This is a genomic window from Burkholderia sp. IO2 (assembly GCF_029522185.1).
Taxonomy (GTDB): Bacteria; Pseudomonadota; Gammaproteobacteria; order Burkholderiales; family Burkholderiaceae; genus Burkholderia; species Burkholderia cenocepacia.
The window spans coordinates 115,344-173,014 of sequence record NZ_JAKWFH010000005.1 but is presented as its reverse complement, the minus strand read 5'-3'; the positions used below and the strand labels follow the sequence as shown (position 1 = coordinate 173,014).

Below are 57,671 nucleotides of genomic sequence, written 5' to 3'. Positions count from 1 at the left end.
GGATGACGCGCAATGGTTCGGCGGCCGGACCGCCGTCCGGCGTTCGCGGGCGTGAGCGGTGCGAAGCCCGCTCGGCCCGGCGCACGAGGGCGGCGTGCAGCAGCCTTCGTTCATCGAAGCGTCAGTGCTTGCCGTCCGGCGAGCGGTGCTTGTACAGCACGTCCTGGTCCACGCGGATCAGGTTCTGGCCCGCATCGACGACGAAATCCACGCCGTTGTACGCATTGCCCGTCAGCAGCAGGATCGCGCTGGCGACGTCGTCGGGGCCGGCGATGCGCGCGAGCGGCGTCGAGGCGCGGCTCGCGTGTTCGAAGTCGGCCTGCGTCTGGTCGTCGCTCGGCAGCATCAGCCCCGGGAACACCGCATTCACGCGCAGCACCGGCGCGGATGACAGCGCGAGCATCTGCGTCAGGTTGCCGAGCGCGGCCTTCGCGACCGTGTAGCTGAAATGGTCGCGGTGGAAGTTTTCCTTGATCTTCTGGTCGACCACGTTCACGACCACGCCCTGCGTGCCGGCCGCGCGAGCCCGTTCGTAGAACGCGCGCGTGAGCAGGATCGGCGCGCGGCAGTTGACGGCCCACGCCTGGTCGAACGCCGCGAGATCGAAGCTCGGGAAATGGTCCTGCCAGAACACCGACGCGTTGTTGACCAGCACGTCGAGGCGCCCGAAGCGCGCGTACACCTGGTCGATCAGCGTGGTGATCTGCGCGGCATCGGACAGGTCGGCCTGCAGCGCCACCGAATCGTGCCCGCGTTCGGCGATCGCGCGGGCGGCGGCCTGCGCGGCATCGGCCGAACGGTCGTAGTGCACCGCGGTGCGATAGCCGTGCGCCGCGAAATACTCGGCGAACGCGCGCCCGGCCCGGCGCGCGGCGCCGGTCACGAGCACGACGGGCGCGTGCGCCGTTTGCTTCGTCTGCTCCATCAGGTATTCGTCAGGTTGACCGAGGAAGGATTCGCGACGATCGACAGGAATTCGCGACGCGTCGACGGATCGGTGCGGAACGTGCCGAGCATGCGCGACGTGACCATCTCGACGCCCGGCTTGTGCACGCCGCGCGTGGAGATGCACTGGTGCGCGGCTTCGAGGATCACGCCGACGCCCTTCGGCTGCAGCACGTCGAACAGCGTGTCGGCGATCTGCACGGTCATCTTTTCCTGGATCTGCAGGCGCTTCGCGAACGCATCGACGAGGCGCGCGAGCTTCGAGATGCCGACGACACGATGGTTCGGCAGATACGCGACGTGCGCGCGGCCGATGATCGGCACCATGTGGTGCTCGCAGTAGCTCTCGAAGCGGATGTCCTTCAGCACGATCATCTCGTCGTAGCCGTCGACTTCGCTGAACGTGCGCGCGAGGATGTCGCGCGGGTCGAGCGCATAGCCGGCGAAGAACTGCTCGTACGCGCGCACGACGCGTGCGGGTGTGTCCAGCAGGCCTTCGCGCGCGGGATCGTCGCCGGCCCAGCGCAACAGTACGCGGACGGCGTCTTCGGCTTCTTCACGGCTCGGCCGGGAGGCGACCGCCTCGGGCCGCGCGGATTTCTTTCCCTTACCCATGTAGTGGCTCCATCGAAGGCCGCCTGCGGCGGCCGATATCCGGCCATTGTTTCATGCTTTCGCCGGTCGTGCGTGCGGGCCGCCGCGCCCCTTCGTCACTTCGGCCATTCGTCCTGCTCGTCGTTGAACAGCGACGCGACGACGCCGCGCAGCCACGCGGTGCGCGGGTCGTTGTGGTACTTGCGATGCCAGTGCTGCTTCAGGTCGAAGCGCGGCAACGCGAGCGGCGGCTCGACGGGCACGATGAACGCGTGCTCGGCCGCATAGGCGTAGCCGATCGCGTGCGGCACCGTCGCGATCAGGTCGGTGCGGCTCAGGATGAACGGCAGGCTCATGAAGTGCGGCGTTTCGAGCACCGCGCGGCGCTGCATGCGCTGCTTCGCCAGATATTTCTCGAGCACCTCCTGGCTGCGGCCTTCGGCGCGCACCACCGCGTGCCCGCACGCGAGGAACTGCTCGACCGTGAACGGCGGCGTCTGCTCGAACGGATGACCGCGCCGCATCAGGCAGACGAACCGGTGCGTGAACAGCCGCTGCTGGAAGAAGTTGTTGCCGTCGAGGTCGGGGAAGTAGCCGACCGCGAGATCGATCGACCCGGCTTCGAGGCCGCGTCCGACTTCGTCGTGCGCGAGCGAGACCGAACGCAGGTTCGCGTGCGGCGCGTGCGTCGCGAACGCCTGCAGCAGCTTCGGCAGGAACACGATCTCGCCGACGTCCGACAGCGCGATCGAGAACGTATGCGTGCTCGCGGCCGGGTCGAAGTCGTGCGGCGCGACGAGGCCGCGCTCGATCTGCGCGAGCGCGTCGCGGGCGGCCGGCAGCAGCGCGAGCGCGCGCGGCGTCGGCTCCATCCCGCGCGACGTGCGCACGAACAGCGGATCGCCGAAATACTCGCGCAGCCGGCCGAGGGCGGTGCTCACGCGCGGCTGACTCACGCCGAGCAGGTCGCCCGCGCGGCTCACGTTGCGCGCGTCGTCGAGCGCGACGAGGTAGGGAATCAGGTTCAGATCGAGCGCATCCATGGCCGGGCCGGTATCTTCGAAACGTATACAACATATCTCCTGAATCGCGTTGCCGCATAGTCGGGAAAGCGCTCAAATGTGTTCCACGATTCGAATTAATGTTCTGGAGACGAACAATGCGCACCCAAGTCGCGATCATCGGCGCCGGTCCGTCCGGCCTTCTGCTTTCCCACCTGCTGCGCCTGCAAGGCGTCGATTCCATCCTCGTCGAAGCGCGTTCGCGCGAATACTGCGAGAACCGCATCCGCGCCGGCGTGCTCGAGCAGGGCACGGTCGACACGCTGAACGAAGCCGGCCTCGGCGACCGGATGCGTCGCGAAGGGCTCGAACATCACGGCATCGAGCTGCTGTTCGACGGCCAGCGTCACCGCATCGACCTGTCCGAGCTGACCGGCGGGCGCGCGATCACCGTCTACAGCCAGCACGAAGTCGTACGCGACCTGATCGCGGCCGGCGTCGAGCACGGTCATCAGATGCACTTCGAAGTCAGCGACGTCGCGCTGCACGATGTCGAAAGCGAGCGGCCGTTCGTCACGTTCAAGCATGCGGACGGCCGCGCCGACCGCATCGACTGCGACTACATCGCCGGCTGCGACGGCTTCCACGGCATCGCGCGGCAGACGATTCCGGCCGACCGGCTGAACACGTTCGAGCGCGTCTACCCGTTCGCGTGGCTCGGCATCCTCGCCGACGCGGCGCCGTCGCTCGACGAGCTCGTGTACGCACACCACGACAACGGCTTCGCGCTGTTCTCGATGCGCTCGCCGACGGTCACGCGGCTGTACCTGCAATGCAAGCCGGATGAAGACCTCGCCGCATGGTCCGACGCGCGGATCTGGGACGAACTGCACACGCGCTTCTCGAACGACACCGGCTGGACGCCGACCGAGGGCCGGATCACGCAGAAGAGCGTGACGCCGATGCGCAGCTTCGTGTCGGAGACGATGCAGCACGGCCGCCTGTTCCTCGCCGGCGACGCCGCGCACATCGTGCCGCCGACCGGCGCGAAGGGCATGAACCTCGCGGTGGCCGACGTCCGCGCGCTGTCCCGCGCGCTCGGCGCACGCTACCGGACGGGCGACGCGACGCCGCTCGAGCGCTATTCGGCGACTTGCCTCGAACGCGTGTGGCGCGCCGAGCACTTCTCGTACTTCATGACGAACATGCTGCATGCGTCGCCGGACGATTCGCCGTTCGTCAATCGCCTGAAGTTTGCCGAGTTGAAGTACGTGACGCGCTCGCGGGCCGCCGCGCAGTCGCTCGCTGAAAACTACGTCGGCTTGCCGTTCGACGATGCGACGGCCTCCGAGGCAACCCGCCTTGACAACGCGCTGTGCGCGACTCTATGATCGGCCCATCGTTCGCTAATCGAATCTGAGTTCGAATAGCGAACAAAAGCCGAGGGTCGACGAAGGCCTCCGGCGCGGCACGCGGCACGCGCGTGTCCCCTCGACAGGCCGCGCACGAGCCGCGGGTTCGCATCAGGAAGAGACATGGTCAACAAGATTTTCGAATCGCTTCAGTCGGCGGTTGCCGACGTCCACGATGGCGCGACAATCATGATCGGCGGCTTCGGCACGGCCGGCATGCCGTCCGAGCTGATCGACGCGCTGATCGAACAGGGCGCGCGCGACCTGACGATCGTCAACAACAACGCGGGCAACGGCGAGACGGGCCTCGCGGCGCTGCTGAAGGCGAAGAAGGTGCGCAAGATCATCTGTTCGTTCCCGCGCCAGAGCGACTCGCAGGTGTTCGACGCGCTGTACCGCGCGGGCGAGATCGAACTGGAGCTCGTGCCGCAGGGCAACCTCGCGGAGCGCATCCGCGCGGCGGGCGCCGGCATCGGCGGGTTCTTCACGCCGACGGGCTACGGCACCAAGCTCGCGGAAGGCAAGGAAACGCGCGTGATCGACGGCAAGCCGTACGTGTTCGAGACGCCGATCCACGCCGATTTCGCGCTGGTGAAGGCATACAAGGGCGACCGCTGGGGCAACCTCGTGTACCGCAAGACCGCGCGCAATTTCGGGCCGATCATGGCCAGCGCCGCGAAGGTCGCGATCGTCCAGGTGTCGGAAGTCGTGCCGCTCGGCGCGCTGAACCCGGAACACATCGTGACGCCGGGCATTTTCGTCCAGCGGATCGTCGAGGTGCCGCAGGCCGCGCACGCGGCCGAGCTGGCCGCCGAACACGCTGCATCGCAAGCCGCCTGACCCGCCTGGAGAAACCGACATGAAACGACTGACCCGCGATGAAATGGCCAAGCGCGTCGCCCAGGACATCCCCGAAGGCGCGTACGTGAACCTCGGCATCGGCGTGCCGACGCTGGTGGCGAACCACCTTGACCCGAGCAAGGAGATCTTCCTGCACAGCGAGAACGGCCTGCTCGGCATGGGCCCGGCGCCCGCGCCCGGCGAGGAAGACGACGAGCTGATCAACGCCGGCAAGCAGCACGTGACGCTGCTCACCGGCGGCGCGTATTTCCACCACTCGGATTCGTTCGCGATGATGCGCGGCGGCCACCTCGACTACTGCGTGCTCGGCGCGTTCCAGGTGTCGGCGAACGGCGATCTCGCGAACTGGCATACCGGCGCGCCCGATGCAATTCCGGCCGTCGGCGGCGCGATGGACCTCGCGATCGGCGCGAAGCAGGTGTTCGTGATGATGGAGCACCTGACGAAGCAGGGCGAGAGCAAGATCGTCGCGCAGTGCTCGTATCCGGTCACCGGCGTGCAATGCGTGAGCCGCATCTATACGGATCTCGCCGTGCTCGACGTGACGGCCGACGGCCTCGCGGTGAGCGAGATCTTCACCGACCTGTCGTTCGACGAGCTGCAGAAGCTGACCGGCGTGCCGCTGATCGACGCGACGCAAAAGGCCGCCGCCTGAACGGCAAGCGTGCCGGGGCGCGCATTCGAGCGCACGCCGGCACGCTTGGGTAGACAATAGGCGCACGCCGTTTCCCCATTCTGATGCCATGCTCGAAGACAGCGCCCGCCTGACCTCCCTGATCTGCGGCACCGAGCCGCTCAACCGGATCTGGTCGCCCCGCGCGACGATCCAGCGCATGCTCGACGTCGAGGCCGCGCTCTCGCGCGCGCTGGCCGCGCAGCAGGTGATTCCCGCCGCCGCGGTCGCGCCGATCGAACGTGCGTGCGACGCCGGCCGACTCGACGCCGACGCGCTCGCGCACGGTGCGGCGCTCGGCGGCAATCTTGCGATTCCGCTCGTCAAGCAGCTCACCGCGCAAGTGAAGGCCGACGACCCCGAGGCCGCGAAGTTCGTGCACTGGGGCGCGACGAGCCAGGACATCATCGATACCGCGACCGTGCTGCAGTTGCGCGACACGCTCGACGTGCTCGATCCGCTGCTCGACGAAGCCTGCGCGTCGCTCGCGGCGCTCGCGCGCACCCATCGCGCGACGCCGATGATCGGCCGTACGTGGCTGCAGCAGGCGCTGCCGATCACGCTCGGCCTCAAATTCGCCCAATGGCTCGATGCGCTGCTGCGCCATCGCGCGCGTTTCGCCGAGTTGCGCGAACGTGCGCTCGTGCTGCAGTTCGGCGGGGCGGCCGGCACACTCGCGAGCCTGCGCGAACACGCAGCCGGCGTGAGCGCCGCGCTCGCGGCCGATCTCAAGCTCGCGGTGCCGGCCGTGCCGTGGCATACGCAGCGCGATCGCATCGCGGAAGCCGCGTCGTGCTTCGGGATGCTGATCGGCACGCTCGGCAAGATCGCGCGCGACGTGTCGCTGCAGATGCAGACCGAAGTCGGCGAGCTCGGCGAACCGGCGGCTGCCGGCAAGGGCGGCTCGTCGACGATGCCGCACAAGCGCAACCCGGTCGGCTGCGCAGCCGTGCTGACGGCTGCCGTGCGCGCGCCGAACCTCGTCGCGACCGTGTTCGCGGGGATGGTGCAGGAGCACGAGCGCGCCCTCGGCGGCTGGCAGGCCGAATGGGATGCGCTGCCCGACCTCGCCCGCCTGACGGGCGGCGCGCTCGCACAGATCGCGCAGATCGTCGCGGGCCTCGACGTCAACACCGAGCGCCTCGCCGCGAACCTCGACCTCACGCACGGGCTGATCCTCGGCGAAGCCGTGATGCTCGCGCTCGGCGACCGCATCGGCCGGCTCGATGCGCATCACGTCGTCGAGCACGCGTCGAAGGAAGCCGTGCGCACGGGCGCTACGCTGTTCGACGTGCTCGCCGCCGATGCGACCGTGTCGGCCCACCTGTCGCGCGACGCGCTCGCGCGGCTGCTCGATCCCGCACATTACGTCGGCGAGGCGCATGCCTATGTCGACGCCGTGCTCGCGCTGCATGCGGGCGCGCACTAACCAGGAGAACCTTGAGATGCCTTTCGCCACTGTCAACGGCGTGAAACTGCATTACCGGATCGACCGTGCCGCGCGCGACGACGCGCCGTGGCTCGTCTTCTCGAATTCGCTCGGCGCCGACCTGCAGATGTGGGCCCCGCAGATCCGCCCGCTCACGCAGCACTTCAACATCCTGCGCTACGACACGCGCGGCCACGGCCATTCCGACGCGCCGTCCGGTTCGTACACGATCGAGCAACTGGCGGGCGACGTGATCGGCCTGCTCGACCACGTCGGCATCGACTGCGCGCATTTCTGCGGCATCTCGATGGGCGGGCTGACGGGCGCCGCGCTCGCCGCGCGCTACCCGTCGCGCATCGTGCGCGCGGTGCTGTCGAATACCGCCGCGAAGATCGGCTCGCCGGAAGTGTGGGCGCCGCGTGCGCAGAAGGCGCGCGCCGAAGGCATGGCCGCGCTCGCTGACGCCGTGCTGCCGCGCTGGTTCACCGACGCATTCGTCGAACGCGAGCCGCGTCTGTTCGATGCGATCCGCGACACCTTCGTGCATACCGACAAGGACGGCTATGCGGCGAACTGCGACGCGCTGAACGCGGCCGACCTGCGCGAGGAAGTGAAGGGCATCGCGTTGCCGGTGCTCGTCGTGACCGGCGCGAAGGACATGTCGACGCCGCCCGACCAGGGCCGCGCGCTGGCCGCCGCGATTCCCGGTGCGCTGCACGTCGAATTCGACGCCGCGCACATTTCGAACATCGAGTGCACCGGCGGGTTCAACCGCGCGCTGCTCGATTTCCTGACTGCGTGAGGCACCGGCGATGGATGACCAGGAACGTTATGAAGCAGGGATGAAGGTGCGTCGCGCGGTGCTCGGCGACGCGCACGTCGACCGTTCGATCGAGAACCGCACCGAGGTGACCGACGAATTCCAGAACCTGATCACGCGCTATGCATGGGGCGAGATCTGGACCCGCGACGGGCTGCCGCGCCATACGCGCAGCCTGCTGACCATCGCGATGATGGTCGCGCTGAACCGCGGCGAGGAACTGGCGCTGCACCTGCGCGCCGCGCGCAACAACGGCGTGACGCGCGACGAGATCAAGGAAGTGCTGCTGCAGACCGCGATCTATTGCGGCGTGCCGGCCGCGAATTCCGCGTTCCATCTCGCGGACAAGATCTTCAAGGAACAGGATGCGGCCGGTTAAGCGCCGGCGATGATCCGATCGGGCGGCCCGCCGAGGTTGGCGGGCAGTCGTCGATGAAGAGCGCACCGGCAGCGAATCGGTGCGTGAACGAAGGAAAGGCGCGGCCACGAGGCCGCGCTTCTTGCATATATCAATGTTGCATGGGACCGGCGCAAGCGCAGACGCGCCCACGCCGGCCGACAAGGAGACTAGCGATGAATCGCGCACCCGTGGTCGATGTCCAGACCTTCATCAACGAGCAGCCGTTCGGCGGCTTTCAATGGCTCGTGTTCCTCATGTGTTTCGTGATCGTGCTGCTCGACGGCTTCGATACGGCCGCGATCGGCTTCATCGCGCCGTCGCTGCTCGGCGAATGGAACCTCACCAAGCCCGATCTCGCGCCCGTGTTGAGCGCCGCGCTGTTCGGCCTCGCGTGCGGCGCGCTCGTGTCGGGCCCGCTGTCCGACCGGCTCGGCCGCCGCTCGCTGCTGCTCGGCTCGGTGTTCCTGTTCGGCGTCGCGTGCCTGATGTCCGCGTTCTCGAACACGATCGGACACCTGACCATCCTGCGCTTCATCACCGGCGTCGGGCTCGGCGCCGCGATGCCGAACGCGGTCACGATGATGGGCGAATTCTGCCCGGACAAGCGCCGCGCGACCGTGATCAACCTGATGTTCTGCGGCTTTCCGCTCGGCGCCGCGTTCGGCGGCTTCCTGGCCGCGTGGATGATTCCACATTTCGGCTGGCGCAGCGTGCTGGTGCTCGGCGGCGTGACGCCGCTGCTGCTCGGCGTGCTGTTGCTGCTGAAGATGCCGGAATCGGTGCGTTTCATGGTCGCGACCGGTCAGTCCGTCGACAAGATCCGCGCCACGCTCGCACGCATCTCGCGCGACGCGTTGAACGCCGGCTCGTTCGCATTGACCGAAGCCGCACCGCAGACGGGCGGCAAGGGCCTCGGCGTCGTGCTGTCGCGCTCGTACATCGTCGGCTCGGTGATGCTGTGGCTCGCGTACTTCATGGGCCTCGTGATCTTCTACGCGTCGATCAACTGGATGCCGATCCTGCTGAAGGATGCGGGCCTGACGCCGAAGAGCGCGACGCTGATCTCGGCGCTGTTCCCGCTCGGCGGCGTGGGCGCCGTGCTGTGCGGCGTGCTGATGGACCGCTTCAACGCGAACCGCGTGATCGCCGTGTGCTACGCGCTGACGGCGGTGAGCGTGTATGCGATCGGGCAGGCGGCCGGCAACGTCGGGCTGCTGGTGCTGGTCGTGTTCGTGGCCGGCGTGCTGATGAACACTGCGCAGTCGTCGATGCCGGCGCTGGCCGCCGCGTTCTATCCGACCGAAGGGCGCGGCACGGGTGTCGCGTGGATGCTCGGCGTCGGCCGTTTCGGCGGGATCGCGGGGTCGTTCCTCGTCGCCGAGCTGACGCGCCGGCACTTCTCGTTCGCGGGGGTGTTCGCGACGATCGCCGTCGCGGGCGTGCTCGCGTGTGTCGCGCTGCTGATCAAGCAGATGGCGCGCCCGCATGGCGTGGCGCAGCCGGCGGGCAAGATCGAGTCGCTCGGACATTGAGCGGCGCGCGGGCCGGTGCGTTGCATCGGCCCGGCGCGTGATGGATTCGGGCCGGTCGAGAGCAGATCGACCGGCGCACGACGACAGACCGGGCCGCCTTCGCGGCCCGTCGACATTGCGGCCGTCGCACCGTTACTCCTCCGCGTCGTGCTCCTTGACGAAGTTGCGCAGATACGCGCGCAGCGCGGCTTCCCGGCCGCGATGATCGTCATGGTTCGCGGCGCCCATTCCCGCCTCGTCGCCGAACAGCGTCGGCGGCGCGCAGTAGGTGCCGACTTCGATGTTCTCGCGCAGCACGCGGATATCGTGCGTGAGCGGGTGATACTCGGCGATCCAGTGCATACCCTCGATGTGCTCGCCCGCTCTGAGCATTGGCTTCATCGGCAATCTCCATGCAGAGCAGCGGTGCAACCGCCGAAGCGGTTGCACGCGCCCGTACCGAAAGGGTACGCCTGCATCACCTGAAGCTCAACGGGCGCTCGTGAGCGCTTACTGCGGCAGCAGATGGGCGACGAGCGGGTACAGCGACAGGATCAGCAGCACGGCCATCGTCACGTTGAAGATGCGCAGCGCGCGGGGATTCGACAGGAAGCGGCGCAGGCCGAGGCCGAACGCGGCCCACAGGCTGATGCACGGGAAGCCGATCAGGATGAACAGGATGGCCATCCATGCGGCATTCATTCCATAGTCGGCGGACAGGCGGATCGTCGTCGCGGCGGTCAGCACCATCATCCACGCCTTCGGGTTGACCCACTGGAACGCGGCGGCTTCGATGAACGTCATCGGCCGCGATTTGGCGCCGTGCGCCTTCACTTCGCCCGACGTGCCGATGCGCCACGCGAGGTACAGCAGATAGGCGACGCTCGCCACTTCGAGGAGCGTGTACAGCAGCGGCAGGCGCTTGAACGCTTCGCCGAGGCCGAAGCCGACGCAGAGCATCAGGATCGCGACGCCGATGCTGATGCCGAACAGGTGCGGCATCGTGCGGCGAAAACCGAAGTTGACGCCGGACGCGAGCAGCATCGTGTTGTTCGGGCCGGGCGTGATCGTCGTGACGAGCGCGAACAGCATGCCGGCGGGCAGCGCGCTGAGGGTGAGGAATTCCATCGCGGATTCTCCATTCGGTTCGAGGCTGGGATGGAGTCAGTGTAGCGACGGTTTTCTGTACAGTACCGGTACAGTTAAATTGACGATTGCCGGTACGGGGCGTGGGAGTGCGTGACCGCGGTCGTCAGCGCTTGTGGGCTCTCAGAAAAGATGTCCGCAGTCTCAATATGTTGTCTTTGAATAATTGGCTACCTTCCATGCGTTGAGCATGTAACCCGTATGGATAGGCAGAAAACGATCGGAGAATATTTGGCAGTGACGGCCTACGACGCAATGTTTAGCCGATGGTGTCAGATCGATGTCGCCGCATTAACGACGCTCAATCGCCGTTTCACGTCCGGGGGGTGTCTCCACAAGCCAATGGGGAGGTCGATGCTTAGTTCAGGGCGCAAGCCATCTGCCGAAGCTACTCGGCTCGTTCGGCTAACCCTCCCCGTGCAGGTCGATGTGGCACTTGAGCGCATCGCAAAGATTGGCTTCTACGGCCGCTCCGAGTCGGAGGTTGTCGTGATCTTGCTTTAGCGAGAACTTGATCGAATCGCCGGGGATGGCTTTGTCGATCGTCTTGATGACCTGACGAAGTAGACCTAGAGGCTCTGTGCAGCCTTTCTGCGGCACACACTTCCAATTGGCATACCAATCGCGGCGATGTGAGCCATGGCTATTTGTGTCGCTTTGCAACCCGGCCCACACTTGTCCTGGGAGTGTAACTTTCGCGCAACGGATGCTTATCGACCGGCCGGCACCGTTCATCCGTCACCGCAAATCTGCGCGCCGTTTGAACACCTATAGATTAATTTTCGTCGATTTCCTTGCGCATGCCGTTCAGAAGTTTGACGAACGAATCGACCCTATTCGAGAAACATACGAGCCGACACTTGTACAAAAAGGGAAATTATTTTCTTCTCCTTTTTAGCGTTTCCATAATGCATGACTCTATTTTTTGATTCGAACGAGGGTTCTTCCGCCTTTGTTGTCGCGGAGAAGAAGAAAAAATTTACTTGTCCCCCGGCTGGGTCACCACATACATTGGGAGATAGACACGTGCAGGTGGAAGGCGATGACTCCATTCTCAAACGCATTGGTGCACTACCGAAAGCGAGCTGGCCTCAGTCAGACGAATGTGGCCAGGCAGCTTGGGGTCGCGATTCAATATGTCTGGAAGTTGGAACGCGCGGTTAAGCCGCCACCATCGACCGAACAAATCGAGCGGATTGCTGCGGTACTCGGCATGAGCAACGCCGATGTCGCTTCATTGCTTGAAGCCGCTCTGGACTCGCAAAGGAAATTGCGGTTACCTGACGACCTGCACTCAGATACGTTGCGCCTGATCAATCGCCTGGTGCGAGCGTCGACGCGTCTAAGCGGTGACGAAGTCACCTTGCTTGATGAGCTGGTGGCGAAGCTGGATCGGTAACGTCATCCTGAAAATGCCTTTCCCCATCAACCTATTGAATTAGGAGTACTGCCTATTCGACAGAAAAGAAAAAACCAACCCTTTACGACGGATTGGTTCTTTCGACCCGACTGAGCGGGAGCACAACTGAAACCTAAGCGACTTCAGTATAGCTCCCCCCTCATCGGCGTCAAGGCCCAACTCGTCTCCTCGTTGCGTGGAAATGACATCCGCGCGGCCGGCGCTCGTCCATTCGGACTGGCGCCCCCCACATCCACGCGCCCGAAAGGGCGCAGGAGACATCATCATGCCTTCGTACGATACCCGCAGTGGCGGAAATTTTCGAGGTTTCACGCCCTCTGTCAAAAACGCTTGCTCGATGCCTTGGTATTCCCTGGCGGAAGAGGCGACGACCCTCTTGCTCGAGTTCAGCCCTGAGGTACTGCGCTTTCGTAGCGCTCAAGATAGAACATTTGTTCTTCGTGAGGCCGGCCAGCTTTTTCGGTACACGCCGGATTACGAGATTGTGCGGCGCGACAGTTCGACCGTCTTCGTCGAAGCCAAGCCAGCAAAGGATCTGCAGAAGCCTTCAGTGCAGGCCCGCATGGCGCGTGCGAGAGCCGTCCTTGCGGAGCATGGACACGCCCTTTTCATTTGGGATGAACGTACCTACATCTCCGGCATCCGTCACGAGACTCTGCGGCTCTTGCGGCCGTGGCTGGGGCGAATTTCGTCCGAACGGATCCGGGAAGCACAGTGGCTCGTTGAAAAGAAGTATCCGAAAACTTTCCGAAACCTCGTGCATTTGGCCCGTTCGCGCGACATTGCGTTGACCTGGATCGCCAATGGCGCCGCGGGTATCGATCTCGATGTGCCGCTGACCTCCGACGCAGCCATTTACGTCGCTCCTTCGGAGGTGCGTCATGCAAAAATTTTTGCTTAAGCGTGGCGTCGAGTTCCGTGAGGGCGAGTATGTCTGGCGCGTTCAGACTGCGCTGCCCGATGGTCGAATCGAGCTCAGCTCCGACTACAGCTCGTCAATACGCCTGCACGAAACTGAAATATGGGCACGCCACGGTAATGGGACATGGTCCGTCAGTATCGAATCGCTACGTGAGACGGCTGCGTCACCGATTGTTGTTGCTCGACGTGATGTCACCACCTTCAAAGAAGAAGATCTTGTCGTGATGCGTGCGCGACTCGTCTACCTAAGAGCCGTCGAGGAGGCGCAGTGCTCGCGCGTCCACGAAGTCGAGACCGTCATCAAACGGGTGGCGTGTGAGGTTGGCGCATCGATACCGCCAACCTATCGATCCTTCTGTCGGTGGAGAAAACGCTACCAGCCGTCACGTGATGTCATGGACGTGGTGCCGCGCCATGAAAACAAGGGACGACGCGAAATCCTCGATGGTTCACTGCTCACGCTGGTCGAAGATGTCATCGAAACGCACTATCTCAACGGCCAGAAACTAAACGTCGCGAGATTGTACGATCAAGTAGAGGAGGCCATTGACGCTCATAACGAACGTGACCTGGAAAATCCGCTACCCACGATTAGTAGAGCGACGCTTTATCGCCATGTCGGGAAACTGAACAGCTACCTCGTCACCGCGGCCCGGGAGGGTCGCACCGAAGCACTGAAGCAGTATCGACCGGTGTTCCGTCGGCTCAAAACAAAACGACTCAACGAGCGGTGGGAGATTGACCACACGCCGGTGAACTTGCTGTGCGTCTGTGAGCGCACCCGTATGGTCATCGTTCGTCCCGTACTGACGCTCATCATTGACGCGCACACTCGCATGGTGATGGGGTTTCATATCGGGGCGCGCTCACCTGGCCAGGAGGAGGTCGGATGGGCAATGCAAATGGCCATGCTCAGCAAGCGCGATCTACTGAACCGATTAAGCCTCGGGCATCTTGAATGGTTGGCGCGAGGTGTAGCCGAGATGATCTTCGGTGACAACGCGTGGGAGTTCCACGGCGGCGCCACACGAGCTGGCTGCGACGAGTTGGGGATTTCACTCGTGTACTGCCCGAGCCGTGCACCATGGTTCAAAGGCCGTGTGGAGCGGTTCATGCGCACGATAGCGGAACAACTCTTCCATTTGATTCCGGGGACGACTTGGTCGAATACCAAGGATCGTGGAGAGTACCCGTCCGAGAAGCTTGCGTGTGTGACCCTCGAACAGCTAACGGTGTTTGTCGTGCGCTGGATTGTGGAGTGTTACCAGCACGCGCCACATCGTGGCTTGAAGGGCAAGACACCGTTTCAGGCATGGCAGGAAAGTGCACGGCTGACCCCTATCTACATGCCGGCCGATCCCGATCAGCTTTCCGTCGCGTTCTCGGACACCATCATACGTCCGATCACGAACAGTGGCGTGACGTTTGATCACCTGTCGTACAACTCCAGTGCGTTGCAACTGCTTCGTCACAGCATATCGGACGACGAAAAAGTCAAGGTTCGATATTTCAACGAGCAGACCAGCTTTGTCTACGTCTACGACCCAAGGCAGAAAGAATACCTTCGCGTTGATTGCACCGATCCAGATTACACGAAGGATTTGACCAGATGGATGCACAACGAAGTCACGGGCGCCATGCGAGACAGCAGCGTCGATATCAACCCTGTCTCGCTTCGAAAAGCGCGTATCCGTCTCGCAGACGACATTGCCAAGGCGGAGCTTGATCAGAAACTCAAGAAGCGCAAATGGGTTGCGCAGATCAAGGGGAAGTCGAGCAAGGATCTTTTGTTGGGAGCCGCTGGTGGGAACGCCGTGGACGATTTCGCCCAGTCCGATCAAGTGGACTCCATGGTCGTTAGATTCGATAGTGTTCCTGAATTTTCTGTTACGAAGCGCAATGAACGGTAAGGAGCTGATCATGAAGCGATTTAATGTCCGTAAAAGCATTGTCGAACATCCCGATTTCGTTACTGCGCTCAAGAGTATCGAGGAGATCCATCAATGGCTGCGGGAATCCGGTGAAGCAGGATGTCTGGCGACGATTGGGGCGTCGGGAGCCGGAAAATCGACCGTGCTCGAATGCTATCGTGCCCAATTCCCGGTGCGAGAGGAGGTGTTGCGCCGGCACGTGCCGGTTCTCTATGTCATCGTGCCTGCAGTACCGACTGTCAGATCGCTGGCTGAAGCTATGTTGATTGCCTTGGGTGAAATCGCGCAAGCTGGTCAATCGAGTGCGCGCCTGACAGAGCAGATTGTCAAACTGGTACACGGCTGTGGCGTGGAGATCATCATGCTCGACGAGTTTCAGCACTTCGTCGAGGGCGATCGCCGTTCGCTGAGACAGGTTGCGAACTGGCTGAAGGTGCTGCTGGACCGGCTCCCAGCTGCTGTTGTGCTCGCGGGGCTGCCGTCGCTGCTGGGTGTGCTGCGAGTCAATGGGCAATTGCGGCGCCGGTTTTCTCGCGTGACGGAGATGCGCCCGTTCAATGTGAACACCAACGAAGGCGCCCAAACGTTCATTGGCGTGATGCAGGCGCTCGCCAAAGATATGCCATTGCCGATGACGGATATTGTCGACAAGCGTGTCGTGATGAAGTTGTACTACGCAACTGCCGGACTGGTGGACTACATGTGCAAGCTGTTGAATGGTGCTTACCAGGTTGCCGAGAGACGCGGTGGGAAAAGTGTCACGCTGAACGATTTTGCCGCGGCGTTTCGCGTTCATATCTGGAGGGATGCACCACCTTCTCGCGATCCCTTCGATTCGAAGTTTAATGGCGTTCCGCTTGACCAACCGGGTGAACCGTTTGCGGAGGACGTGCAATGACGGCCCCTCTTCTTCTTGGCGTTGCTCCGCATCGCGGAGAGTCGCTTTCGTCGTTGCTGCATCGCGTTGCCGAGGTCAACGGGTTGAGTGGACCAGGGATGGTCCTGCGCCGCGCCGGCGTGGCTGCTGCTCGGCCGCGCTTTGCCTCGGAGGTCGATGCGGTTGCCCGTGTTTGCCGGCTTTCCCCGAAACTGCTCCGTGCGATGACACCGATGAACATAGGCGCGATGGACTGTAACGGGGTGAAGCACCCGAAGGTCAGCTTGTACGGTCACTGGGTTGAGCCCGATGCAATCCTGGTCGGCGCCAATGAGCGCGTATGCCCGATGTGTATCGCCGAGCACCGACATGTGCTGGGTGTTAATGCTTACGTATTCGCGACGTGCTGCGCTGTCCACGGCGTCCAACTCCTCGATCGCTGTCCGGGCTGTCGACGTGATGTGTCGTCCATGCGACCGGGTCTGGCGCGTTGTCAGTGTGGGACGGATCTCGGGTCAGCCGCGTGTCAACTCGCGACGCCGGACGAATTGATGATCACTAGGCTCATCGATCGGCGCTGGCGCATGAGCTTTGAACATGACGTGCCGGACTGTCCGCCAGGCGTCCCTTCCGATTTCGCGGCGCTTGACCTTGGGGAGTTGCTGCGCGTGCTTTCGTTTCTCTATCGCGTCAGTGGTGCAACGATCGGGTCGACAGACAAGGGGCTGCGCTCGAAGGCTATTCATGAACTTGTGCCGCGCATGCAGAAAATCGGACAGATCATGTCGGACTGGCCCCGGGGATTCGCGGAACTGGTAAACGCAAAACGGCAATACCGACCTCGGTCGGGTTCGATCCTGAGTTCGGTCCGAAGCGTTGAGCACATTTCCTTGCGTTTGTTCACGGAGTTGCCGGAGCCGCCATTCGCGTTCCTTCATCGCGCATTGGTCGACGCAATCGGCGGTCCAGTGGTGCAGGCCGTGTGACGCGGTGTTGTCGATGACCCGTGGCGATCCGATTCAAATCGGATCGCCACGGGTTCCGACGTGGGACTTCGAATCTGGGCGAGGTGGACATCATGAAAACGTGTCGTTGCGGCACATGGCGATCCGAATGTATGGTCGAGCGCGTGCCTGAAGCGATCTGGAACGGGCTCGTCAATCTTGTGCAGAAAATGGTCGACGAGTCAGGCGAGTCGGAGGGATTTGATGCGGAAAAGTGGTTGTGTACGTGGCTACGCGAAGAGGTGCCGTCACTCGGGTGGAAGAAGCCAGTTACGTATCTCGATACCACCGACGGAGAGGAACTGGTGGCCCGGACGCTGCTGAGCATGCAGACAGGCGCCTATCGCTAGGAACGAGCACCACATCGATCTGGAGTTCGATATGGAAAATCGAAGTTGGATGTCGTGCTCCGCAAGGCCAGCGAATGCGATGTTACCGCTGCCGCTTGCGCTTCGCGTCGAACCCTATCCCGACGAGTCGTTGTCGTCGGTGCTCATGCGTCTGGTGGACGCCAACGGTCTGAGAAGTGTTGGGGCGTTGCTGCGCGACGCCGGTTGCGTTGCGTTCGGTCCGTTGGTTTCCGCCGAGATTGCAGAGCTGTCGCGTGTTTGCCGGATCGGGCAATCGACCATGAGATCGATGTGCCCGGTCGAAGTCGGTGGGCGAGCACGAGGGGCCGCCTTCAGTTACGCGGTGGGGCGTCACGTGATTGAGGCCCGGCACTTGCTTGTTCGAGCGCGCGAGCGAATCTGTCCGATGTGCCTGCTCGACGGCGGAATAATGCTTGCCGCCCATCGTCTTACCTGGATGACGGCATGTCCCGTGCATGCTGTTCAACTGCTTGACGTTTGTCCACAGTGCGAGAAGCCGATCATGGTGACGCGGCCGAGCATGGTGCGGTGTCGATGTGGTTCGGCTTTCTCGCACATTTCTCCTGTGGCGAGCGTCCCCGAGGAGATTGAGAGTGCACGCTGTCTGTACCAGTGCTGGCGTATGTCGGCGGCTACAGAATCCGGATTATCCGAAGGTCTAGCCGCGGTAGAGGAGCGAATAGACTGCCAACACGCCGTTGAAATGAGGCCGGGCAGTGGCAGGGTCGACCGGCGACGCGTTCCATTGCGTCAGATACGGTATGCGTTGGGTTTTATCTGACTCCGCAAGGAGCGTCACGGCATTGGGTGCGCATGTCGATAATTTCCAGTCGATGCAGCCACTGTTTCGTGCCAAGCAAGTGAAGCTGCACTCGTGATCTGATGGCAGGAACAACGGCTTCACTTCGTTCCGGTTGCGCAGGGCCAGGACGTTGCAAGGAGGACGAGCATTCGGGAGATCCACCCCATAATAGGTTTCGAAATAGCCGACCAAGCAGTTCCTGATGCCGTTGGCTATTGATGACGCCACGTTGCTGTATCGAAACTAAGGCTGATCCTATTGTGATATATGGCCGACCATATCGGTCGGCCGCAAGGTTCGGCAAGTAGTCAGTCGCGGCTATCTGGTTGTTGACGTAAGATTGGCGATGACTAGTCGTACTACGACGTCATCGAACGAGACAAATGAAGCTGATGTACTGAGGAGCCAGTGTTCAAGACAGGTTGATATCGGGGAGAAATCGCATGCGCCTGTGTCGCTTCGAGGTCAGAAATTTTAAGTGCGTCGAGTATGCCAGCTTGGAGTGGGAGGACTTGCTGGTGCTAATCGGTGAAAACAACGCCGGCAAGTCAACCATCCTGTCGGCCATTGCTGCTTTCCTGAGCGGCAGCGCTATTAAAGACCCATCGTTGTTCCGGCGACACCTGACCGATGTGGCGAACGCGATCGAGCTCATTGGACATTTCGACGGTCTCAGCGACGAAGAGGCAACTCAGGTAGCAGTTCGTGGTCGCATGAACGGCGACCGCTGGGTCTTGAAGAAGCGCTACTGGTTCGAGCCCGGCGAGGACGGCGAATCGGGTGGGTGGAAAGAGGCGCTGTATTCCTTCTCCGGCGCGGAGCGATTTGAAGGCTGGCCAGAGGCTGACGCGACTTGGAATGCATTTCCAGAGGAATATCAGCCGCTCATTGCGGCGCTGCCAAATCGCGGAGTTCGCCCTACGAACGCTGCGAGAGAGACCCTGCGCGAGGCGGTGCGACGGCAACGGCCTGACCTCGTGGCTTTCGGGGCACCCAATTGGGTGCCTAACCCAGGTGGCGGCGGAAATTGGAAAAGCAACGCCAACTCCATCCTGCCACGCCCCATATTGGTACGGGCGGTGCAAGAAGCTAGCGACGAGACCAACGCGAAGGATGCGTCGACCTACGGCAAGTTGGTGAATCTCATCGTCGAGCGAAGCTTAGCACAGCGCCCGGAAATGGTTCGGTTGCAAGAGGCGTTGGACGAGGTGTTGGCCTTGTTCCGCCCTGACGAGGCCAATCCTCAACGCCAAGCCCAGGAGGTTCGGGACCTTCAGGACCGGATCAACCGGAGCCTTAACGAAGTAGTAGGAGGCCAGGCGCTGATTCGTACGGAAGCGCCGGAGATTCGATCGATGGTGCTGCCATCAACGTCTCTGGTCATCCGTGACGTGGAAGCAGGCATCGATACTGACGTTGGACACCAAGGACACGGCCTTCAGAGGACATTGGTCATTACCTTGCTGCAATCACTGGCCGATGCGCAGGCGCAGGTTGTACCTGGTGCGGCCCTCGCACCGGTAAGAGCCAACATCCTGCTGATCGAAGAGCCGGAGCTATATCTTCATCCGCAAATGGAGCGGTTGATGCGTGACGTTCTGTATCGTTTGGCTGAACAAGCTTCTACCCAAGTGGCATGCTGCACTCATTCACCAGTGTTCCTTGATATCGCCACCAAATATCGAGCTATCGTTAGGATGTTCAAGACGCCACAAGGTGACGCGGCTGCGCATCAGGTGACCCAAGATCTCTTTCCTGGGCAACCTCTCCAAGCCGACAGGCAGCGACTGAATACTGTGGCGCGCTTCGATCCTACCGTGAACGAGCTTTTCTTCGCCAAACGGGTCGTGCTTATGGAGGAATTTAGCGCTATTGCAGCTTTCGAGCGAGGCGCAGAGCTAATGGGACTGTTCGAACGACATCTACGACTTCGGCGCGAGGTGTCGCTTGTGGACTGCAACGGCAAATCGAACGTCCCAGCGTTTCAGCGCGTGCTGAACGCATTCAACATCCCCTATCGCGTACTGCACGACGAGGATCCTGGCAATCCGGCCGAGCAGGCAAACAACCAGAATATTCTCGCCCTGTTAGTCGCTGGTGCCAATCAACGGCATTTGGTTGCGCCAGATCTGGAGGGCCTCTTGGGATATCAAGCGCCTCGCAAAAACAAGCCTTTTCTAGCCGTCAGGACCGTGGAAGATCTCCATGCCCAAGGCCAGCTACCAGCTGCGTTTCGGGAGGCCGTTTGCATGGCCTACTTTGGTCAAACTGCCGAACCGCTGCCGCCTCCCTGATCGCTGAACTCCCCAAATTAAGTTTGCAGGCAAGCTAACGAGTGATGTGTTGGGCTGGTGAAGTTGAAGGGGAAAAATGTGTATGGAAGACTTTAAATCGACTCCTCAGGCACCGAATGTATTTCTCGCGTTAAACACGCTAGGCTGGAAAGCCTTTCAAGATCTTTGCGCCCAAGTATGTGAGGTAGCGTTCAACCGTACCGTTTCAGTTTATCGCGAAGCGCAGGATGGTGGGCAGGATGCTGTCTTCATGCTTCCCGCAAGGGACGGGCGTGACCAATCCACTGAAGCAACTGTCCAATGCAAATTCAGTAGTCGGGCAGACGGCAGGCTGAGACCATCCGATATATCCGACGAATTGGATACTGTCAGGAACCTTGTTTCCGCCGGCAAAGCATCTGTCTACTACTTCATTACCAACCTTGGCATAGATGCTCCCGTAGCGTCGGAGATTCGAGACGCGCTGACTGAAGCCGGGGTTCTTGAGCCTCACGTTCTTGGGCGCGAGTGGCTCACGCTTCAAATTAAAAGCAGCTCGCGACTACGGGCGTTAGTGCCACGCGTCTACGGCTTGGGTGATCTATCAACTATTGTCGACGAAAGATGTGCAGCGCAAACGGAAGCCCTTCTCGGACACTTATTGCCAAGCTTGAAAGTTTATGTGCCCACCGGGGCGCACAGGACTGCCGTCCGAGCGCTCGGCGAACACAAGTTCGTTTTGCTATTGGGTTCTCCCGCCGCGGGCAAGTCAATGCTGGCGGCAATTCTGGCAACCACCGCTATAGACAGCGAACATCATCAAACTTTCAAGTGTGAAGGCCCTCTTGAGCTACGATCCCGTTGGAATCCGCATGAGCGAAATCGCTTGTTCTGGATAGACGATGCCTTCGGTCCGAATCAGCTGAGAGATGACTATGTCGACGCTTGGATCGAATTTATGCCGAAAATGAAGGCAGCGATTGAATTGGGCAATCACTTTATCCTCACGTCCCGTACACACATTTGGAATGCGGCAAAGCACAAGCTCGGCACCAGAAATCACCCCCTTCTTGCGGATGGTCGGGCGGTCGTGGACGTAGGTTGGCTCAGTCCCGAGGAGCGGCAGCAGATCTTGTACAACCACATAAAGGCCGGAATCCAGACGAAGACTTGGAAGCAGGCGGTGAAGCCTCACCTGCAAAGCTTGGCCGAACAGCCTTACTTGCTTCCAGAAATCGCGCGAAGATTAGGGGATTCGAGCTACACAACCGGCGTAAAGTCGCTGCCCGACGATCTATTTCGTTTTGTGCATGAGCCTCAGGAATTCCTAAAGGAAACGATTCTCGAACTCACAGCCGCGCAGCAAGCGGCGATGACGTCCGTTTTTCTTGCTCGCTCCGTGCTCCCTGATCACTCGGCCGGCGATTCGGAGTGTAAGGTGGCCGCAGACAAATTTGGAGTGCCGGTTGCGTCCGTCATTGAAGCACTGGGTCAGCTTCAAGGCGTTTTCTTGCTAAAACGCTTGGAAAGCGGGCAAATGTGTTGGGGATTCGTTCATCCTACGTTCGCAGACGCGATAAGCAGCATCCTGAGTGTTAGGTCAGATTTGGTCGGCCTATACGTTCGCGGCACACGCCTTGAAAACCTACTCAGCGAAGCCGTCTGCGAAGGAGCACCAGGCGTGCGCGACGCTGTAGTAGTGCCTGCTACGAGCTTCGACAATCTAATCGGACGCTTAGCCGATGCGCCGGATGCGGCAGGACTTAATGAGAAATTGTTTTTATTTTTGGTGGGGCGATGTCCGGAGTCTGTGGCCAACAAGGTCCTCGAACTCGACCCCTCCATTCTAAGAAGGCGCGGCGACGAACGTTCCTGGCATAAGGTCGAGTGGAACAATCGTATTCGACTCCACGGGCTTGCTCATCGACTTGGAGTGCTGGAGGACAGTGTGCGTTTGGCAACGAGCGACGAGCTCCAAGAAGCAGCACTTCGCAATCTCGACCTGTCTTTCCTCCAGGACGACGACTTGCTCCGGCTTATTCCTCCTCTAGAACTGATGCGCCTTACCGGGAAACTACTCGGATTGCTGGACGAGAATATTGGTGACCGTATATCGAACCTCGCTGATAGCGCAGATCCAGACAGCGATCTCGACGATCATTTTGACCCAGTCTCTAGTTTCCTTCGCGACATCGAAGATCTGATTCCTGACGACTTGCAGAGCAGAATCCAAGAGTTACAAGATGAGTTGGCAGACGCTAAGAGATCGGTCAAGTCAACGGAGTCAGAGGACAGTTCAGCTAGCTTTTGGGAGAAAGTTGCACCTGCGAAAGTAAGAGACGTTACGGCAGGGCGGTCTATCTTTTCCGACGTCGACGATTAACATGAACGAATCGGGATCTGAACTATCACTCAGAGCTAGATCAAGTCGCAGGTACGAGTACTGGACTCGATCGCTTTGGTCGTATAGATAGTCTTCCGGATGGCTTACTGGCAGCAACAGCGATTCTGGCCCAACGGGAATATCGCTGATACCTCAAGTGGGAGGTGGCTGTCATCTTTGACAGCTGCAGAATTTAGAGACTGTTTGCGACAATCGGACGTGAATCTCGCCTGGATGGCAGCACGGCCTCGGCGCCACTCGTTCCAATTGTCGGCCAATGTGGTGTGCTGATGGCCATCCCTACTAAATCAGCCATGCAGCAGTGACATAAAGGCTCCCATCTTATCCACTATCATCGATATCCGACCCGCCTGCTAGGGCCTCACCTCCCTTCTCCACACACAAGCTTGATTAAATTAGCTAAAGCAGTAGATGATATGGGGAAGTTGGAGCTCTCCAAGCGGATGATGAGTGTTGGTGCAGTGTGTGAGAGACGATAAGAGTAGCGCCGAGGGGCCGTCGTAGACCAGACGGTTTGAAGAAAACGACCAAGACGTGTGTTCTTGGCAAAAAATCGAATTGTATGCTGCCTTCTTCCACGAAGCAGAACTATAAGTCCGCCGAGGCGGGTGTTGCGTACCTGGGGCTTTGTGTCGCTGACGAAGCCGATTGCATCGATTGGTTGAAGGGCCCAGTTCGCAACCGCGCGTATGACGCGGAGGAAGTTGCCGCCCTGAACGATTTCATGCGAGTCGAGGGGTTCGACGATACAGGGCTACACGCGGCGCTCATGGCTCCAGATGAGCAACTCTCGGAGAATGACATCGGCGAAGCAATGGCGGAACTCGCCTTGCAGTCACAGTTGCAAGCCATCTGGCCGACAAACCGTAGGCGAGACATGCGGTCAGTTCGCGCGAGCCTTCCGGGCGCTGACATAGTGGGTTTTATACCGTCGGATGACGGTGGCTACCGGTTCCTGTTTGCCGAGGTGAAGACCTCATCGGACTTGAAAGTTCCCCCGGCGGTCATGTACGGGAACAAAGGGTTAGAATACCAACTTTATACGCTTGCCACCGACTGGCGAGTGCTCAGGCGCCTTTTGTCGTACACATACAGCCGGGTTCGCGAGACCTCGCTTATGCCCGTCTGGCGGGAAGCTTTCAAGCGTCTTGCGAACGAATTTCCGACGGGGGCAGAGCTCGTCGGTGTCCTCGTTCGAGACACTACTCCGCAGGCGAAAGATGTTGCTCATCACGCCGGGGCGTTGTCGGGCAAGTTGCCGAACGTAGATTGCGTTTCGCTTCTCGCTCTGTATATCTGCGTTCCAGCCAAAAATTGGTCGCTACATTGCACACCGCTTTGATAGGTACAGCATCGTGGCTACTTCTGAAACCCTGCGAAGCGTCGAACGTGCACATGCCGAGGCGCAAAAGCGGCGTATCTATGAGACGTTTGGCCTATCGCTTCGCGATGAGGTTAGGGACGAACTTGCCTCAGTCATTGCCGAGCTTGCAGTTCTTGATGCCATGGGGCCGAATCAGCTTGCCCCCGAGCTTCGCAACCGGGCAGCAAAATCGTATCTCCTGCTTAAAGATGAGCGTCCCGACGATGAGCCGCCAGAAGACCATCTGACTTGGCTGTTGCGGACAGCTACGCTCGCCATCATTGCTGATCGCCCGGCTGAAGCCCGCAGATTTCTGCGGGCCGAGATGGCATCCATTTCTGCACCCCGAGAGCATTGGCTGCCACATGTGCGTCAGTCTGTTGCGTTTGCCTGGGTCGGCTTGTTGCGCAAGGACGGCCGTGACGACATTGATGCCACGGTCTCAATAATTGCGAGTCTGAGGGCGCAGCAAAAGGCATACGAGAGTCGATGGCTCCAAGGACGGGGCACGCGGGAACAGAAATCTGCCGCCCTTGAGCTTGTGGGGCTCTACAATCTCGCCAGTGCGGCTGACCGGATGGCGTCCTACACGATAACTGGACGCAGTGAGGGTGCATCAGATATTGGCGCGCAAACCGACATGCAGTTCGAGCGTGCAATCGAGGCGTTTGAGCGCGCTCGCTCGTTAGATTTGCTCGACGTTGGGATTCTGTTGCATGCTGCCGCGAAGCAGTTGATAGCTAACTCGGTTCGCACCGCGGTTCGAGGTGCAAATTCTCTAACGCAGCGATTTGCTAATTACCTTGTAAATCGACCACACAATCCAATCTTCGAACTGCTTCCGCCTCAGCGGGCTGCCTTGGCTGAGGAAGGGCTCATTTCAACAGCCCGCCGCTCGATAGTCGTAAATTTACCGACATCTAGTGGAAAGACGCTTATTGCAGAATTCTCAATACTGCAAGCGATAAATGACCTGGGCAGCTCTAAAGGTTTTGTTGCTTACATTGCGCCAACGCGTGCTCTAGTCAATCAAATCTCGGCGAAGCTACGTCATGATTTCGGAGAGTTAGGTTTACGCGTTGAACGCCTATCTCCGGCATTGGAATTCGATTCTATCGAAGCGGCTATTTTGGACGCTGAGTCTGCTGAGAATTCCGAACCACCGGTCAATGTGCTTGTTTGCACACCCGAGAAATTTGATTTACTGATGCGTCGCGATGACATACGCGACAAGCTCGGCGTGCTTGCATTGGTCGTTGTTGATGAAGCGCACAACGTAGGTGGCTCAGACGACCGTGCCATCAAACTTGAATTGCTGTTGGCGATGCTGAATCGAGAGCATCGAGACGCGCGCTTTCTACTTTTGACGCCGTTTATTAAGAACGCAAAGGAAGTCGCGACGTGGCTCGATCAGGTAAATTACCAGGATTACTCCATTGCGGCGGATTGGGTGCCGAATGATAGAGTCGTCGGTCTCGCCCTGCCTCCTCGCGATAAGGCGAAGCGCGGGAAACTGCTAGAGGATATTCAATTTCGCACGTTGCATACGCCGAGGCGGACACTTTTCGTCGATGAAGTGGTGACGCTTCCCGGCGTGAGCCCATTGCTTGGACTTACGGAATCCGTATCCAAGACTGCGGTAAATAAGCTTGCTGTTGCTACTACTCAGGTTTTGAGTACGCGTGGCCCTACAGTTTTGTTGTGCGGTCGCGTTGACGCGACATGGGATGCTGCGAAAACGCTGGCGATGTATTTTGACAATCTTGGCGAACAGTCAAATACAAGGCGGGCTCTTGCTGCACGCTTTGTTGAATATGAGTTGGGAAAGGACTTTCCATTGGCCGACTATATTAACGTCGGTGTTGCGGTCCACCATTCAGGATTGCCTGAGGAGGTTGCCCAATTCATTGAGTTGCTTTTTTCCGAACGACAGCTTCACACTCTTTGCTCAACCACCACACTTGCGCAAGGGGTGAATTTCCCGATTTCGAACTTGGTGTTGGCGACGATTTCCCAACCGTATAAGTCGAAGATGGATTACTCCGAATTCTGGAATATTGCTGGACGCGTGGGGCGTGTTGACCAGGAAGCAGTCGGTGTTGTTGCACTCGCTAGCAGCACGCAAGAACAGCAAACCAAGCATGAGAAATTTGTAAGTGAAGCTCTCGAGAATCTCGCATCGAGGCTACTTGCAATGGCACAAAAGCTGTATGACGAGCGCGCCCTAAAAGGGCTAAGGGATTTCGTGTGGCAACCGGAATGGTCAGCCTTCGCTCAGTTCATTACTCACACGTTCCGGCGTGTCGGCCCCGTGAAATTTGCAGATGAGTTGGAGCTTATCTTGCGCGGAACATTGGGCTACAAAGCTCTCCGTGAGAACAATACGGTGCTGGCGCGACACCTGCTGATTCAAACGCAGCAATACGCACAAGGCTTTGCCTCGGACATGGGGGCGGTCAAGTTAGTCGATTCGACAGGGTTTTCTATAGAAAGTGTTCGTCGTGCGTTGAGTGACTTGGCACAAGTTCATGCGCCTGAATCACTCTTGAGCGGAAGTCTACTGTTTAATGGAAAAAATAGGACTTTGAAGGAAGTCATGGGAATTTTGCTCAAGATTCCGGAAATTCGCGAGAATCTGGAATTTGGCAAGGGCTCGGATGGCAGCAAGTTAGCGTTCATGGTTGCAGATTGGGTGAACGGCCGCCCCATTCCTGACATTGCGAAGGAGTACTTCGAGGGTGAAACAGACGTAGAGAAAATTACGGAATGTATGAGAAACGTAAAGAAGATATCTACGTCCGCATCATGGGGGCTTGCTTCATTGATATCGATGAAGTTTGGTACGAGCCTTGAGTCAATGAGTGACGAACAGCGCCGCGAGGCGGCTAATGTTCCATCTATGGCCTTGTATGGTGTCAATCGCGACTCTGCAATCGCTTTGCGTAGTGCCGGGGTGCCACGCAATGCTGCGTTGGGCCTTGCTGCTGGGTCGTCACTTGGGCAGGGCGGAAGCGTTTATCGATTGCGCGAAGAATTAAAAGGCAGTCGTGAAACGTGGGCGAGTGCCCTTGGGAAGCAGCGTGGCGCAGACTATCACCAAGTATGGTCTATGTTAGAAGGTGTTTGACGAGCGTAGGTTAATTATTTGTGCGCGGCCTTTTGTTGTATGCGCTTTAAATGTATTTATCATGTATCTGGCTGTTATGTCCTATTCCCTGTCGGGGTGGGGAAATAGAATATTGCTTATTTGAATTTAATGGCAAAAAACTCCGCCTGACCATTTGGCTCAGTGGCCTGTCGGGAATCGGTCAGTTCCTCTTCGGGCGTCCGCGATATTCGCAGGCGGGGACTTTGCCTCCTTTGCGGCCGATGTATTGTCGGTCGACTTGAACAGAGGGGCATCGATCTCAAAGGTGCTGACCGGTTTAAGGCATAGTGATCCACATTGGACGAAGCGGCTGGGAATTAATTTGCTTGAAGATTTTTTGGCCAACGTCGTAAACCCTAATAGGTGAGCATTATGCCTTTGCCGGATGTGGCAGGAGCACTCAAGTCATTTCAACTAGCCCTTGCTGCAAATGCGATAACAGTGCAGCGCGGCGACCTTGACCGAAACTTGCTGATCCACATGGATCGGCCCAACGGCGAAACTAGGCTGAGCTATGCCCAGATGGCTGGGCGTTCCGTCGTGGCTCTCGTGCAGTTTATTCCATGTGACCCGGTCGAGGGCGAGCCTTGTTTCAACGTGGGTTGGGCGGTTGCTGAGGCTTACCGGGGGCAGGGAAAGGCCCGTGGGGTTGTTGTTGCCGCCATCAAGGAGATGTGGAACGGCTTCAGCCGAGCAGGAATGACGGCCTTCTGGATTGAGGCCATCGTTAGTGAGGACAATGTTGCCTCGCAACGGCTGGCTGAGAAGGTGTTGTTTGAGCCGATTAAGAAAGGGGCGGACAGCTACAGCGGAGACCCCATCATTCAGTACCTGCGTCGGATCGATGCTCAATCTGAGTTGTGAAATGAGCGAATTGAAATTGCAACCCAGGGCGTTCGTTGTCGGCCTCATCCAGCCCGGCGATGTTGTTCTGACGACCACGCTCGAGCCAATGAGCCAAACGATCCGCAGGGTTACCGGTGCGGACATCTCTCATGCCATGATTTGTGTGGGTACGTCGAGTGTGATCGACTCCACTGGCGACGGTGTTCACGCACGCAATCTTGAGCGACTTATTCTTGATCCAGGCTGCGCTGGTCATGTACTTCGACCGGCGAAGCCGCTGACTACTGACCAATTGCACTCCGTCATTTCTTTCGCCAGAGCAGCGGTTGGTACCCGATACTCCATGACCGGCGCCGCCAAGAGCGTGTTGGCAGGTTTCGTTGCTGGCCGGAGACAGTACTGTTCGCGTTTGGTCGCGCAGGCCTATCGCAATGCCGGCGTGGACCTCGTGTCGGATGCTGATTTTTGTCATCCCGGGGAGTTCCTAAAGAGTTCGGCGCTTGTTGAAGTGTCTAATGTGCTCAGAAATCTCAGCGCAGAAGAAGAGGCTGACTGGCGTGACGACATTGACAACGTGCAGACCATGCGCGATTCAACCAACGCCTTGCTTCGGGAGGCCCGCAAGTTATCCTCTGAGATTGAGTCACTCAACGACATCGATGCCTACCTGATAGAGCATCCGGAGTGCGACGCTTACCTGGTGCAAGCCCTGCGATCTTCTAGGTACCTGGAACTGTGGCGAGATGAGTTTGAAAGGAATTCCTGGCAGTACCACGTTGCCTTGATGGAGGGGCACACTGGCTCAGCGGAACGCAAGCAGAGGTACTGCGAAGAGCTGCTGGCAGACGAGGAGTTGTGTCAAAACCGCTTTGTCCTGAACCACGCGGGCTACGTGACTGTGAACACGTTGCACCCTCGCCAATACTTTGCGCTGAAGGTAGAGCTGTACGATATCCTGACGCAGTTTCATGCTCGGCGCATTAGAGCGGCAACTCGGTGGCTCGAGCGTAGGGGACTGCGCGAGCCCGCACCTCCCAGGTTGCACCGTCCGCACACACCTGAGTGGTTTGCTTCGTTGCGCGAATGGAATCCCAAGCAGGCCGCAATGACGGAAGCGGCCATTAGAGCAACGGGAAGTATGGATGTATGCAGTGTCTGTGCGGATGATCCAGCCTGCGACTATGTCTTCGTGAGTATTCCGGCGGCTGGGCCGGGAACGCTTCGACTCTGCGACGACTGTTTTCGCATCCGTTCGATCGACGAACCAATGAAACCTTTCTAACCGCGTAGCCTTTTGTTATCAACGGCAGTCCGGCTGATTCATGCTGTATTCCGCTTCACCGTCGAGTGATTGTGGTGAGTAGCACATCATTGGGGGGCGTCCCATTGATTGTCGAGATAAATGCTGGTGATGATGTTTTGGTGTGCTGCATGAGATGGCGGGTGCTTATGGATTCGTCTACCAGGACAAGTCCAGCTTCGCACCCATGTTGCGACAGGAAGGAGTGGAATAACAGGTCGGCGCTTTTTTTGCGTTCACTCTTTGACGTATGTCTGTCGTGGTTGTGTTCATGCAATGATGATGTCGTGTCTTTCGACATTGTTTATGTTCTTGTGCTGATATAGATAACTATTTGCTAAAGCAAAGCGGGGGTGCTGTTGCATGCAATTATTTGATCGAAAAGAAGTTGATGTGCCGGCAGGGTTATTGAGTGATCGTGCAAAAAAGGCCAGATTCGAAGTCTTGAAGTTATTTCAGATGTCGGAGTCTGCCCGTGCCCAGACGAAGGTGCCCGTGGAATCGCTTCATAATCTCGGCGACTCTATTCAAAATGCGCTGGATCAACTTTTTCACGGAAAATGTGCGTTTTGCGAATCTAAGATTCGGGGCAGTATAGATGTCTATCGATTTAGACCCGTCTCCGATTCGTTGCCGGCAGATGATGAGGGTTCTCAGCATCTTTATTATGGGTGGTTGTCTCTAGTATGGGAAAATCTTTATCCGATTTGCTCTGATTGTAATAATCGAGATAATTTTTTCCCAGTCAGTGGTCGCCGGGTCCAGCTTCCTTCGCTTGCGGCGCTTCGACTTTGTATTGATGATGGGTCTTGGGCTGAGTACCCCATTCAAGAAAATTCGCTACTTATTGATCCGTGTGGCACTAGAAAACCAAGGACTTCGATAATTTTTCATGCAAATGGTATCTTCAGTCCGAAAAATAAATTGGGCAAACTGACAATAGAAAAATTTAATCTAAATCGCCCGAAGCTTGTTGCTCGTCGTGGGAAGATGATGCTTCACTACGTGAAACTTCTGAAAGGATATGCCACCGCGGAGAGGGAGCGGCAACCAGGGGTTGCAGAAAGAGTTCCACGAATATTTGACTTTAAGCGCTTGGAATTCGGTGGCATGTGGCATGGATTTCTGTTGCAGGTCTGCGCTGATCTTTTGGGGCTGAGTCCTTCATTACTGAGAAGAATGGACGTGGATTTCTGGGATGTTTACAGGAATCATCCCGACGGGGCTTCGTTTCGCCGGAGAATTCGTCAGGCTGTGTTCAAGCGTATGGGGCGCGATGATCCTCGCATAGAACAGCGTGAAGAATCGACATCGAAGAACCCAGGCAGATTTGTTTCATTGAAGCTACATAATTTCAAGTCCATCGAGGCCCTTGAAGTTAAGATGCCACGTTCTTCGCAGCCACGCTCGAACGGTACTCCTGCGTTGCTGATTCTGGGGGAGAACGCAGTCGGGAAAAGTACGGTGTTGGAGGCGTTCGCGCTTGGGCTGACCTCACGCGAAAATCGGGAGAACATTGGCGTAGATGCGGAGAAATTCAGGCTCAATCCGGGCTATCTCGGCAGCCAACGAATGGAGCCGCGACAATCTTCTAGGCTGGAGTTCAAGTTCGAGAATGAGAAGCGAGTTGTGACAATCGGTGAACACTTCGAAGTGGACAATCCGTCGGCACTGTTGCCTGTTTTTGCATATGGAGCATTTCGCCAATTCGTCGACGGGAGAGCGCAGAGTCAGATTCCGTCTCCTATCGCCACGCTCTTCAATCAGGACGCCATATTGCCGAACCCGGAGGACTGGCTCTTAGGTTTGTCATCGCCAGAATTCGATATGGTCATTCGTGCGCTTCGAGAAATCATCAGCGTCGAGGGGAATTTCGATCACGTCGAACGTGATCAAGTAGAGAAGCGATGTTATGTTGTCTCTATCCTGAATGACGAAAGTGGTAATCGGGAAATTAAAACGCCGTTAGGGTTGGTGTCCTCCGGATTTCGTTCGGTTCTTGCAATGACATGCGATATATTTCGCAATATTCTGACTGGACAGAAGCGGGATCGATCCGATGTCAGCCTCGATTCCGCGACTGGAATTGTGCTGATCGATGAGGTTGAAGCTCACCTGCATCCGCGATGGAAAATGCAGATCATGCGAGGTTTGCGTAATGCGCTACCCCAGATGACTTTCATCGTGACGAGCCACGATCCTCTATGTCTTCGAGGTATGGAAGACGAAGAGATTGTAGTCATGCGTCGCGTCACCGAGCAAACACCCGGTAGGGGAATCGCCATCAAGGTTGAGTTCAGGGCGGATCTCCCGAAGGTGAATCAGTTGACGATCGAGCAACTGTTGACGGCGGATTTCTTCGGTTTGCTCAGTACGGATCAACCGGAGGTGGAGGAGGCGATGGCACGTATATCCGATCTTCTTGCGAGGCGCTCCGCAAACGATAAGCTTACGTCAGAGGAAACGGACACCATCAAGAAGTTTGAGAGGGAAATCGCAGAATCGTTGCCGATCGGTTCTTCGGAGGCGCAACGCTTGGTCCAGGAAGCTGTCGCGGAGTATTTAGCGAAGCGGCGTTCAGTCACCAACGAAAGGCTCGGGCAGTTAAGGGAGAAGTCAAAGAAGCTCATCCTCGATGCGTTGGAGGGAATCTGAATTGAGACGAGTCGATCGAGGTCTAGTGTCGGTACCGACGGGGCTGAGTAAAACCGATAGGAATGGCAAAACCGAACTGGATGATGTGCGGGACCACATGGCAAGCACGGATCCGAAAAAAGAAGCATTCGAGTTCTCAGCGTACAAGTCTCCTGACGTCAGGATGGCGCTGGAGAAGCTTTTCCATGGGAAGTGTGCGTACTGTGAGAGTGCATATGCCACGACGGCCCCGGTAGATATCGAGCACTATCGACCGAAAGGAGCGGTTGCTGAAGACGACGGGCACCCAGGTTACTGGTGGCTCGCCGCTGACTGGGAGAACCTTCTGCCCGCCTGCATCGATTGCAATCGCAGACGAGGGCAGGCTACCCCCACCATATTCAGCGAGTTGCTGAAATACGATGCTGCGGCTCGAAAATTCAGCAAGTCGAAGTTCGTGAACACAGGGAAGGGCGATAGCTTTCCGATATCAGGAAAGCGTGCAACTGAAGAAGGACATTCAATCGGCAAGGAAGGCGCGTTGCTGCTGAACCCGTGTTCGGACGACCCTTCCAAGCATCTGCGTTTCCATGTCAACGGATCCACGCCGGTCGCACTGGTTTATCCACGTGCCAAGGATGGTGACGATGTGGCGGAAAATAAATTCCCTTTGGCCAAGATTGACGAACGGAAAGATATCGGTCGGCACGGAAAGGATGCGGCTGGTCTCGGGTTGAGCGAACGAGGCGCGGTCTCCATTCATGTATATGGCTTAAACCGTCTTGGGCTGGTTCATGAGAGGACTCGAGTGTTGCGTCATCTGAATTTCTTGAAGGAGATAATTATTGAATTGAGCTCGATGGCCGACGAGATTGGGATCGACGATAAAATTCCTGTCGCGAAGAGGAAGCTGCTTTCAGTTCGACTGCATCATTTGCGCGAACGCATCGTCTGCGAGATCAAAGAGATGGCTCGAGATTCCGCACCCTATTCGATGATGGTGCGTGCGTGGATTGCCGACTTTAGAAAATTGCTTGCGGGGCATTGAAAAGCGGATGCGGGCCTGTGCTCGATGCTTCTTTGCTAGGGTAGCGTCGAACGACGTGTAGCGGCACGCGGCGAGAGCTCCGTTGATCTCGTGGTGGTTGCTGCTCGCCGTGCATTGGATGCCGCCGGCGTCAACCCGGGTGACGTAGATGGCCTAATCGCGGTGTCGATGTTCCCCGATCGGGTTGGATCGGGAGATGCCGGTTACCGGCCCGATACGGGCGCTGTTCACAACGTACTCAATTGTGCGCTACGCCCGAATGGGGTCGACGAACCACCATTCGTGGCGCGCGTGGGTTCGCAATGCACAATTCTCGAGTGAGCATACGGTTAAGTGGCGCGAAAAAAAGAAAATGCCCGCTCATCAAGCGGGCATTTGGGGAGGTGGGGCGGGAACATACCGCGGGATCACGCCCAAGCCGATAAGCCTCGCACCCTGTTTTTTTAAGCCGAACATAGGTCGGCTCGAATATGAGAGTAGCTGCTATTTTTCGGACCCGCAACGGGTGTACCCGACCCTATCCCGCCGAACCGGTCTCGAGCGACGCAATGTAACGCAGCAGGTCTTCAGTGCGACCCTCCGATATCAGTTCTTCGGCAGTCTTGTAGCCAAAGGTCGGCAGCGGTTCATTGCGATACCAAAACAGCGTGCTCCGTACGTCTCCGGAGATATCGGTTGCAGCTCGGATGACCCGCAACGCGTCTCGCAGATACTTTTGCACGCTTTCGGCCCCGGAAGGCGACTGATGGTATTGCGATGGACATGGGCCAGTCGAGCGAGCGTCTGCATGTCGATGTGTAGTGCGGTAGCGAAACGTCGTGCCGAGATGATCGGCGCAGCGCTCTCCGGCTCCTTCAAAGACGCCATGAATCGGTCGAAATCGAGGGGCGGCGTTGAATCGAGGGCCAGATCATAGCTCATTGCAGATGACTTTTTGCACACTATTCGCCCATTTATAGCATAAGCGGTGTTGACAGTGCTGGTCGCTGAAACGCTCGTCCATTGCGCTACTGATCGCCGAGTTCCGTCGGCACGCCTCGGCAGGACCGTGACATTCCCAAGGACAACTTTTCTGAGAATTTCCAAGGCTGCGGACATCTTTTCTGAGACGAGAGGTATGTCGATTTCTCAAAAAAGATGTCCAAGTCCTTGATCTGTCTAGGGGGGGCAAAGACACCTTTTCTGAGAGCCCACAGCGCTACGCGAGTACCCGCCAAGGTTCTGCCCATCACAGCCGAACGATGGACCGCTAACGTTCTTGCGATTCGTTGGGCGCAGACGTCACAGCCGGCGGCAACGGGCGATTCGCAATCTCTATCGCTTCAGTTCGCGGCACACCCAAGGTCTGCAACAGGGATGAAGCTGCCCGTTCGGCAAAGCCGTTCTGACTGTACCCGATCATGTTCAACATGTCGGTAACCGGCTTCTCGTCCGCATCGAATCGGAGCTCGATCGCAATGGCGGTCAGTACCGCGCCCCCGACCGTGATCACGCTCATCAGCGGGTCGCTTGCCGAGAACCTCCCTGCGAGGATGCCTTTCTGAATATCCCTCAACAACCGCGGCCCGAGGCCACGGCTGAGCGCTCGCATGGACAACCCCTCGCGCAGGAGAAATTGTCCCCAGACCGGCTCGCTTCTGGCTCGCAGCAATGTATGGCGCAGCGACACGGAAATGATCTCGGCCGGGTCGGTGAGGCCGCCTGCGATGCGGTCCAGAGTATCCGCGAACTCCTCGAACACGATTTCCAACACCGCGGCATGAATCGCCTCTTTCGATTCGAAGTGGTTGTAGAACGACCCGAAACCCACGTCCGCGGCTTCCGTAATTTCATTGATCGCGACGCCTTCCATCCCCTTTTGCGCCATGAGTACAAAGGCGGCATCCAGGAGGCGCGCGCGCGTCTCGCGCTTGCGGCGCGCGCCCCGCGGCTCGCGAACCTCGGGGCTCGACGGCGCTTGCCCGTTCGAGACGGCCGGCGACGGTGTTCTGGTGCGACGGGAAGAAGTGTTGGGCATCGGCGTGCGCATGGTTTCGGTGTTCGAGTATACGTTCGAACATCAAAATTGACAAAGTTATCAGTTATGACTTTAATGTCATCAAGGCGGCCGGCAGTGGCCAGTCCCGAGAATGGGAGACGGAACGGTGGTGGAGACAAAACTGACGTGCGAGCCGGGCGTCCATGAAGGCAACGACAACGCGAACTGTGCCGGCGGCCGCGACTTGCCGTCGGAGGTAGACGTGCTCGTGGTGGGCTGCGGTCCCGTCGGCGCGGCGATCGGTGCGCTTCTCGGCCGGGACGGCGTGCGCGTGCTCGTCGTCGACAGGGCGGCGGAGATCTTCATGGCGCCGCGTGCGATCGCGCTCGACAACGACGCGCTTCGCATCCTGCAGTACGTCGGGGTGAACGAAGCCGACCTCGATACGGTGGCGATTCCGTACGTCCGGATGCGCTCGCCCTGGTTCGGCGAGTTCGGGCGCATCAATACGCTGGGGAGCATCGACGGCCATCCGAAGCTCGTGACGTTCTATCAACCGGACCTGGAGCGATGCTTGCGTGCCCGACTGGCCGCGCACCGCACGGCCCGAATGGCGCTCGGTGTGACGCTCGTCTCGCTCGACGAGCACGCCGACCACGTCGCCGCCACGCTCGACAGCGGGCCGGGCGCACGGCACGTCGTGCGCGCCCGCTACGTCGTCGGTGCCGACGGCGCCAGCTCGATCGTGCGCCAGCTGATCGGACAGGATTTCAAAGGCAAGACGTTCGCGGAGGACTGGTTGATCGTCGATGCGCGAAACGTGCGCCGACCCATCGACCATGTCGAGTTCATCTGTGACCACCGGCGACCGACGCCTCATATGACCGCACCCGGGGGGCGCGAGCGTTGGGAGTTCATGCTCCATCCTGACGAGACGCGCGAAGAGATGGAATCCGACGAACGCATCCGCGAACTGCTCGCGCCGTGGGGTGGCATCGAGGACATGGTGATCGAACGCAAGGCCGTGTACCGTTTTCATGCCCGAACCGTCACGACGTTCAGCAAAGGGCGCGTTTTTCTCGCGGGCGACGCCGCCCATATCACGCCGCCGTTCGTTGGCCAGGGGCTCGTCGCCGGCCTGCGCGATGCCGCGAATCTCGGCTGGAAACTGGCGTGGGTCGTCAAAGGCCACGCAACCCCGCAAATTCTGGATTCCTACGATCGGGAACGCCGACCGCACGCCAAGGCGATGATCGGCGTCGCGAAATTCATGGGCAAGCTCGTGATGCCGCGAAACGCCGGGATCGCGTTGTTCACGCATGGTCTGATGCGATTGACGCGGCTCGTTCCGCCGCTACGGAATCATTTCGACGAACTCGGGATCAAGCCGAAGAATGCGTTCCGGAGCGGTCTGTTCGTCCCCGGCCATTCGTCCACGCGGCTCGTGCGCGGTGCAGCCCTGCCGCAGGGATGGCTGCGCAGGCACGATGGGACGATCCGCCTGAGCGACGACGTGTTCGGTACTGGTCTCGCGCTGATCGGATTCGGACGGGATCCGGGCGTCGAGCTCGACGCCGGCGCGCGAGCCGCGCTGATCGCGGCGGGCGGCGTCGTGGTGCAGGTGATGCACCGCGGGCAGCGCCTTCATCGCATCGAGGACGACGGATGGGAGGACCTGGACGGTACGTTCATGCCGGGTGTCGTGCGGTTTGGCTGGGCGGCCGTGATTCGGCCGGACAAAACGGTCCTGCACGAAGGCCCGGTGGCCGACTCGACCCGTCTGGTTCTCGAATCCCTGCGATTGCTTGGTGCGCGCACCGCGTTGTCGTCGCTGTCCGATCACATTGCCCAGCCGATTTCCTGAGGCCCCCATGAAGCTCACGACTGCACAACCCGCACGGAGTCCCCAGCCGACGACGAAGGCTCGGGCGCTTTCCTATTTGATGTTCGAGCGTCCCGATCTCGAACGGGCCGAACGATTTCTCAACGACTTCGGCCTGCGGACGGTATCCCGTGACGGCGAACATTTGTTCCTTCGAGGCACGGCCGCCACACCGTTCTGCTACGTCGTCCGGCGGGCTGAAAAAAACCGGTTCGTCGGCTTCGGGCTTGAAGTGGACGGCATCGACGCACTGCGAAAGCTTGCCGGCGTGCCGGGCGCGTCGGACGTGGCGCCGTCGCCGTGGCCCGGTGGCGGCCATCGCGTCACGCTCGTCGATCCGTCGGGTTTTCGTGTCGACGCGGTCGCGGGACAAGCGCGGGCCGGCGCCCTGCCGCACCGGTCGGCGTTACCGTTCAACTCGCCCGATTCCGTCGTTCGCGTGAACGATACCCAGCGTGCGCCGCTGGCGGCGCCGGAAGTGATTCGCCTCGGTCATGTCGTGCTCGAACTCGCCGATTTCCAGGCGACTTGTGCGTGGTACACGTCTCACTTCGGTTTCATCCCGAGCGACGTTCAGGTGTTGCCGGATGGATCGCCCGCCGTCGCGTTCTTGCGGCTCGATCGCGGGGCGACCCCCACGGATCACCATACGCTGGCATTGGCACAGGGGTTCGCAGCGCTTTACAGCCACTCGGCATTCGAGCTGGTGGACGCGGACGCCGTGGGGATCGGGCAGCGTGTGCTGAGCGAAAAAGGATGGACGCACGCATGGGGAATGGGTCGCCACATTCTCGGCAGCCAGGTCTTCGATTATTGGCAGGACCCCTGGGGCGACAAGCACGAACACTATTGCGATGGGGACATGTTCACGGCGGACGTGGCGACGGGCATCCATGAAGTCAGCCGTGAAGCGATGTCGCAGTGGGGCCCGCGGATGCCGCGCAGCTTCACCAAACCGAAGATCACCGCCGCCAGCATCGCATCGCTCATCCGAAACCTCCGGGCCAGTCCGGACGTCACGTTCGCGAAGCTGCGCACGCTCGCGAAGCTGTTTGCGTGACCTTCATCTTCACTCAGACCTGTTCGAGGCATCTTCATGGCATTGCACGTCTTGCACTACCGGCATCAGGGGCGCGCCCAATGGGGCGTGGTGAGGCATCACCGGATCACGCCGATACCGGGCGACTACCCGACGACCGGCGAATTCGTGCGCGCACATCGGATCGATGACCTCGCCGCGCTCGACGGAGAAACGATTCCCGAATCGGACGTCGAGTGGCTGTCGCCGGTCACGCGCAATCAACGGTTCGTTTGCCAGGGCGCCAACTATCGCCAGCACATGATCGAGTCCGGCATGAATCCGGATGCGAAGTCATTCAACATGATCTTCACGAAGGCGACGAGCTGCATCGTCGCCGCCGATTCCGACGTCATCCGGCCGCAACATGTGCGGTTTCTGGACTACGAGATCGAACTGGGGCTCGTGCTTCGCCGCGATATCACGTCCCGGCAAGCCGTCACCGACAAGAACCTGCACGAGTACGTCGCAGGCCTCGTGATCGTCAACGACTATTCCGCACGCGATATCCAGATTCCCCAAATGCAGTTTTACAAGGGGAAAAGCTATCGGACGTTCGGGCCGGTCGGGCCGTATCTGTGCCTGCTGGAGGCCAGCGATATCGCACGGCTGCACGCGCTGACGCTGACACTGACCGTGAACGGGGACGTGCGGCAGAGCGATTCGACGGGGAACCTCGTGTACGGTCCGGCCGAAACGCTGACGGAACTTTCGGGTGTTCAGGATCTGAACGCCGGTGACTTGCTTGCAACCGGCACGCCGTCCGGGTGCGCGCTCAGCATTCCGTCGCCGGCGAAGCAACGAATTGCCGCGTTGCTGCCGGAGCACATGAAGTGGCGGATTTTCACGAAGGTTCAGGCCGCGCGCCCGCAGTACCTGAAGGCCGGGGATCTGGTCGAGTCGCGGATCCGGAGCAGGGACGGGGCGATCGACCTCGGTGTGCAACGCAACCGAATCGTGGACGAGCTCGCATGAACGCCATCGCAACCGAAGCGGACGTGCTTCGGATCGAAAACCAGGGGCCGCCCGCCGACCTCCCGGCCAGCACTTACGAGATGATCGGCCGTGGTGCGGCAATCGACCCGAGCGCGCCGGCCTTGTCGTTTTTCCTGCGCGCCGACGATCATCGCAAGCCATTGCGCTGGACCTATGCGGCGCTTCTGCGGGATATCACCCGCGCCGCGAACATGTTTTCGCGCCTCGGTATCGATCGCCACGCGGTGGTCGCCTACGTGCTGCCGAATTTGCCGGAAACGCATTTCGTCATCTGGGGAGGCGAAGCGGCCGGGATCGTGTGCGCGATCAATCCGTTGCTGGAGGGGCCGGCGATCGCATCGCTGCTCAAGGCCGCAAACGCAAAGGTGCTGGTGACGCTGGCGCCTTTTCCGGGAACGGATATCTGGTCGAAGATCCAGCCCGTCCTGAGCGAGGTGCCGTCGCTGCAAAGCCTCGTCCTGATCGATCTGGCCGAGCGCGTGCAGGGGTGGCGCCGCATTGCCGCACGCGCGATGCAGCGTCGCGAATGCAAACGGTTGCACGGGCGCGCGGGCGTGCGCGGCGCCGTTCCGCGCCACGTCGCGATCCGCGATTTCGACAGTGCGATGTCGCGTGAATCCGGCGATTCGCTGCTGATCCCACGGCGTTTCGAAGCCGACGACATATCGTCCTACTTCTGTACGGGCGGCACGACGGGATTGCCGAAAATCGCGATTCGCCGGCACGGCAACGAGGTGGCCAATGCCTGGAGCGTCGGGCAGGTCGTCGGCGCCGGGATGGGCCCGGGGAAGACCGTGTTCTGCGGACTGCCGCTGTTCCATGTCAATGCCGTGCTGGCAACCGGCCTGGTGCCGTTCTCGCGCGGCGCACATGTGGTGCTGGGTACGCCACAGGGCTATCGCGGCGACGGCGTCGTCAGACGATTCTGGGAAATCGTCGAGCACCACAGGATCAATTTCTTCAGCGCGGTGCCGACCTTGTATTCGGCGTTGCTCGACGTGCCCGTCGACGGCCGGAACATCGACTCGCTGGAATATGGACTGTGCGGTGCCGCGCCGATGCCCGTGGAAGTATTCCGCACGTTCCAGGATCGCACCGGGGTCCGGATCCTCGAAGGCTACGGGCTCACCGAGGGCGCCTGCGTCAGCAGCGTCAATCCGCCAGGCGGCGAACGGCGTCTCGGTTCGATCGGCTTGCGCATCCCCGGCCAGATGATGAAGGCGGTGATACTCGACGACGCCGGCCGCTACGTGCGCGATTGCGTCGAGAACGAAGTCGGTGTGCTGACGATTTCCGGGCCGAACGTGTTCGCGGGCTATCTTCAGGAAGATCAGAACAAGAGCCTGTGGCTCGATCTCGGTGACGGCCGGCAGTGGCTCAACACCGGGGACCTCGCGCGACGCGATGCGCAGGGCTACTTCTGGCTCACGGGCCGCCGCAAGGAGCTCATCATCCGGGGCGGGCACAACATCGATCCGGCGACGATCGAAGAACCGCTGCACCGCCACCCGGCCGTGCAGATCGCTGCGGCAATCGGACGTCCCGACGTGCATGCCGGCGAGCTGCCGGTCGCGTACGTGCAGTTGAAAGCCGGCGCAACGGCAACCGAGACGGAGCTCGACACGTTCATACGCGGCATGATCGGCGAGCGCGCCGCGATACCGAAGCGGATTCATATCGTCGATGCGATGCCGCTTACGGCGGTCGGCAAGATCTTCAAGCCCGAACTCAAACGATGGGAGACGTTCGACGCGCTGGTCTCTGCGCTGAAGGATGCCGGCGTCGAGGGTGCGCGGGTGAGCATGGTGGACGATCCGTCGCGCGGGCTCACCCTGCATGTGGCGCTGAGCGATCACGCGCAGACAGCGAAGGCCAATACGGTGGTGGGCCGCTTCCCGTTCGCCTTTTCGACTTCCGTGGAACCCGAACATCACTGATTGTCGATTCCCGGAACGTTCGGCATTGAATTGAGCAAATAGATTCGGAATCCGAATTTATGGAGCGGGAATTTCGCTTGACGAAGCAGCACCCGACGTTTTTGGCGTCGCGCGTCACACGCGCGGGAACAGCCCGCAAGTCATGCGTGGCGCACGGCGATGAAGACAGGTTTCACGATTCTTGAACACCAACACCAAAATCTGGAGACAATCATGAAACGAATCAGTGCAGGAGCCGTCGTATTGGTCGCGGCCATTTCTGGCGCGCATGCGCAATCAGCCGGTCAGTGGGTGGTCAGTGCCGGTTGGTCCCACTTTGCCCCGCAGGGATCGGCGGATCCGCTGACCCTCAATGCACTCGGCCAGTCGCAAGTGATGACCGGCAGCGGCGGGGACATCGCAAGCGGCGATACGTTCGGACTGACCGCAACGTACTTCCTGACCGACCATATCGCGGCGACGACGGTCATGGGCTTTCCGCCGACCTGGCACTTGAACGGCGCAGGTACGCTCAGCGGTTTCGGCGAGCTGGGGACCGCGCGGGCCTGGAGTCCAGCGATCATCTTCAACTACTACTTCGGCCAGCCGAATGCACGGTTGAGGCCGTATCTGGGCGCCGGCGTCACCTACACGTGGTTCAGCAACATCAAGCTCAGCAATCCCGTTTCCACCGGCCAGATCTATTTCTCGCCGACCGTCGGGACTGCGCTCGAGGGACCGACATCCGTGTCGCTCAGTCATTCCTTCGCGCCCGTCGTCAACGGCGGCCTGACCTACAACATCGATTCGCACTGGTCGATCAACGCGTCGGTCGCGTATTCGTGGGTATCGACGCGCGCCACGCTCACTACCCGGTCATCCGTCGGCACGGTCACGAGCACCAGCAAATTCCGGGTCAATCCGATCGTGACGTTCCTGTCGGTCGGATACCGCTTCTGAATCGCATTGCCCGGGACACGGCGCACGCACGTTGCAGTCGCCGCGCTGCGTGCGACGTGATGATTGCCGCCGAGATTCGGCGGCGCATGGGCCGGCCGCGGACGCTTCCTGGTCCCTTGCTCGCGACATGCTTCGAGTGCGGTCGGAGCGTGAAGGATTGCTGACCAGAACGATGAATATGGCCCACACAAGGTGCGGATGATGACAGTGACATCGAAGGAGACGGGTATTGGCTCGGCGTGGTACCGGTTCATCCGGACGAACTGCCTGGATACTTATCGGCGCCCCGCTATCCGCCCCTTCCAGCACTTGAACCACAGCCTCGCAGCCCCGACCCCGCCCGCGACCGGAATCCGCGGCAACAGAAACGGATCGTCGGCCGCGCCGGCGCATCCGCGTCGGGTCGTCGTCGCGTTGCCGTAACCGGCAGCGATGACTTGATCGCGCACGCGTGCGTCGAGATCGCCGTACGGATAGCAGAACGATTCGACACATTGCCCGCTCAGCATTTCGAGTTGCCGCTTCGATTCGGTAAGCTGAAAGTCCGAAACAGGCGCCGGCACATACGACAGCGCGACGTGATCGAGCGTATGCGAGCCGATTTCATGGCCGTGATCGCGCCGCGCGAGCATGTCCTCGCAGGTCATCAGCGGCGAGCGCGTGGTCGGCGCGCCCGCGTCCCAGTCGTTCGCGCCGCCGAACCGGCCGGCGACGAAGTAGCAGGTCGCGGTGAATCCGAGCGCATCCAGCACGGGCATCGCATGCGTCAGCACGTTGAGAAAGCCGTCGTCGAACGAAATGCCGAAGACCTTGCCCTGCCGCTCCCCGCGCAGGTACGGCTGCAGTTCGCGCACGCTCAGGCCGCGGTAGCCGAGCCGCCGGAACAGCGTCATCTGGCGGCGGAACGCGTCGGGCGCGACGCTCAGGCTGCGCAGCCGGTCGGTCGGCGGCGGCAGCGGGCGGATCTGGTGATACATCAGGATCGGATAGCGTGGGGTGCGCGCAAGCATCGGCGGGTCGCAGGAAAGCGGGATTACGCGGCCTTGCGGAAAATCCGCAGGGTCTTGAAGTCGCCGACCTCGACGAAATCGGCATTGGCGGCCCACCGCGCGATGATCGGTTCGGCCTTTCGATACGCCGACGATCCCGTGTAGAACAACAGATGGCCGTTGGGCGCGGTATGGCGCGCGAACAGGTCGAGCACTTCTTCGTCGGTCTTCGCGCCGTAGCGGCTGTTCGCTTCGCCGCGGAATTCGCACAGATGGAACAGCGTGACGACGTCGAACGTCGGCAGCAGGCGCGAATGGCTCGTATAGATGTCGCCGAAATACGCGAGGTAGGTCTTGCTCACCTCCGGTTGCCGCGTGACGAGATCGACATACGACTTGTATTCCTTCGGCGATGCCGTCACGCCGAAGACGGTGTTGTTCAGGTGCGGCCGCGCGCATTCGATGCCGACATGGTGGTGGCCGCCGGTGCCGAAGTGATAGATGCGGATGCCCTTGAGGTGCACGGATTCCAGCCATTCGACGAAGTGCACGTCACACGGACATTCCTGCGTGCGCAGGTCCCAGTACTTCTTCCAGATATTCAATGCCATTTCGTGGATCTCAAGGAAGTCACTCAGCGGTACGGGTTGTGTCGAATCGACTTCTGATAGATGGACAAGGTCGCGTCGACGAACGCGTCGAACGAAAATTCGCGCTTGCCTTTCAGCCGCGCGCTGCGCCCCATCGCGCGGACGCAGCCGGGTTCCTGCACGATCGCGCGCAGGATCGCTTCGATCGCCGCGGGCTCGCGGGGCGGGACGACCCAGCCGTCCACGCCCGGCTCGACTGCCGGGCAGCCGAGCGACATCGCTTCGCGGCACGCATACGACAGGCTCTCGTGGTACGACAGCACGAACGACACGTCGATGATCGAGAACGGCGCCCACACGTCGTCGAGCCGTCCGGTGAACGCGGTGCGCGACGCCATGCCGTGCCGCGCGAGCTGTTCGCGCTGCTCGCCGGACGGCTCCGCGCCGATCAGCAGCACGCGAAACCGCTCGCGCTCGGCTTCCGGCAGGCGGCCCAGCGCCGCGATCAGGTCCATCCAGCCTTTTTCGGGCGTGGTGCCGGCGCTGCTGCCGAGCACGATCGCCTCCGCGCCGGACGCGCCGAACAGCGCGATCTTGCGGCGGCGGATCTCGTCGCCGGCCAGTCGTTCGGCGGCCGGCCGGCGCACGCCGTGCTTGACCACCGTGACGTTGCCGTACGGCGAGCGCAGCGCGAGCATGCTGGCGACGTAGTCGCTGACCGCGATCGTGTGGTCGGTGGCCAGCCGCGCACGCAGCACGTTGCCGAGGCTGTCGGCGCGATAGGTGTTGTGCTTGGTCAGCACGATCGCGGGCCGATACCGGCAGCCGAGCAGCGCCAGCATCACCTGCCGGTGATCGGCGGCCCCGTTCACATGGATCACGTCGAAGCGCTCGGCGGCGATCCGCCGGCGCAGCCGGAGAATCTCCCGGCACAGCCGGTTCCAGCGCGGCTTGAATTCCATGTCGAAGATCGCCACGTCGGGACTGTCCTTCAGCAGTCGCGACAGGCGGCTGCCTGCCGGCGACGCGACGGTCACGCGGTGATGGCGGCTCATCGCGACGGCGAGATCGCGGACGTAGGTGTCCTGGCCGCCGCCGTAATCGCCGTGGAAGTTGGTGTACAGAATGTTCATCACGATGCCGCTTTTTTATCGATCCGTCATTTCAGAGGAATACTGATGAAATGCCGGACTCGACCTGATGGAAGCCTTGACGCGAACGCGGTGCCGCGTTTCCGGCCCGGGATTGCGCATCGACGTCGGCGTACGGCGTCAATGCGAATCATTTCCAAATATTACAGATCGTTTACGTGCCGTAGTGTCGAGGTCTGCGCATCTTTGTGAGAATCTGTCGTGATCGCTGGATCGTGTCGCCCGGTGCGTGACGATTTCCCGCGATCGCGATTTCGATTGCAACGATGGCGCCGGATTTGATTCGGGTCGATGCCTTCCCTATAATGCGACGATTTAGTCCGGTTATTTCGGGAAGCATGGCGCGTACACGGAACGAAAACCTTCATCAGCAGCGCCGCGAGCAGATCCTGACCGCGGCCGCCCGGGTCTTCAAGGCCAAGGGGTTCCACGGCGCGCGCACGGAAGATATCTGTGCGGCGGCCGACATGAGCGCGGGCGCGGTGTTCCGGTATTTCGCCGACAAGCGCGAGATGATCGACGCGATCATCGCGGTCGAGGTCGAGCGTTATACGCGGGACTTCAACCGCATCCTCAGCAGGGACGGCCTGCTTGGGCTGGCCGGCATCACGGCCGACGAGCTGGCCGGGATGATGGCGCAAGGCGATGACGGCCTCGGTGTCGACAGCTGGCTCGAACTGGCGCGCGATGCCGAACGCCGCCCCGATATCGTCGGGCTCGACCGGAAGATGCGCGCGGATCTTGCGGCGCTGCTGGCGCGCGGCCAGGCCGAAGGCTGGGTCCGGCCATCGCTGGATCCTGCCGGTGCGACGAACATCGTCTTCGCGCTGTTCAACGGCCTGTGGCTCGACCGCAGCCTCGGCACGTCCGTCGACATGAAACAGACGGCCGCCGCGCTCGGCGATTTCTTCCGCACCTACGTGCTGGTTGCCTGACGCCCGACGCCACCGGCGCGCATCGCGTCGACACGTTCGCCGCGGCCTTCCGGCAAGCCGCGCGCTATCCGATCCGCTGAAATTCCCCGGCATCCGGCCGCACCGGAAGCGAGCCGGACCGCGACACCTGCCCTTTCCCGACGACATCAGGACGCAAATCAACCCGCGGCGCTTTCAGATTTGAAAGCCGGCCGACCATTTGCGTTAGAATGCCCCCCCTTGTCCGCCCGGGCGACCGCCCGAACCGGACAGGGTCGCCCGCTTGGAGACACAGGTTTCGATTCGCAGCCGGACGCGAATGATGGGCCAGCCGTTAGCAACATACGCTTTGTAATTTGGATCACTAATGAAAAAGAAGCACAACATTACCAGGTACATCGTTGTCGCGATGATTCTTGGCATCGCCGTGGGTTACGCCTGCCATAGCGCGTTTCCCGACCCGAAGATGGCGAAGGAGGTCGCCGGGTACGTGTCGTTGCTGTCCGATGTGTTCCTGCGCCTGATCAAGATGATCATCGCGCCGCTGGTGTTCGCGACGCTGACCGTCGGCATCGCGCAGATGGGCGACGGCAGCGCGGTGGGCCGCGTGGGCGTCAAGGCGTTCGGCTGGTTCTTCATCGCGTCGTTCACGTCGCTGCTGCTCGGCCTGCTGACTGCGACGCTCCTGCAGCCGGGCAGCCACCTGAGCCTGCCGCTGCCGCCGTCCGATGCGGCGCTCAACCTGAAGACGGGCGCGTTCACGCTGAAGGATTTCGTGGTGCACCTGGTGCCGAAGTCGATCGCCGAGGCGATGGCGAACAACGAAATCCTGCAGATCGTCGTGTTCTCGATCTTCTTCGGCACCGCGCTGTCCGCGCTCGGCGACGCAGGCAAGCGCCTGACCGGGGTGATCGAGGATCTCGCGCAGGTGATGCTGAAGGTGACGGGGGCGGTGATGGGGTTCGCGCCGGTCGCGGTGTTCGCGGCGCTCGCGTCGACGATCACGACCGAAGGGCTCGGCATCCTGCTCACGTTCGCGAAGTTCATGGCCAGCTTCTACCTGGCGCTCGCGCTGCTGTGGGCCGTGCTGACGCTGGCCGGCGTGACGTTCCTCGGCAAGCGCGCGTTCACGCTGATCCGGCTGATTCGCGAGCCGTTCCTGCTGTCGTTCGCGACGGCCAGCTCCGAGGCCGCGTATCCGAAGCTGCTGGACGCGCTCGACCGCTTCGGCGTGAACCGCAAGATCTCGAGCTTCGTGCTGCCGATCGGCTATTCGTTCAACCTCGACGGCTCGATGATGTACTGCACGTTCGCGGTGCTGTTCATCGCGCAGGTGTACGGCATCCATCTGCCGCTCGGCACGCAGATCACGATGTTGCTGATGCTGATGGTGACGTCGAAGGGGATGGCGGGCGTGCCGCGCGCGTCGCTGGTCGTGATCGCGGCGACGCTCAACCAGTTCAACATGCCCGAAGCCGGTTTGCTGCTGATCATGGGCGTCGACATGTTCCTCGACATGGGGCGTTCGGCCACCAACGCCGTCGGCAACTCGATCGCGGCGGCCGTGGTCGCGAAGTGGGAAGGGCAGCTCGACGCGCCGCGCGACGACGACGATTCGGACGGTGCGCGCGTAGCCGAGGTGAAGGTGCGGGAAACGTCGGCATGACGCGTGGCAACGCGGCGGCGCAACGCCGCGTTGCCCAACCCGCGGCAAATGACATTCGCCGGCCCGGATTCGATACGGATTCGGGCCGGCAATGTGTTTTGGGGCGGCGGCTTGTCCCGATGTTGCCGAAATGGCATTCGCCGTTTCAATCGATCGACGTCGAATCGGCGGCGATATTCCGACAGGCGCTCGCCTGATTTTCCCCATTCCCGATCCGGCGCGTAAGTGACCATTCACTGACGGGCGGCGGCGCTCGCCGCAAGCATGGGGCGATTCGCAATTTTTTTCGATTTATATGACGTTATTCTCGCCCTGCGCATGATCGAATGCATGCCGTATGTCATACCGACTGCGCCGGATGATTCGGGGAAGAATTTACATCTCGCGGGCTTCAAGCCATCTGGCCGGCCGATCCCTCATGTGAATGACTACCCTGTTCAGGAGAGCATCCGTCATGGTCGCCAGAAAACGCATCCAGGCCGCGCTCGTTGCCGCGGCGATCGCCGCATGTGCACCCGCTGCTCATGCAGCCAACACCACCGACTGGCTCGCGAATACGTACGGCACGCTCGCCGCGCACGTCGGCAACGTCGCGCGCGCGATGTGGGTCGCGCCCGAAGGCGTGATCTACACGGCGTCGATGTGGGACGAGGATGAGGGCGGCGTCGCGATCTACCAGAACGGCAAGAGCATCGGCTCGATCGGCGCGCATTCGGAATTCCAGGGCAGCGCGATCACCGGCAATGCAACGTCGCTGTTCGTCGCGCTGCAGCCCGGCAAGACGTACGGCAGCGGCGCGGTGGGGCGCTACAGCCGCGCGACGAAGGTTCGCGATCGTGTCATCCAGATCAGCGCGGCGACCAACCAGCCGCGCATCGATGTCGTCACCGGGCTCGCGACGGCCGGCTCGCTGCTCTATGCGAGCGACTTCTACGGCAATCGCGTGCGCGTATTCACGACCGACGGCGTGTGGCAGCGGGACATCGGCGTGTCGGCGCCGGGCGCGCTCGCGGTGGACGGCGCGGGCAACGTGTGGGTCGCGCAGAAAAGCGCCGGCTCGATCGTCGGCTTCAGGCCGACCGGCGCGCTGCTGAATACGATCCGGATGCCGGCCGGCTCGCATCCGTCGGCGCTGCATGTCGATGCGGCGGCCGGGCAACTGCTGGTGGGCGACGAAGGCCCCGACCAGAACATCAAGCGTTATTCGATATCGGGCCAGCCTGCGCTGGCCGGCACGTTCGGCGTGCGCGGCGGCTATCTCGACACGACGACGGGCATCAAGGGGCAGGTCGGCCCGCAACGCTTCACGCGCATCGTCGGGATCGGCAAGGACACCGGCGGCAACCTCTATGTGCTCAACAATCCGTGGGGCGGCAGCTGGGATCTCGGGCGCAACGGCGCGACCGACATTCATGCGTACGGCAGCAACGGCAACCTGCGCTGGACGCTGCAGTCGCTGAACTTCGAAGGCATCGCCGCGCCGGACCCGGTCACGGACGGTGCGCTGTTCTACGGCGGTACGCATATCTACAGCGGCAGCGCGGGCGGCAAGTTCGTCGCGAATACCGTCGATCCGTTCACGTACCCGTCGGATCCGCGCATCAACATGAGCGACACGCAGCGCGACGAGCACTTCGGGATGATCACGTCGGTCGGCGCGAACCGGATCCTCGTCGCGGCCGGCCAGAATCCGCCGATTTTCTACTTCTATCACTTCAACGCGGCGAACGGCTACATCGCGATTCCGGACGGCTCGATTCCGGGCCCCGCGTTCAACACGACGCAACGCGTGACGGGCGGCTTCAGCCTCGACAGCCAGGGTGGCGTGTGGGCCGGCCTCGACAAGACCGGCGCGATCACGCATTACCCGCTGACCGGCTTCGACGCGGATGGCAAGCCGTCGTGGGGGCCGGGCGTCGCGACCCGCATTCCGGCCAGCATCCAGCCGCTCACGCGCATCGTGTATCTCGCGGACAGCGACACGATGGTGCTCGCGCAGGGCGCGCTCGGCAGCAACGACTGGACGTCGATCGGCACGCGCATCGAGGTGTATCACGGCTGGCGAGCAGGCAATACGACGAAGCCGGACCCGGTGATCACGCTGCCGCACAGCGGCGCGAAATCGATCGACGCGGCGGGCAACCACCTGTTCGTCGGCTACTGGTTCAGCAGCAGCGGGCCGCTGTGGCCGAACGTCGACGCGTTCAACCTCACCACCGGCAAGCTCGACACGACGCTCGTCAACACGAGCCCCGCGACGGTCGACACCAGCAGCGCGATCGATGCGATGTACAGCATCCGCGCGTACCGCCGGTCGAACGGCGAGTACGTGGTGATGAAGAACAACGTGAAGGGGAACAGCATCACCGTGTACCGGTGGACGCCCTGACGGGCTGAACGTGCTGGTGCGGTCGCTTCGGGCCGCGGCTGCGGACGCGGACGGAAAGTCGTGAAGACCATCGACGCATTTTCTCGGGATGGTTGCGCAACGCGCATGCAATGAACGGTGGGCACACTGCGTGCCGCACCACGGTGGCCAGCCGCCCCAACCTCCCGACGCGCAAACGCGGTTCCGTGCACAATGACAGCGGCACCCGCGGACGCTGCGCGGGCGTGCCCGATGAACGGGCGCGGCTGCCGCTGCCGCGTTTCTTATGCTCGAAGTGACAACCCCGATGAAAATGAAAACGACACCGAACCGCCTGTTGACGATCGTTGCGCTGGCCAGCGCACTGAGCGGCCCTGTCCACGCCCAGACGGCGGCGACCGTCGCGACCGTCAACGGCACGCCGATCACGCAGACCGACGTCGATACGCTGCTGCGCGCGTCCGGTCAGCCCGATTCGCCGCAGATCCGCCAGGCGATCAAGAATCAGCTGATCACGCGCGTGCTGGTTCAGCAGGCGGCCGAAAAGGCGAACTACGCGGACAAGCCCGAGGTCAAGGCGGCGATGCAGCAGGCGAAGGTGACGGCCGAGGTGCAGCTGTACCTGCGCGACCACGTGAAGCCGGAGCCGGTGACCGACGAGCAGGTCAAGGCGCGCTATGACGAACTCGTCGCCGCGCTCGGCAAGAACGAATTCAAGCCGCGTTTGATCGTCGTCAAGGATCCGGTCGCGGCGGCGACCGTGCTGAGCGAGCTGAAAGCGGGCAAGTCGTTCGACGGGCTCGCGCGCCAGTACAGCGTGGCGCCGAGCCGCGATACCGGCGGCGAGCTGCCGTGGGTGAGCTTCAACACGCCGGCGGTGGAAGGCAAGACGGCCGGATTGCCGCTGCCCGTCGCGCAGGCGCTCGAGAAGCTGTCGGTCGGCGCGGTGACGAAGGATTCGATTCCGGTCGATGGCGTGCGGGCGATCGTGAAGCTGGATGCGAAGCGGCCGACGCAGGTGCCGGGCTTCGAGACCGCGAAGCCGACGCTTCAGCAGCAACTGCAGGCGATCGCGGCCGAGAAGGCGAGTGCGCAGATGATCGGCAATCTGCTGAAGGACGCGAAGATCACGCAGTAATGGCCATGCGGCGGCGTCGACATGACGCGCGTCACGCGTGCCAGACCATGCTCGCGCTCGTGTCGGTTGCCGACGCGACGCGAAAGCCGAGCCGTTCGTAGAGCCGCCGCGCCGGGTTGCCGTGCAGCACGCTGAGCGATACCGGCACGCGCGCGTGCGCCGCGTCGGTCAGCAATGTGTGCAGCACGGCTTCGCCGATTCCCTGGCCCTGGCGCGCGGGGAGAATCTGGATCTGATGGACGTGCCATTCGCTGGCGGCGCGTGTCACCTTCAGCAGGCCAATGGCATCGGCGCCTTCACAGACGATCATCGCGTCGTCGAAGTTCGCGCGGATGCGGCGGTCGTGCGCTTCATCGTCGGTCGGCGCGCCGACGCGCTGCAGATGCTCGGTCATCGTGAGTCGACGGAGCGTCAGCAGGAACGGGAGATCTTCCTGGGAGGCAGCACGCAGATGGATCGCGGGTTTCATCAGTGATGAGAGGTTGCGTCGGGCGCGAGGCTTTGGTGCGGATCACATGCCCGGCAACCGAATTTGCAGGCCGGCCGGGCGATGTTCGAGGACATCCGTGACCTCGTATTCGGTTTTTGCCCCGTCCGAAGTTTGCCACTGCTGCATACGGACATTGCACAAGAGCACGTCTCCCTTGCTGAAACTGATCTGGCTGTTGTTCACGCGCGACAGGAAGCCGGCATCGGTGATCGTCGCGTGAATCGTCGACGTGCCGTCGTACAGGCGCCACTTGTTGTCGTCCTTGAACGCGAGCGACACGATCGAGAATGCCATCTTGCGATGCTCGTCGAGCAGGAGCGAATCGGTTGGCTCCGGCGCGTGAAACCATGCGATCTCGTTGTGGGCGACCGTCTCGTATACCTCGGTATCGGTGCCGGCAGCGAAAATCTCGATGCCTTCGCGAGCGAGCGGCGCAAGCACTTGCGCGATGGCTTGGCGAACGCGGACGTCACTCAGCAGCGTGAGGACGGGCAGGTCGATTTCCAGTTCGTCGCCGTCGACGTCCAGCACCGCGGTGTTGTTCTGCATCCGCACGTGCGTGATCTCGCGCCCACGCAGCCATTTGAGGACGGCGAAAAGCCCCTTCCTCGCCCTGGGCGCGGCGATGCCGAGCGCGGTCAGGATCGTCACCGCATTGGCGAGCGCCGTGCCTTCGCTGCCGCTCAGCATGTCGCGCATGCGGCCGAGCAGCGAGGTCGCGAGCGTGAAGTCGATGCCGAAGCTGCCGGTCTTGAAGCTGCCGCGCACGTTGACCTGCGGCCGGACCTGAGCGCCGCACAGGGCGCGCGTCGACGCGTCGAGCAAATCGCCGAATGCCAGCAGCGCGGGCGCGAGTTCGCGTACGTCCATCTCGGACGAATCGAGCGTGGGCCCGTCGTACGTGATGCGAAATCGGCTCATGGTGTCGAAGGGGCCGATATCGGCCGGGCCGGTACTGTTTTCATCGTGTGCGGTCATGTCGAGTGCTGGCAAGAGAGCTGGACGATACGCCGAAACGAACGCTTTCGGATGCCTTTCATCGCAGGGCCGAATGACCGGCCGCGTGCGATTTTGGCCATCCGGACAAGACGGCTTGCAGACGTGTCCCGATAGCGCCCGGCAAGCGGCGAACTTTTCCGATACCTTCCCGGTCACACTCGCCAGCTTGCGGGCGCGCGCCGGTGCCCCGAACGTGCTGCCGCCTTCCGGTATTCCGCCGTTCAACCCGCCCGCCTATCATTCGCACATCGCTCGCACGCACGGCGCAATACACAGGGATTCTCGATGGACACCAAACGATCGCGGCCGGGGCTCGTCGCCGCGCTGCTCTGGGCGGCGCTGTATCTCGCGACCGGCTACATCTCGCACGAATTCAACGGCCCCGTCCGGCTGACGGGCTACATCTGGCTGCCGGCCGGCGTGACGGTCGGCGCATTCATGCTGCGGCCGATGCGCGACTGGCTGACGCTGGCCGGCGCGTTCCTGGTCGGGCAGCTCGCGCTGACCGCCATCGAGCACGGCAGCCTCGTCAACGCGGTGCTGTTCACGGTCGACGAGGTCGGCGCGGCCGCGCTCGCGGTCTGGCTCGTGCAGCGCGTGCGCTTTTCGCTCGAAGGGCTGTATTTCCTGCGCTCGGTGATCCTCGCCGGGATGATCGCGGGCGTCGTCGGCGCGATCGGCGGCGCGGCGTGGTACACGACGCTCAAGGGCGCGCCGTTCTTCGACGTGTGGTCGGTGTGGGCCGCATCCGATTTCGTCGGCGTGCTGCTGGTCACGCCGGTGCTCGCGTCGTGGTCGCGCTTTCGCGCGCACCGTTCGGGCGACCACGAGCGCTTCGACCTGGTGCTCGGCATCGTTGCGTTCGTGCTGCTCGCGGCCGTCGCGCTCGTGATCTTCGACGGCGATACGTCGCGGAAATTCGGCACGGGCGCCGGCTTCGCGCTCACGTATGTCCCGTTGTTCCTGACGGTCGCGGTGACGCTACTGCTCGGCGGCCGGGCGGGTTCGTCGTCGGTGCTGGTGCTCGCGCTGATCGTGATCGAGCAGACCGCACAAGGCGACGGCCCGTTCGCGTCGCTTCACGCGCATTACGGCAGCGCGCTGCTCGAAGCGCAGCTCTATCTGGCGGTCGCGTCGCTGCTGGTGCTGACGGTCAGCACGCTGAAGACGACGCGCGAGCGCGTGCACGAGCATGCGGCCGTCCTGCAGAACAACATGGAGCTCGCGCTCGCGAGCGCCGGCCAGATCGCGTACGTGCTCGATCCCGAGTCGGGCCGGATCGAGTGGAGCGGCGACGTCGAGCGCGTGTTCGGCGTCGGCGTCGACGCCGCGCAGATCGCGACCGTGCCGCTCGTGCTCGAACGCGTGCAGCCGGGCGATCGCGACGCGCTGCGCGACTACTGGAATGCGGAGATCGCGGGCGAGGACCGCGCGTCGCTGTCGCTGCGTATCGTGCTGCGCGACGGCGGCACGCGGACGATCACCGACCACGGCGCGCCGCTGCTGGATTCGAACGTCGACGTGACGGTGGTGGCGGGCGTGTGGCAGCTCGAGCGCGTGTGGCCGGCGGACGAATGAGCGGGTACGCGTCATGACGGGCCGCACGGGCGTGCTGCTGATCCACGGGCTCGGCGGCACGCAATACGATCTCGGTTCGCTGCACAAGGCGATGCGGCGCGCGGGCGGCGACACGCACATGATCACGCTGCCGGGGCACGGCACGCGCCCGGAGGATCTGGTCGGCGTGCGCGCGGAGGCGTGGCTCGATGCGGTGACCGAACAATACCGCGCGCTGGCGCGCGAGTACGACACGCTGCACGTCGCGGGGATGTGCATGGGCGCGCTCGTCGCGCTGCTGCTGTGTCATCGCGTGCAGCATGCGCGCGGCCGGCTCGCGCTGCTGGCGACGCCGATGTTCATCGACGGCTGGTCGACGCCGTGGTACCGGTCGCTGCGGCACGTGCTGTACCGCGTGCCGGGTGTCGCCGAGCGAATGCGCGTGGAGGAAGGCGATCCGTTCGGTATCAAGAACGCGACGATCCGCGCGATCGTGAAGAAGAAGTTCGAGCGGCAGGACAGTTTCCACTATGCGTGGGTGCCGCTCGCGTGCGTGCGGCAGGTGGACCGGATGCGCGACTGGGCGCTCGACGCCGCGGCCGGCACGCCGTGCCCGACGCTCGTGCTGCATGCGCGCGAGGACGAGCTGACGAGCCTGCGCTCGGCCGACTTCCTGCTGGAGAAGCTGCCCGACGCGCGCGGGATCGTGCTGGAGAACAGCTATCACATGATCTGCGCGGACAACGATCGCGACGACGTCGCGCGGCACGTGCTCGAATTCTTCGGCTTCGATCCCGTGCATGCGGTGAGCCCGGCGATGGCGCGCAGGATGGGGCGGCTGGGATCGTGACGGTGGCGTAACTGTCACAATGGCGTCAATCCGGGGGCAAATCCATTTGAGGTTGTCGCGATCTAGTCTGGAAGGAACGGACGCACGATCTTGCGGCTCGCGGCGAGTTCGATCAATCGTATTCGACACGGGGTGCGAAGGCCGGATATTGCCGGGCCATGTCCTGCAGGCAGTCGCGCATCAGCTTCGCGTCGCGGGGAAAGCGGCGTTCGAATTCCGACCAACCTTTCAGCCGGAGAATGAGCGGCATATCGACCAGCGCGGTAATGGCGTCCCAGAACGCATCCCAGTTTCTTCCATACCAATCCGGGAAACTCAACTTCTTCATCAGTCGTACGTGCAACTGTTCGGTCGATTCGATATCGTCGAGTTCGATTTCTACCCGCGTGTCGCGTGCCATCATGTTCTCCGACGGACAGGTCGCGAAACATTCAATTCATTTCGCGTTCCGTACCGAGCATCATAGCGCGCGCTTCCGGCCGCCGCGCGATCCGCTCGCGGACTTCCGGCGCCGCCAGGCACGTGGCCACGGCTTCATACCCCGGCGCGCCGGGGTAAGGCGCCACGCGCGCAGGCGGGCTGTGATTGGCCGGGCACAGCAGGATGGTTTCGTCGGGGCCGACCGCCGCCAGATCGAGGATCGCCGACGAGCGCGTCAGCAGGAACAGCGGCCGCATGCCGGCGGCTGCGGATTCGCGCAGATGAGCGATCAACGCCAGTTGCGTGGCCCGGTCGAGGCCCTGTTCGATCATGTCGACGATCTGCGCACGCGGGCCTTGCGCTTCGAGGCTGACGAGGAGTGCCGTCAGTGCTGGCGACGGCGTTGCGCCTTTGGCGGCGAGCAACGCCGACGTGCGATCGACGCGCGACTTCAATTCCGGATCGGCGCGCAATGCGTCGGATGCCGTCGCACAATCGTCGTCCAGCCGATCGAGGCCGACGAACACGGCGCCAGGCAGCGCCTCCGCCAGCCGAAGCGCGAGCCGCGTCTTGCCGCTCCCCAGCGAACCGATGATGTAGTTCAGCGGCCGGATATCGCGACACTCGAACCACTCGCCGCCCCACGGCCACGGCAGGCTGAACGCGACGCCGGCGCTGCCCGGGTCGAGCAGCCGCGTGAGTTCGCCGTCCGCCGGCATCCGCCCGCGTGCCAGGCCGGCGCGCATCGCGCGCACGCGGTCGAGCTTGCTGACGAAATCGTGAATCCCGTGATCGAGCGCCGCTTCGTGGGCGGCCAGCGCTGCGTCGAGATCGCGCGCGTCGCCGTCGAGCACGCTCGCGACCTGCGCGAGCGTGAGGCCGAGCTTGCGCAGTGCCGCGATGTCGGCGGCGCGGGCGAGATCGTCCGGGCCGTACGTGCGGTATCCGGCCGGCGTGCGCGCCGGCGTGACGAGGCCGTGCCGCTCGTACAACCGCAGCGCCTTGATCGAGACGCCGAGCCGCGCGGCGGCGGCCGACGCGTTCAAGCCGGGTGTGGCGGTACCCATCCGTCACCTCTTTGCTGTCGATTCGTTGCGCCCAGCATAAAGGCGATCCCAAGGGCCGGGTCAAGCGCGATCGCGCGGGCGTTCAGTCGGCCGCCGCGAACTCGTCCCGCAGCGCGCGATACAACCGCCGGTAGCGCGCGAGCCGCCCCGCCAGCAGATCGACCGACGCGGCATCGGGCGCGACCGTCTCCGTGACGGGCGGCGCGACGCAGACCTCCTCCAGCGTGTCGTTCGTCGCCGCCAGCCGCGCGAGCCGCGCGGCGCCGAGTGCCGCGCCGACCGCGCCGTCCGCATGGCGCTGCATCGCGAGCCCGGTCGCATTCGCGCACAGCCGCGCCCAGAGCGCGCTCTTCGAGCCGCCGCCGATGAAGGACACCGCGTCGAGCGTCGTGCCGGCCGCGCGCAGCGCGTCGTAGCCGTCGGCCATCGCGAACGCGACGCCTTCCATCACCGCATACGCGAGATCATCCGCATCGTGTTCGTTCGACAGCCCGAAGAACACGCCGCGCGCATGCGCGTCGTTGTGCGGCGTGCGCTCGCCGCCGAGATACGGCAGGAACAGCGGCGCGCGGGCCGGATCGGCGCGTTCGGCGCGCGCAGCGAGCGCGCCGGCGGTCGTGCCGTGCGCACGCGCGAGCCAGTCGAGGCTCGCGGCCGCCGACAGGATCACGCTCATCTGGTGCCAGCGTCCTTCGACGCAGTGGCAGAACGCGTGCACGGCGGCGTCCGGGTTCGGCGCGAAGCGGTCGTTGCCGGCGAACAGCACGCCCGACGTGCCGAGCGACAGGAAGCCGCTGCCGGCGCCCGTGACGCCCATGCCGATCGCGGACGCCGCGTTGTCGCCGGCGCCGCCGGCGATCGTCACGGGCTCGTCGATGCCCCATTCGCGCCGCAACGCATCGCGCAACTGCGCGGCGGGCGCGTTGCCTTCGACGAGGCGCGGCATCTGCGCGCGCGACAGCTCGGTTGCGGCGAGCATCCGGTCCGACCAGTCGCGGCGCGCGCAGTCGAGCCACAGCGTGCCCGCCGCGTCGGACATGTCGGACACGAATTCGCCGGACAGGCGCCAGATCAGGTAGTCCTTCGGCAGCAGCACCTTGTGCACCGCGCGAAACACGGCGGGCTCGTATTTCGCGAGCCACAGCAGCTTCGGCGCGGTGAAGCCGGGCATCGCCATGTTGCCGGTGATCGCGCGCGATTCCGGCACCAGCGCTTCCAGCTCGACGCATTCGGTGCCGGCGCGCGTGTCGTTCCACAGGATCGCGGGGCGCAGCACCTGGTCCGCGCGGTCGATCAGCGTCGCGCCGTGCATCTGGCCGGACAGCGCGATGCCGCGCAGCGCGGCGAAGCCGGCCGGATGCGCGGCGCGCACCGACGCGATCGCGTCGAGCATCGCGTGCCACCACGCCTGCGGGCTTTGTTCGGACCAGTGCGGATGCGGCCGGCTGATCGACAGCGCGGCCGAGCCGGTCGCGAGGGGCACCGATCGGGAATCGGTGAGCAGAACCTTGACCTCGGACGTGCCGAG

General features: G+C 61.6%; 48 protein-coding genes and 1 pseudogene (1 of these 49 only partly in view). 33 read left to right on the top strand and 16 right to left on the bottom strand.

Translation table 11 applies throughout. The annotated features are described in order from the left end of the window. Positions 1-121: 121 nt before the first annotated feature. The 3 genes from MMB92_RS04985 to MMB92_RS04975 form a co-directional block, all read right to left on the bottom strand. Complete coding sequence (locus MMB92_RS04985; protein ID WP_006482287.1) at positions 122-925, bottom strand: SDR family oxidoreductase; 804 nt, start codon at positions 923-925, stop codon at positions 122-124. Then, a complete protein-coding gene (gene folE, locus MMB92_RS04980) occupies positions 925-1,560 on the bottom strand; it encodes a GTP cyclohydrolase I FolE (RefSeq protein ID WP_006482320.1) in 636 nt (211 codons plus the stop codon). The genes MMB92_RS04985 and folE overlap by 1 nt, the downstream gene beginning before the upstream one ends. 95 nt (positions 1,561-1,655) lie before the next feature. Beyond that, the gene (locus MMB92_RS04975; protein ID WP_006482291.1) at positions 1,656-2,582 is read right to left on the bottom strand and encodes a LysR family transcriptional regulator; all 927 of its coding nucleotides are present in this window, start codon (positions 2,580-2,582) and stop codon (positions 1,656-1,658) included. 116 nt (positions 2,583-2,698) lie between these two features. On the opposite strand from MMB92_RS04975, the gene pobA reads away from it, so the two are divergent. The 7 genes from pobA to MMB92_RS04940 all read left to right on the top strand — a co-directional run bounded on the left by pobA (position 2,699) and on the right by MMB92_RS04940 (position 9,667). Then, entirely contained in the window at positions 2,699-3,931 is a 1,233-nt protein-coding gene (gene pobA, locus MMB92_RS04970; protein WP_059720963.1) for a 4-hydroxybenzoate 3-monooxygenase, read from the top strand. A gap of 144 nt (positions 3,932-4,075) precedes the next feature. Next, the gene (locus MMB92_RS04965) at positions 4,076-4,792 is read left to right on the top strand and encodes a 3-oxoacid CoA-transferase subunit A (RefSeq protein ID WP_006482282.1); all 717 of its coding nucleotides are present in this window, start codon (positions 4,076-4,078) and stop codon (positions 4,790-4,792) included. 19 nt (positions 4,793-4,811) lie between these two features. Next, positions 4,812-5,468 (top strand): CoA transferase subunit B, encoded by a 657-nt coding sequence (locus tag MMB92_RS04960; RefSeq protein WP_006482308.1) that lies wholly within the window; start codon positions 4,812-4,814, stop codon positions 5,466-5,468. A gap of 88 nt (positions 5,469-5,556) precedes the next feature. Beyond that, a complete protein-coding gene (locus tag MMB92_RS04955) occupies positions 5,557-6,915 on the top strand; it encodes a 3-carboxy-cis,cis-muconate cycloisomerase (RefSeq protein ID WP_059720962.1) in 1,359 nt (452 codons plus the stop codon). Positions 6,916-6,931: 16 nt separating this feature from the next. Continuing rightward, on the top strand, positions 6,932-7,717 hold the full coding sequence (pcaD, locus tag MMB92_RS04950; RefSeq protein WP_059720961.1) for a 3-oxoadipate enol-lactonase: 786 nt from the start codon (positions 6,932-6,934) through the stop codon (positions 7,715-7,717). 10 nt (positions 7,718-7,727) lie between these two features. After that, positions 7,728-8,114, top strand: coding sequence for a 4-carboxymuconolactone decarboxylase (gene pcaC / locus MMB92_RS04945; RefSeq protein WP_006480129.1), 387 nt, complete (start codon positions 7,728-7,730; stop codon positions 8,112-8,114). 194 nt (positions 8,115-8,308) lie between these two features. Further along, positions 8,309-9,667: an MFS transporter gene (locus MMB92_RS04940; RefSeq protein WP_006482278.1), complete on the top strand. Its 1,359-nt coding sequence runs from the start codon at positions 8,309-8,311 to the stop codon at positions 9,665-9,667. Between the two features lie 132 nt (positions 9,668-9,799). Here MMB92_RS04940 and MMB92_RS04935 read toward each other — a convergent pair whose 3' ends face one another. Both MMB92_RS04935 and MMB92_RS04930 read right to left on the bottom strand, forming a co-directional pair. Next, on the bottom strand, positions 9,800-10,048 hold the full coding sequence (locus MMB92_RS04935) for a hypothetical protein (RefSeq protein ID WP_012492997.1): 249 nt from the start codon (positions 10,046-10,048) through the stop codon (positions 9,800-9,802). Positions 10,049-10,156: 108 nt separating this feature from the next. Beyond that, on the bottom strand, positions 10,157-10,774 hold the full coding sequence (locus tag MMB92_RS04930) for a LysE family translocator (RefSeq protein WP_006482276.1): 618 nt from the start codon (positions 10,772-10,774) through the stop codon (positions 10,157-10,159). A 1,060-nt stretch (positions 10,775-11,834) separates the two neighbouring features. Between MMB92_RS04930 and MMB92_RS04925 the strand changes: the two genes are divergently transcribed. The 6 genes from MMB92_RS04925 to MMB92_RS04900 all read left to right on the top strand — a co-directional run bounded on the left by MMB92_RS04925 (position 11,835) and on the right by MMB92_RS04900 (position 17,295). Further along, on the top strand, positions 11,835-12,191 hold the full coding sequence (locus MMB92_RS04925) for a helix-turn-helix transcriptional regulator (protein WP_200064578.1): 357 nt from the start codon (positions 11,835-11,837) through the stop codon (positions 12,189-12,191). A gap of 286 nt (positions 12,192-12,477) precedes the next feature. Next, positions 12,478-13,113, top strand: coding sequence for a hypothetical protein (locus MMB92_RS04920; protein WP_233634006.1), 636 nt, complete (start codon positions 12,478-12,480; stop codon positions 13,111-13,113). Continuing rightward, the gene (locus MMB92_RS04915; RefSeq protein WP_200064575.1) at positions 13,094-15,043 is read left to right on the top strand and encodes a Mu transposase C-terminal domain-containing protein; all 1,950 of its coding nucleotides are present in this window, start codon (positions 13,094-13,096) and stop codon (positions 15,041-15,043) included. Before MMB92_RS04920 ends, MMB92_RS04915 begins: the two co-directional genes overlap by 20 nt. Next, positions 15,033-15,962: a TniB family NTP-binding protein gene (locus MMB92_RS04910; protein WP_233634005.1), complete on the top strand. Its 930-nt coding sequence runs from the start codon at positions 15,033-15,035 to the stop codon at positions 15,960-15,962. Before MMB92_RS04915 ends, MMB92_RS04910 begins: the two co-directional genes overlap by 11 nt. Continuing rightward, positions 15,959-16,927, top strand: coding sequence for a TniQ family protein (locus MMB92_RS04905; protein ID WP_200064572.1), 969 nt, complete (start codon positions 15,959-15,961; stop codon positions 16,925-16,927). Before MMB92_RS04910 ends, MMB92_RS04905 begins: the two co-directional genes overlap by 4 nt. 131 nt (positions 16,928-17,058) lie before the next feature. Beyond that, the gene (locus MMB92_RS04900) at positions 17,059-17,295 is read left to right on the top strand and encodes an antitoxin Xre/MbcA/ParS toxin-binding domain-containing protein (RefSeq protein WP_200064569.1); all 237 of its coding nucleotides are present in this window, start codon (positions 17,059-17,061) and stop codon (positions 17,293-17,295) included. Positions 17,296-17,377: 82 nt separating this feature from the next. Here the strand turns inward: MMB92_RS04900 and MMB92_RS04895 are convergent, their stop codons facing one another. Then, positions 17,378-17,740, bottom strand: coding sequence for a hypothetical protein (locus MMB92_RS04895; protein ID WP_277562574.1), 363 nt, complete (start codon positions 17,738-17,740; stop codon positions 17,378-17,380). Positions 17,741-18,561: 821 nt separating this feature from the next. Here MMB92_RS04895 and MMB92_RS04890 point away from each other — a divergent pair. From MMB92_RS04890 to MMB92_RS04855, 8 genes are all read left to right on the top strand, one after another. Next, positions 18,562-20,412, top strand: a complete 1,851-nt coding sequence (locus MMB92_RS04890) for an AAA family ATPase (protein ID WP_200064563.1) — start codon at positions 18,562-18,564, stop codon at positions 20,410-20,412. 82 nt (positions 20,413-20,494) lie between these two features. Then, complete coding sequence (locus MMB92_RS04885) at positions 20,495-22,774, top strand: hypothetical protein (protein WP_277562573.1); 2,280 nt, start codon at positions 20,495-20,497, stop codon at positions 22,772-22,774. A gap of 535 nt (positions 22,775-23,309) precedes the next feature. Then, entirely contained in the window at positions 23,310-24,137 is an 828-nt protein-coding gene (locus MMB92_RS04880; RefSeq protein ID WP_200062088.1) for a hypothetical protein, read from the top strand. Positions 24,138-24,150: 13 nt separating this feature from the next. After that, the gene (locus tag MMB92_RS04875; protein ID WP_200062089.1) at positions 24,151-27,285 is read left to right on the top strand and encodes a DEAD/DEAH box helicase; all 3,135 of its coding nucleotides are present in this window, start codon (positions 24,151-24,153) and stop codon (positions 27,283-27,285) included. Between the two features lie 393 nt (positions 27,286-27,678). Then, complete coding sequence (locus tag MMB92_RS04870) at positions 27,679-28,170, top strand: GNAT family N-acetyltransferase (RefSeq protein ID WP_200062090.1); 492 nt, start codon at positions 27,679-27,681, stop codon at positions 28,168-28,170. A 1-nt stretch (position 28,171) separates the two neighbouring features. Next, a complete protein-coding gene (locus MMB92_RS04865) occupies positions 28,172-29,434 on the top strand; it encodes a YiiX/YebB-like N1pC/P60 family cysteine hydrolase (protein ID WP_200062091.1) in 1,263 nt (420 codons plus the stop codon). A gap of 381 nt (positions 29,435-29,815) precedes the next feature. Then, entirely contained in the window at positions 29,816-32,107 is a 2,292-nt protein-coding gene (locus tag MMB92_RS04860; protein ID WP_200062092.1) for an AAA family ATPase, read from the top strand. A gap of 25 nt (positions 32,108-32,132) precedes the next feature. Next, positions 32,133-33,134 carry a hypothetical protein gene (locus MMB92_RS04855; protein ID WP_200062093.1) on the top strand — a complete coding sequence of 334 codons (1,002 nt, stop codon included), beginning with the start codon at positions 32,133-32,135 and terminating at the stop codon, positions 33,132-33,134. Positions 33,135-33,651: 517 nt separating this feature from the next. Here the strand turns inward: MMB92_RS04855 and MMB92_RS04850 are convergent. Both MMB92_RS04850 and MMB92_RS04845 read right to left on the bottom strand, forming a co-directional pair. Further along, positions 33,652-34,055, bottom strand: a pseudogene (locus MMB92_RS04850) (DUF2384 domain-containing protein). 328 nt (positions 34,056-34,383) lie between these two features. Further along, positions 34,384-35,163 carry a TetR/AcrR family transcriptional regulator gene (locus tag MMB92_RS04845; RefSeq protein WP_063889495.1) on the bottom strand — a complete coding sequence of 260 codons (780 nt, stop codon included), beginning with the start codon at positions 35,161-35,163 and terminating at the stop codon, positions 34,384-34,386. Between the two features lie 100 nt (positions 35,164-35,263). Here MMB92_RS04845 and MMB92_RS04840 point away from each other — a divergent pair, with 100 nt between their 5' ends. From MMB92_RS04840 to MMB92_RS04820, 5 genes are all read left to right on the top strand, one after another. Beyond that, on the top strand, positions 35,264-36,976 hold the full coding sequence (locus MMB92_RS04840; protein ID WP_043204583.1) for a bifunctional 3-(3-hydroxy-phenyl)propionate/3-hydroxycinnamic acid hydroxylase: 1,713 nt from the start codon (positions 35,264-35,266) through the stop codon (positions 36,974-36,976). A 7-nt stretch (positions 36,977-36,983) separates the two neighbouring features. Continuing rightward, positions 36,984-38,054, top strand: coding sequence for a VOC family protein (locus tag MMB92_RS04835; protein ID WP_012493005.1), 1,071 nt, complete (start codon positions 36,984-36,986; stop codon positions 38,052-38,054). A gap of 36 nt (positions 38,055-38,090) precedes the next feature. Next, positions 38,091-39,047, top strand: a complete 957-nt coding sequence (locus MMB92_RS04830) for a fumarylacetoacetate hydrolase family protein (protein ID WP_058902484.1) — start codon at positions 38,091-38,093, stop codon at positions 39,045-39,047. After that, the gene (locus MMB92_RS04825) at positions 39,044-41,005 is read left to right on the top strand and encodes an acyl-CoA synthetase (protein ID WP_212266692.1); all 1,962 of its coding nucleotides are present in this window, start codon (positions 39,044-39,046) and stop codon (positions 41,003-41,005) included. Before MMB92_RS04830 ends, MMB92_RS04825 begins: the two co-directional genes overlap by 4 nt. Before the next feature lie 213 nt (positions 41,006-41,218). Continuing rightward, complete coding sequence (locus tag MMB92_RS04820; protein ID WP_059720957.1) at positions 41,219-41,944, top strand: OmpW family outer membrane protein; 726 nt, start codon at positions 41,219-41,221, stop codon at positions 41,942-41,944. A gap of 275 nt (positions 41,945-42,219) precedes the next feature. Here MMB92_RS04820 and MMB92_RS04815 read toward each other — a convergent pair whose 3' ends face one another. From MMB92_RS04815 to MMB92_RS04805, 3 genes are read right to left on the bottom strand one after another with little or no spacing between them, the layout of a single operon-like run. Beyond that, on the bottom strand, positions 42,220-42,954 hold the full coding sequence (locus MMB92_RS04815) for a polysaccharide deacetylase family protein (protein WP_277562572.1): 735 nt from the start codon (positions 42,952-42,954) through the stop codon (positions 42,220-42,222). Between the two features lie 23 nt (positions 42,955-42,977). After that, on the bottom strand, positions 42,978-43,538 hold the full coding sequence (locus tag MMB92_RS04810; RefSeq protein WP_059720977.1) for a hypothetical protein: 561 nt from the start codon (positions 43,536-43,538) through the stop codon (positions 42,978-42,980). Positions 43,539-43,567: 29 nt separating this feature from the next. Next, positions 43,568-44,656, bottom strand: a complete 1,089-nt coding sequence (locus MMB92_RS04805) for a glycosyltransferase (protein ID WP_277562571.1) — start codon at positions 44,654-44,656, stop codon at positions 43,568-43,570. 284 nt (positions 44,657-44,940) lie between these two features. On the opposite strand from MMB92_RS04805, the gene MMB92_RS04800 reads away from it, so the two are divergent. The 5 genes from MMB92_RS04800 to MMB92_RS04780 all read left to right on the top strand — a co-directional run bounded on the left by MMB92_RS04800 (position 44,941) and on the right by MMB92_RS04780 (position 50,760). Continuing rightward, on the top strand, positions 44,941-45,609 hold the full coding sequence (locus tag MMB92_RS04800; protein ID WP_230204561.1) for a TetR/AcrR family transcriptional regulator: 669 nt from the start codon (positions 44,941-44,943) through the stop codon (positions 45,607-45,609). Between the two features lie 346 nt (positions 45,610-45,955). Next, positions 45,956-47,254 (top strand): dicarboxylate/amino acid:cation symporter, encoded by a 1,299-nt coding sequence (locus MMB92_RS04795; RefSeq protein ID WP_059720955.1) that lies wholly within the window; start codon positions 45,956-45,958, stop codon positions 47,252-47,254. Then, complete coding sequence (locus MMB92_RS04790) at positions 47,251-47,451, top strand: hypothetical protein (RefSeq protein ID WP_200062096.1); 201 nt, start codon at positions 47,251-47,253, stop codon at positions 47,449-47,451. Before MMB92_RS04795 ends, MMB92_RS04790 begins: the two co-directional genes overlap by 4 nt. A gap of 257 nt (positions 47,452-47,708) precedes the next feature. Further along, a complete protein-coding gene (locus MMB92_RS04785; protein WP_112750853.1) occupies positions 47,709-49,643 on the top strand; it encodes an SMP-30/gluconolactonase/LRE family protein in 1,935 nt (644 codons plus the stop codon). Positions 49,644-49,929: 286 nt separating this feature from the next. Beyond that, positions 49,930-50,760, top strand: a complete 831-nt coding sequence (locus MMB92_RS04780) for a peptidyl-prolyl cis-trans isomerase (protein ID WP_006494558.1) — start codon at positions 49,930-49,932, stop codon at positions 50,758-50,760. Between the two features lie 31 nt (positions 50,761-50,791). Here MMB92_RS04780 and MMB92_RS04775 read toward each other — a convergent pair whose 3' ends face one another. Continuing rightward, positions 50,792-51,229 carry a GNAT family N-acetyltransferase gene (locus tag MMB92_RS04775; RefSeq protein ID WP_060264152.1) on the bottom strand — a complete coding sequence of 146 codons (438 nt, stop codon included), beginning with the start codon at positions 51,227-51,229 and terminating at the stop codon, positions 50,792-50,794. 42 nt (positions 51,230-51,271) lie between these two features. After that, positions 51,272-52,228, bottom strand: coding sequence for a hypothetical protein (locus MMB92_RS04770; RefSeq protein WP_023474899.1), 957 nt, complete (start codon positions 52,226-52,228; stop codon positions 51,272-51,274). A 306-nt stretch (positions 52,229-52,534) separates the two neighbouring features. On the opposite strand from MMB92_RS04770, the gene MMB92_RS04765 reads away from it, so the two are divergent. Both MMB92_RS04765 and MMB92_RS04760 read left to right on the top strand, forming a co-directional pair. Continuing rightward, positions 52,535-53,827, top strand: a complete 1,293-nt coding sequence (locus tag MMB92_RS04765) for an MASE1 domain-containing protein (RefSeq protein WP_006482331.1) — start codon at positions 52,535-52,537, stop codon at positions 53,825-53,827. Between the two features lie 13 nt (positions 53,828-53,840). Then, positions 53,841-54,656 carry an alpha/beta fold hydrolase gene (locus MMB92_RS04760; RefSeq protein WP_059720952.1) on the top strand — a complete coding sequence of 272 codons (816 nt, stop codon included), beginning with the start codon at positions 53,841-53,843 and terminating at the stop codon, positions 54,654-54,656. Positions 54,657-54,768: 112 nt separating this feature from the next. Here the strand turns inward: MMB92_RS04760 and MMB92_RS04755 are convergent, their stop codons facing one another. From MMB92_RS04755 to xylB, 3 genes are all read right to left on the bottom strand, one after another. After that, a complete protein-coding gene (locus MMB92_RS04755; RefSeq protein ID WP_027813915.1) occupies positions 54,769-55,056 on the bottom strand; it encodes a barstar family protein in 288 nt (95 codons plus the stop codon). 31 nt (positions 55,057-55,087) lie between these two features. Then, entirely contained in the window at positions 55,088-56,143 is a 1,056-nt protein-coding gene (locus tag MMB92_RS04750; RefSeq protein ID WP_034203063.1) for a MerR family transcriptional regulator, read from the bottom strand. Positions 56,144-56,225: 82 nt separating this feature from the next. Beyond that, a protein-coding gene (xylB, locus tag MMB92_RS04745) for a xylulokinase (protein WP_200062099.1) crosses the window boundary here: on the bottom strand, positions 56,226-57,671 show its 3' portion. The gene runs 21 nt beyond the window's last position; 1,446 of the gene's 1,467 nt are visible here — the last part of the coding sequence; its start codon lies beyond the right edge, outside the window; it ends in the stop codon at positions 56,226-56,228.

What these genes read in the sequence shown, in the direction of transcription:
- MMB92_RS04785 (WP_112750853.1), top strand. Translation starts at nt 47,709, where the DNA reads ATGGTCGCCAGAAAACGCATCCAGGCCGCGCTCGTTGCCGCGGCGATC.
- pcaC (WP_006480129.1), top strand. Translation starts at nt 7,728, where the DNA reads ATGGATGACCAGGAACGTTATGAAGCAGGGATGAAGGTGCGTCGCGCG.
- MMB92_RS04795 (WP_059720955.1), top strand. Translation starts at nt 45,956, where the DNA reads ATGAAAAAGAAGCACAACATTACCAGGTACATCGTTGTCGCGATGATT.
- MMB92_RS04760 (WP_059720952.1), top strand. Translation starts at nt 53,841, where the DNA reads ATGACGGGCCGCACGGGCGTGCTGCTGATCCACGGGCTCGGCGGCACG.
- MMB92_RS04915 (WP_200064575.1), top strand. Translation starts at nt 13,094, where the DNA reads ATGCAAAAATTTTTGCTTAAGCGTGGCGTCGAGTTCCGTGAGGGCGAG.
- MMB92_RS04835 (WP_012493005.1), top strand. Translation starts at nt 36,984, where the DNA reads ATGAAGCTCACGACTGCACAACCCGCACGGAGTCCCCAGCCGACGACG.
- MMB92_RS04830 (WP_058902484.1), top strand. Translation starts at nt 38,091, where the DNA reads ATGGCATTGCACGTCTTGCACTACCGGCATCAGGGGCGCGCCCAATGG.
- MMB92_RS04910 (WP_233634005.1), top strand. Translation starts at nt 15,033, where the DNA reads ATGAACGGTAAGGAGCTGATCATGAAGCGATTTAATGTCCGTAAAAGC.
- MMB92_RS04925 (WP_200064578.1), top strand. Translation starts at nt 11,835, where the DNA reads ATGACTCCATTCTCAAACGCATTGGTGCACTACCGAAAGCGAGCTGGC.
- MMB92_RS04770 (WP_023474899.1), bottom strand. Translation starts at nt 52,228, where the DNA reads ATGACCGCACACGATGAAAACAGTACCGGCCCGGCCGATATCGGCCCC.
- folE (WP_006482320.1), bottom strand. Translation starts at nt 1,560, where the DNA reads ATGGGTAAGGGAAAGAAATCCGCGCGGCCCGAGGCGGTCGCCTCCCGG.
- pobA (WP_059720963.1), top strand. Translation starts at nt 2,699, where the DNA reads ATGCGCACCCAAGTCGCGATCATCGGCGCCGGTCCGTCCGGCCTTCTG.
- MMB92_RS04965 (WP_006482282.1), top strand. Translation starts at nt 4,076, where the DNA reads ATGGTCAACAAGATTTTCGAATCGCTTCAGTCGGCGGTTGCCGACGTC.
- MMB92_RS04885 (WP_277562573.1), top strand. Translation starts at nt 20,495, where the DNA reads ATGGAAGACTTTAAATCGACTCCTCAGGCACCGAATGTATTTCTCGCG.
- MMB92_RS04815 (WP_277562572.1), bottom strand. Translation starts at nt 42,954, where the DNA reads ATGCTTGCGCGCACCCCACGCTATCCGATCCTGATGTATCACCAGATC.
- pcaD (WP_059720961.1), top strand. Translation starts at nt 6,932, where the DNA reads ATGCCTTTCGCCACTGTCAACGGCGTGAAACTGCATTACCGGATCGAC.
- MMB92_RS04840 (WP_043204583.1), top strand. Translation starts at nt 35,264, where the DNA reads ATGGGAGACGGAACGGTGGTGGAGACAAAACTGACGTGCGAGCCGGGC.
- MMB92_RS04955 (WP_059720962.1), top strand. Translation starts at nt 5,557, where the DNA reads ATGCTCGAAGACAGCGCCCGCCTGACCTCCCTGATCTGCGGCACCGAG.
- MMB92_RS04900 (WP_200064569.1), top strand. Translation starts at nt 17,059, where the DNA reads ATGGTCGAGCGCGTGCCTGAAGCGATCTGGAACGGGCTCGTCAATCTT.
- MMB92_RS04775 (WP_060264152.1), bottom strand. Translation starts at nt 51,229, where the DNA reads ATGAAACCCGCGATCCATCTGCGTGCTGCCTCCCAGGAAGATCTCCCG.
- MMB92_RS04755 (WP_027813915.1), bottom strand. Translation starts at nt 55,056, where the DNA reads ATGGCACGCGACACGCGGGTAGAAATCGAACTCGACGATATCGAATCG.
- MMB92_RS04930 (WP_006482276.1), bottom strand. Translation starts at nt 10,774, where the DNA reads ATGGAATTCCTCACCCTCAGCGCGCTGCCCGCCGGCATGCTGTTCGCG.
- MMB92_RS04905 (WP_200064572.1), top strand. Translation starts at nt 15,959, where the DNA reads ATGACGGCCCCTCTTCTTCTTGGCGTTGCTCCGCATCGCGGAGAGTCG.
- MMB92_RS04790 (WP_200062096.1), top strand. Translation starts at nt 47,251, where the DNA reads ATGACGCGTGGCAACGCGGCGGCGCAACGCCGCGTTGCCCAACCCGCG.
- MMB92_RS04960 (WP_006482308.1), top strand. Translation starts at nt 4,812, where the DNA reads ATGAAACGACTGACCCGCGATGAAATGGCCAAGCGCGTCGCCCAGGAC.
- MMB92_RS04805 (WP_277562571.1), bottom strand. Translation starts at nt 44,656, where the DNA reads ATGAACATTCTGTACACCAACTTCCACGGCGATTACGGCGGCGGCCAG.
- MMB92_RS04940 (WP_006482278.1), top strand. Translation starts at nt 8,309, where the DNA reads ATGAATCGCGCACCCGTGGTCGATGTCCAGACCTTCATCAACGAGCAG.
- MMB92_RS04975 (WP_006482291.1), bottom strand. Translation starts at nt 2,582, where the DNA reads ATGGATGCGCTCGATCTGAACCTGATTCCCTACCTCGTCGCGCTCGAC.
- MMB92_RS04860 (WP_200062092.1), top strand. Translation starts at nt 29,816, where the DNA reads ATGCAATTATTTGATCGAAAAGAAGTTGATGTGCCGGCAGGGTTATTG.
- MMB92_RS04935 (WP_012492997.1), bottom strand. Translation starts at nt 10,048, where the DNA reads ATGAAGCCAATGCTCAGAGCGGGCGAGCACATCGAGGGTATGCACTGG.
- MMB92_RS04825 (WP_212266692.1), top strand. Translation starts at nt 39,044, where the DNA reads ATGAACGCCATCGCAACCGAAGCGGACGTGCTTCGGATCGAAAACCAG.
- MMB92_RS04890 (WP_200064563.1), top strand. Translation starts at nt 18,562, where the DNA reads ATGCGCCTGTGTCGCTTCGAGGTCAGAAATTTTAAGTGCGTCGAGTAT.
- MMB92_RS04845 (WP_063889495.1), bottom strand. Translation starts at nt 35,163, where the DNA reads ATGCGCACGCCGATGCCCAACACTTCTTCCCGTCGCACCAGAACACCG.
- MMB92_RS04895 (WP_277562574.1), bottom strand. Translation starts at nt 17,740, where the DNA reads ATGGGCGGCAAGCATTATTCCGCCGTCGAGCAGGCACATCGGACAGAT.
- MMB92_RS04800 (WP_230204561.1), top strand. Translation starts at nt 44,941, where the DNA reads ATGGCGCCGGATTTGATTCGGGTCGATGCCTTCCCTATAATGCGACGA.
- MMB92_RS04870 (WP_200062090.1), top strand. Translation starts at nt 27,679, where the DNA reads ATGCCTTTGCCGGATGTGGCAGGAGCACTCAAGTCATTTCAACTAGCC.
- MMB92_RS04820 (WP_059720957.1), top strand. Translation starts at nt 41,219, where the DNA reads ATGAAACGAATCAGTGCAGGAGCCGTCGTATTGGTCGCGGCCATTTCT.
- MMB92_RS04985 (WP_006482287.1), bottom strand. Translation starts at nt 925, where the DNA reads ATGGAGCAGACGAAGCAAACGGCGCACGCGCCCGTCGTGCTCGTGACC.
- MMB92_RS04750 (WP_034203063.1), bottom strand. Translation starts at nt 56,143, where the DNA reads ATGGGTACCGCCACACCCGGCTTGAACGCGTCGGCCGCCGCCGCGCGG.
- MMB92_RS04780 (WP_006494558.1), top strand. Translation starts at nt 49,930, where the DNA reads ATGAAAATGAAAACGACACCGAACCGCCTGTTGACGATCGTTGCGCTG.
- MMB92_RS04920 (WP_233634006.1), top strand. Translation starts at nt 12,478, where the DNA reads ATGCCTTCGTACGATACCCGCAGTGGCGGAAATTTTCGAGGTTTCACG.
- MMB92_RS04865 (WP_200062091.1), top strand. Translation starts at nt 28,172, where the DNA reads ATGAGCGAATTGAAATTGCAACCCAGGGCGTTCGTTGTCGGCCTCATC.
- MMB92_RS04765 (WP_006482331.1), top strand. Translation starts at nt 52,535, where the DNA reads ATGGACACCAAACGATCGCGGCCGGGGCTCGTCGCCGCGCTGCTCTGG.